The 56,923-nt window shown below is 60.0% G+C and carries 51 protein-coding genes and 1 tRNA gene (1 of these 52 only partly in view); 32 read left to right on the forward strand and 20 right to left on the reverse strand.

The window, feature by feature from the left end; genetic code table 11:
- The 3 genes from N5D20_RS12860 to N5D20_RS12870 form a co-directional block, all read right to left on the reverse strand.
- Positions 1-918: the 5' portion of a restriction endonuclease gene (locus N5D20_RS12860; RefSeq protein WP_197578976.1), read on the reverse strand. The gene continues 93 nt to the left of window position 1, outside the view; 918 of the gene's 1,011 nt are visible here — the first part of the coding sequence; its start codon is at positions 916-918; its stop codon lies beyond the left edge, outside the window.
- A gap of 236 nt (positions 919-1,154) precedes the next feature.
- On the reverse strand, positions 1,155-1,646 hold the full coding sequence (locus N5D20_RS12865) for a phasin family protein (RefSeq protein WP_010480542.1): 492 nt from the start codon (positions 1,644-1,646) through the stop codon (positions 1,155-1,157).
- A gap of 81 nt (positions 1,647-1,727) precedes the next feature.
- The gene (locus N5D20_RS12870) at positions 1,728-2,003 is read right to left on the reverse strand and encodes a polyhydroxyalkanoic acid system family protein (RefSeq protein ID WP_049455440.1); all 276 of its coding nucleotides are present in this window, start codon (positions 2,001-2,003) and stop codon (positions 1,728-1,730) included.
- A gap of 125 nt (positions 2,004-2,128) precedes the next feature.
- On the opposite strand from N5D20_RS12870, the gene N5D20_RS12875 reads away from it, so the two are divergent.
- The 4 genes from N5D20_RS12875 to aroA all read left to right on the forward strand — a co-directional run bounded on the left by N5D20_RS12875 (position 2,129) and on the right by aroA (position 6,866).
- A complete protein-coding gene (locus N5D20_RS12875) occupies positions 2,129-2,935 on the forward strand; it encodes an FHA domain-containing protein (protein ID WP_049436704.1) in 807 nt (268 codons plus the stop codon).
- 216 nt (positions 2,936-3,151) lie between these two features.
- Positions 3,152-4,237, forward strand: coding sequence for a 3-phosphoserine/phosphohydroxythreonine transaminase (serC, locus tag N5D20_RS12880; protein ID WP_197578977.1), 1,086 nt, complete (start codon positions 3,152-3,154; stop codon positions 4,235-4,237).
- A gap of 45 nt (positions 4,238-4,282) precedes the next feature.
- On the forward strand, positions 4,283-5,482 hold the full coding sequence (gene pheA, locus N5D20_RS12885) for a prephenate dehydratase (protein ID WP_197578981.1): 1,200 nt from the start codon (positions 4,283-4,285) through the stop codon (positions 5,480-5,482).
- Between the two features lie 76 nt (positions 5,483-5,558).
- On the forward strand, positions 5,559-6,866 hold the full coding sequence (gene aroA / locus N5D20_RS12890; RefSeq protein WP_197578978.1) for a 3-phosphoshikimate 1-carboxyvinyltransferase: 1,308 nt from the start codon (positions 5,559-5,561) through the stop codon (positions 6,864-6,866).
- A 174-nt stretch (positions 6,867-7,040) separates the two neighbouring features.
- On the opposite strand, the gene N5D20_RS12895 is transcribed toward aroA, so the two are convergent.
- Together N5D20_RS12895 and N5D20_RS12900 are read right to left on the reverse strand one after the other, a co-directional pair.
- Complete coding sequence (locus N5D20_RS12895; protein WP_197578979.1) at positions 7,041-7,613, reverse strand: energy transducer TonB; 573 nt, start codon at positions 7,611-7,613, stop codon at positions 7,041-7,043.
- 119 nt (positions 7,614-7,732) lie between these two features.
- Positions 7,733-8,371, reverse strand: a complete 639-nt coding sequence (locus N5D20_RS12900; protein ID WP_106549065.1) for an energy transducer TonB — start codon at positions 8,369-8,371, stop codon at positions 7,733-7,735.
- Positions 8,372-8,484: 113 nt separating this feature from the next.
- Here N5D20_RS12900 and serS point away from each other — a divergent pair, with 113 nt between their 5' ends.
- Positions 8,485-9,765, forward strand: a complete 1,281-nt coding sequence (serS, locus tag N5D20_RS12905) for a serine--tRNA ligase (protein ID WP_006452392.1) — start codon at positions 8,485-8,487, stop codon at positions 9,763-9,765.
- A 177-nt stretch (positions 9,766-9,942) separates the two neighbouring features.
- On the opposite strand, the gene N5D20_RS12910 is transcribed toward serS, so the two are convergent.
- Both N5D20_RS12910 and N5D20_RS12915 read right to left on the reverse strand, forming a co-directional pair.
- On the reverse strand, positions 9,943-10,293 hold the full coding sequence (locus N5D20_RS12910) for a ligand-binding protein SH3 (protein ID WP_197578980.1): 351 nt from the start codon (positions 10,291-10,293) through the stop codon (positions 9,943-9,945).
- Positions 10,294-10,511: 218 nt separating this feature from the next.
- Complete coding sequence (locus N5D20_RS12915) at positions 10,512-11,099, reverse strand: NAD(P)H-dependent oxidoreductase (protein ID WP_279915225.1); 588 nt, start codon at positions 11,097-11,099, stop codon at positions 10,512-10,514.
- 127 nt (positions 11,100-11,226) lie between these two features.
- Here N5D20_RS12915 and N5D20_RS12920 point away from each other — a divergent pair, with 127 nt between their 5' ends.
- Entirely contained in the window at positions 11,227-12,219 is a 993-nt protein-coding gene (locus N5D20_RS12920; RefSeq protein WP_049429058.1) for a LysR family transcriptional regulator, read from the forward strand.
- Between the two features lie 81 nt (positions 12,220-12,300).
- On the opposite strand, the gene N5D20_RS12925 is transcribed toward N5D20_RS12920, so the two are convergent.
- Positions 12,301-13,371 (reverse strand): DUF4241 domain-containing protein, encoded by a 1,071-nt coding sequence (locus N5D20_RS12925; protein WP_197578529.1) that lies wholly within the window; start codon positions 13,369-13,371, stop codon positions 12,301-12,303.
- Between the two features lie 124 nt (positions 13,372-13,495).
- Between N5D20_RS12925 and N5D20_RS12930 the strand changes: the two genes are divergently transcribed.
- The 5 genes from N5D20_RS12930 to nhaA all read left to right on the forward strand — a co-directional run bounded on the left by N5D20_RS12930 (position 13,496) and on the right by nhaA (position 20,470).
- Positions 13,496-13,585, forward strand: a tRNA-Ser gene (locus tag N5D20_RS12930).
- An 87-nt stretch (positions 13,586-13,672) separates the two neighbouring features.
- Positions 13,673-15,163: a site-specific integrase gene (locus N5D20_RS12935; RefSeq protein WP_197578528.1), complete on the forward strand. Its 1,491-nt coding sequence runs from the start codon at positions 13,673-13,675 to the stop codon at positions 15,161-15,163.
- 97 nt (positions 15,164-15,260) lie between these two features.
- Positions 15,261-17,882 (forward strand): AAA family ATPase, encoded by a 2,622-nt coding sequence (locus tag N5D20_RS12940; RefSeq protein ID WP_197578527.1) that lies wholly within the window; start codon positions 15,261-15,263, stop codon positions 17,880-17,882.
- Positions 17,883-18,089: 207 nt separating this feature from the next.
- The gene (locus tag N5D20_RS12945; protein ID WP_197578526.1) at positions 18,090-18,647 is read left to right on the forward strand and encodes a hypothetical protein; all 558 of its coding nucleotides are present in this window, start codon (positions 18,090-18,092) and stop codon (positions 18,645-18,647) included.
- Positions 18,648-19,297: 650 nt separating this feature from the next.
- The gene (gene nhaA / locus N5D20_RS12950; protein ID WP_197578525.1) at positions 19,298-20,470 is read left to right on the forward strand and encodes a Na+/H+ antiporter NhaA; all 1,173 of its coding nucleotides are present in this window, start codon (positions 19,298-19,300) and stop codon (positions 20,468-20,470) included.
- Between the two features lie 76 nt (positions 20,471-20,546).
- On the opposite strand, the gene betT is transcribed toward nhaA, so the two are convergent.
- The 3 genes from betT to N5D20_RS12965 all read right to left on the reverse strand — a co-directional run bounded on the left by betT (position 20,547) and on the right by N5D20_RS12965 (position 25,407).
- Positions 20,547-22,550: a choline BCCT transporter BetT gene (betT, locus tag N5D20_RS12955; RefSeq protein ID WP_279915016.1), complete on the reverse strand. Its 2,004-nt coding sequence runs from the start codon at positions 22,548-22,550 to the stop codon at positions 20,547-20,549.
- 19 nt (positions 22,551-22,569) lie between these two features.
- Entirely contained in the window at positions 22,570-23,670 is a 1,101-nt protein-coding gene (locus N5D20_RS12960) for a hypothetical protein (RefSeq protein WP_197578524.1), read from the reverse strand.
- Positions 23,671-24,153: 483 nt separating this feature from the next.
- Positions 24,154-25,407: a DUF2254 domain-containing protein gene (locus N5D20_RS12965; protein WP_279915017.1), complete on the reverse strand. Its 1,254-nt coding sequence runs from the start codon at positions 25,405-25,407 to the stop codon at positions 24,154-24,156.
- Positions 25,408-25,662: 255 nt separating this feature from the next.
- Between N5D20_RS12965 and trkA the strand changes: the two genes are divergently transcribed.
- The 4 genes from trkA (at position 25,663) to N5D20_RS12985 (ending at position 30,204) form a co-directional block, all read left to right on the forward strand.
- Complete coding sequence (gene trkA, locus N5D20_RS12970) at positions 25,663-27,051, forward strand: Trk system potassium transporter TrkA (protein ID WP_197578522.1); 1,389 nt, start codon at positions 25,663-25,665, stop codon at positions 27,049-27,051.
- Positions 27,052-27,164: 113 nt separating this feature from the next.
- Positions 27,165-28,571 (forward strand): TrkH family potassium uptake protein, encoded by a 1,407-nt coding sequence (locus tag N5D20_RS12975; protein ID WP_197578521.1) that lies wholly within the window; start codon positions 27,165-27,167, stop codon positions 28,569-28,571.
- Between the two features lie 76 nt (positions 28,572-28,647).
- Positions 28,648-29,085 carry a BLUF domain-containing protein gene (locus N5D20_RS12980; protein ID WP_197578520.1) on the forward strand — a complete coding sequence of 146 codons (438 nt, stop codon included), beginning with the start codon at positions 28,648-28,650 and terminating at the stop codon, positions 29,083-29,085.
- A gap of 87 nt (positions 29,086-29,172) precedes the next feature.
- The gene (locus tag N5D20_RS12985) at positions 29,173-30,204 is read left to right on the forward strand and encodes an ankyrin repeat domain-containing protein (RefSeq protein WP_197578519.1); all 1,032 of its coding nucleotides are present in this window, start codon (positions 29,173-29,175) and stop codon (positions 30,202-30,204) included.
- Between the two features lie 85 nt (positions 30,205-30,289).
- On the opposite strand, the gene N5D20_RS12990 is transcribed toward N5D20_RS12985, so the two are convergent.
- Complete coding sequence (locus N5D20_RS12990) at positions 30,290-31,681, reverse strand: site-specific integrase (RefSeq protein ID WP_197578518.1); 1,392 nt, start codon at positions 31,679-31,681, stop codon at positions 30,290-30,292.
- 521 nt (positions 31,682-32,202) lie between these two features.
- Here N5D20_RS12990 and N5D20_RS12995 point away from each other — a divergent pair.
- From N5D20_RS12995 to N5D20_RS13025, 7 genes are all read left to right on the forward strand, one after another.
- The gene (locus N5D20_RS12995) at positions 32,203-32,472 is read left to right on the forward strand and encodes a hypothetical protein (RefSeq protein ID WP_197578517.1); all 270 of its coding nucleotides are present in this window, start codon (positions 32,203-32,205) and stop codon (positions 32,470-32,472) included.
- A 95-nt stretch (positions 32,473-32,567) separates the two neighbouring features.
- Entirely contained in the window at positions 32,568-33,605 is a 1,038-nt protein-coding gene (locus tag N5D20_RS13000) for a LacI family DNA-binding transcriptional regulator (RefSeq protein ID WP_197578516.1), read from the forward strand.
- A 153-nt stretch (positions 33,606-33,758) separates the two neighbouring features.
- Positions 33,759-35,021 (forward strand): carbohydrate porin, encoded by a 1,263-nt coding sequence (locus N5D20_RS13005; RefSeq protein ID WP_197578515.1) that lies wholly within the window; start codon positions 33,759-33,761, stop codon positions 35,019-35,021.
- Between the two features lie 140 nt (positions 35,022-35,161).
- Positions 35,162-35,884 carry a gluconate 2-dehydrogenase subunit 3 family protein gene (locus N5D20_RS13010; protein WP_197578514.1) on the forward strand — a complete coding sequence of 241 codons (723 nt, stop codon included), beginning with the start codon at positions 35,162-35,164 and terminating at the stop codon, positions 35,882-35,884.
- Positions 35,885-35,924: 40 nt separating this feature from the next.
- Entirely contained in the window at positions 35,925-37,700 is a 1,776-nt protein-coding gene (locus N5D20_RS13015; RefSeq protein WP_279915019.1) for a GMC family oxidoreductase, read from the forward strand.
- 3 nt (positions 37,701-37,703) lie between these two features.
- The gene (locus tag N5D20_RS13020) at positions 37,704-39,011 is read left to right on the forward strand and encodes a c-type cytochrome (protein ID WP_197578512.1); all 1,308 of its coding nucleotides are present in this window, start codon (positions 37,704-37,706) and stop codon (positions 39,009-39,011) included.
- Positions 39,012-39,013: 2 nt separating this feature from the next.
- Positions 39,014-39,307, forward strand: a complete 294-nt coding sequence (locus tag N5D20_RS13025; RefSeq protein ID WP_197578511.1) for a helix-turn-helix transcriptional regulator — start codon at positions 39,014-39,016, stop codon at positions 39,305-39,307.
- Between the two features lie 85 nt (positions 39,308-39,392).
- On the opposite strand, the gene N5D20_RS13030 is transcribed toward N5D20_RS13025, so the two are convergent.
- From N5D20_RS13030 to N5D20_RS13045, 4 genes are all read right to left on the reverse strand, one after another.
- Positions 39,393-40,370, reverse strand: a complete 978-nt coding sequence (locus tag N5D20_RS13030; RefSeq protein WP_197578510.1) for a hypothetical protein — start codon at positions 40,368-40,370, stop codon at positions 39,393-39,395.
- 68 nt (positions 40,371-40,438) lie between these two features.
- A complete protein-coding gene (locus N5D20_RS13035) occupies positions 40,439-40,942 on the reverse strand; it encodes a hypothetical protein (protein ID WP_197578509.1) in 504 nt (167 codons plus the stop codon).
- Positions 40,943-40,999: 57 nt separating this feature from the next.
- A complete protein-coding gene (locus N5D20_RS13040; RefSeq protein ID WP_197578508.1) occupies positions 41,000-41,863 on the reverse strand; it encodes an ImmA/IrrE family metallo-endopeptidase in 864 nt (287 codons plus the stop codon).
- A gap of 20 nt (positions 41,864-41,883) precedes the next feature.
- Positions 41,884-42,204 carry a helix-turn-helix transcriptional regulator gene (locus N5D20_RS13045; protein ID WP_019184228.1) on the reverse strand — a complete coding sequence of 107 codons (321 nt, stop codon included), beginning with the start codon at positions 42,202-42,204 and terminating at the stop codon, positions 41,884-41,886.
- A gap of 658 nt (positions 42,205-42,862) precedes the next feature.
- On the opposite strand from N5D20_RS13045, the gene N5D20_RS13050 reads away from it, so the two are divergent.
- From N5D20_RS13050 to N5D20_RS13060, 3 genes are all read left to right on the forward strand, one after another.
- Positions 42,863-43,033, forward strand: a complete 171-nt coding sequence (locus N5D20_RS13050) for a hypothetical protein (protein WP_019184226.1) — start codon at positions 42,863-42,865, stop codon at positions 43,031-43,033.
- A 65-nt stretch (positions 43,034-43,098) separates the two neighbouring features.
- The gene (locus tag N5D20_RS13055; RefSeq protein WP_197578507.1) at positions 43,099-43,317 is read left to right on the forward strand and encodes a hypothetical protein; all 219 of its coding nucleotides are present in this window, start codon (positions 43,099-43,101) and stop codon (positions 43,315-43,317) included.
- A 286-nt stretch (positions 43,318-43,603) separates the two neighbouring features.
- Positions 43,604-44,401 (forward strand): MobA/MobL family protein, encoded by a 798-nt coding sequence (locus N5D20_RS13060; protein WP_197578506.1) that lies wholly within the window; start codon positions 43,604-43,606, stop codon positions 44,399-44,401.
- 145 nt (positions 44,402-44,546) lie between these two features.
- Here the strand turns inward: N5D20_RS13060 and N5D20_RS13065 are convergent, their stop codons facing one another.
- Positions 44,547-44,768 (reverse strand): hypothetical protein, encoded by a 222-nt coding sequence (locus tag N5D20_RS13065; RefSeq protein WP_279915020.1) that lies wholly within the window; start codon positions 44,766-44,768, stop codon positions 44,547-44,549.
- An 879-nt stretch (positions 44,769-45,647) separates the two neighbouring features.
- Between N5D20_RS13065 and N5D20_RS13070 the strand changes: the two genes are divergently transcribed.
- Together N5D20_RS13070 and N5D20_RS13075 are read left to right on the forward strand one after the other, a co-directional pair.
- The gene (locus N5D20_RS13070; RefSeq protein WP_197578505.1) at positions 45,648-46,952 is read left to right on the forward strand and encodes a hypothetical protein; all 1,305 of its coding nucleotides are present in this window, start codon (positions 45,648-45,650) and stop codon (positions 46,950-46,952) included.
- Between the two features lie 408 nt (positions 46,953-47,360).
- On the forward strand, positions 47,361-47,537 hold the full coding sequence (locus N5D20_RS13075) for a DUF3606 domain-containing protein (RefSeq protein ID WP_004149767.1): 177 nt from the start codon (positions 47,361-47,363) through the stop codon (positions 47,535-47,537).
- 43 nt (positions 47,538-47,580) lie between these two features.
- On the opposite strand, the gene N5D20_RS13080 is transcribed toward N5D20_RS13075, so the two are convergent.
- Both N5D20_RS13080 and N5D20_RS13085 read right to left on the reverse strand, forming a co-directional pair.
- A complete protein-coding gene (locus N5D20_RS13080) occupies positions 47,581-47,964 on the reverse strand; it encodes a hypothetical protein (protein ID WP_197578504.1) in 384 nt (127 codons plus the stop codon).
- A 65-nt stretch (positions 47,965-48,029) separates the two neighbouring features.
- Entirely contained in the window at positions 48,030-48,338 is a 309-nt protein-coding gene (locus N5D20_RS13085; protein WP_197578503.1) for a hypothetical protein, read from the reverse strand.
- A 240-nt stretch (positions 48,339-48,578) separates the two neighbouring features.
- Here N5D20_RS13085 and N5D20_RS13090 point away from each other — a divergent pair, with 240 nt between their 5' ends.
- Together N5D20_RS13090 and N5D20_RS13095 are read left to right on the forward strand one after the other, a co-directional pair.
- Complete coding sequence (locus N5D20_RS13090) at positions 48,579-48,935, forward strand: helix-turn-helix transcriptional regulator (protein WP_197578502.1); 357 nt, start codon at positions 48,579-48,581, stop codon at positions 48,933-48,935.
- 93 nt (positions 48,936-49,028) lie between these two features.
- Positions 49,029-50,189: an SH3 domain-containing protein gene (locus N5D20_RS13095; RefSeq protein ID WP_197578501.1), complete on the forward strand. Its 1,161-nt coding sequence runs from the start codon at positions 49,029-49,031 to the stop codon at positions 50,187-50,189.
- On the opposite strand, the gene N5D20_RS13100 is transcribed toward N5D20_RS13095, so the two are convergent.
- Complete coding sequence (locus N5D20_RS13100) at positions 50,186-51,934, reverse strand: ATP-binding protein (protein WP_197578500.1); 1,749 nt, start codon at positions 51,932-51,934, stop codon at positions 50,186-50,188. The two genes, N5D20_RS13095 and N5D20_RS13100, sit on opposite strands and share 4 nt — an antisense overlap.
- Positions 51,935-52,387: 453 nt before the next feature.
- Between N5D20_RS13100 and N5D20_RS13105 the strand changes: the two genes are divergently transcribed.
- The 3 genes from N5D20_RS13105 to N5D20_RS13115 all read left to right on the forward strand — a co-directional run.
- Positions 52,388-53,983, forward strand: a complete 1,596-nt coding sequence (locus N5D20_RS13105; protein ID WP_197578499.1) for a MobA/MobL family protein — start codon at positions 52,388-52,390, stop codon at positions 53,981-53,983.
- A 188-nt stretch (positions 53,984-54,171) separates the two neighbouring features.
- On the forward strand, positions 54,172-56,040 hold the full coding sequence (locus N5D20_RS13110) for an AAA family ATPase (RefSeq protein ID WP_197578498.1): 1,869 nt from the start codon (positions 54,172-54,174) through the stop codon (positions 56,038-56,040).
- On the forward strand, positions 56,037-56,923 hold an 887-nt coding region (locus tag N5D20_RS13115; RefSeq protein WP_279915021.1), incomplete at its 3' end, for a UvrD-helicase domain-containing protein. The genes N5D20_RS13110 and N5D20_RS13115, both read left to right, overlap by 4 nt.

The raw sequence follows: 56,923 nt of genomic DNA on the forward strand, positions 1-56,923 counted from the left end.
CAGCACTTCCTCGCAGACCTGCGGCCACACCGCGTCCAGCTCGCCGGTGCGGTTGATCGCCAGCGTCTGCCGGGTCAACCAGACACCGCTGGCGATGCCGGGCTTGCCGGCCAAGGCACGGGACAGATCGGCCTGGAAGCGCTCCAGCGTAGCGGCATCCGGGTTGGGGTTGCTGCGCGCATCGGTTGAGGGCGCGGCCGGTGCAGGCGTAGGGGCCGGCGGCATGGTGGCGGGGGCCGGCGCCGGTTCGGGCGCCGCTTCAACCGCAGGCGCAACCGGCGCGGGGGCGACCGCCACCTCGGCAACGGGCGGGGCGTCCTGCACGTGCAGCCCTTGCAGGCTCAATCCCACCATCAGGCCCAGCGTGACCGCGCCGAGCGCGGCAATGGCGATCCGGCGCAGGGCTTCATGGCGGGCGCTGGCGCGCACACGGGTTTCGATTTCCGCCGGTAGATAGGGTTGCAGCAGCGGCCACAGGCGCGGGCCGTCCAGCACCTCGACCGCCTGCTTCTCGGCGGCGCTGCGGCCGTCGCGTTCCATCCGGCCTTCGGTCAGCAGCACGCCGCCCTTGGCGCCGGCCAGGCGCGCGGCTGCACCCAGTTCGTTCACTGCAGCGGTGCCGATGCGGTAGGCCAGGCCGTGCTTGCACGACACCAGCCAGCTGTTGGGGCCGTCACTGAGCAGGAAATCGCTGCTGGGCTCACGGGATTCCTCGCCTGGGTCATCCAGTTCGCGCAGGCCGCGCTGCTCGCGCAGCATGCGCTTGACCAGTACCGAGAATTCGCGCCAGTGCATGCCAGCCAGGGCCTGCAAGCCGAGTTGCATCTCCTTCTGCCGCCGTTTGATCCACCACAGATAGACAACGGCCAGGGAACAGGTAAGCAGGGCCGACAGCAGGGCCAGGATCCAAGGGAGCATGCAGGAGGTGCGCGGAAGGGGCGAATGCGAAGGCGACAGTGTAAAGGTCGCGCTGTGCCGCTGAGTCAGGATGTTCCTGACAGGAAGCGTGATGGAACGCGCAGTTCGGAATACCGCAGGCACGAAAAACCCGCCAATCCTGAAGCCGTGAGGGGAGGGAACAAACGGCAGCCGAAGCGATTGGCGGGTTGCTCGCGATTGTCAATCAAAATTTATTGCATTGCAACAATGGCCGGTCAGGGCACGCTGCCTGGCGACTGATGGCTGCCCGGTGCAGGTGCATCAGTGCCCGAGGCGTCGCGATTCTCCAGCTTGGCCAGGCGCGCCTGCAGGGCGTCGATGCGAGCCTCCAGCGCAGTCACCTCGTCGGCGGTGGGTACGTGCAGGCGCTTGAGTACGCCCTGCACCTGGTCGTCGAACGCCTTTTCAACCTTGTTCCAGGTGCCGGAGGCCTTCTCGCGGGCCTCGTCCAGCGACGTTTCAACGTTGTCGCGCCAGCCTGGGCCCTGTTCGCCGTTGCGTTCACGGCGGCGGGCTTCCCAGGCTTCGCCTTCCTTCACCAGGCCGTCGAAGAAGCGGCTGCCTTCGGCCTGTGCACGGCCAAGAGCGCCCAGGCCGGCCAGCCAGACCTGCTGCGCCGAGTCACTCAGCTTGCGCGAGAAGCGCTCGGCCTGGTCACCGAACGAGGCGTCGTCGTTGCGGCGGTCATCGTTTTCGTACTGGTTCATCGCACTTCCCGTGGGAGTTGGGCCTGCCCCCGAGAGTAGCGCGCGTTGGCGTTGCACGGCCGTGATGGCCGCCGCCGGGGTTCAGCCCAGCTTTTCCTTCAGCACGCGCTGGATCTCGCCTTCGACCATGCCCTTCATCGCCGACAGCAGGAAGCCCAGCTTGGCGGTCACGCGCACGGCGCCCGGCTGCAGTTCGATCGCACCGTCCACGCCGCTGCCGGAGAAATTCAGTACGTCGGCAGTCCAGGACGACTTCAGGCCGAAGCGCTCGGACAACTTGGCGGCAACCTGTTCGATCGCGGTGCGCGCCTGTGCGTCCGGCAGGGCGTGGGCGTGGCGGACATCGATGGTGGACATGCAGGCTCCTGGCGCAGGGCGGGGATGATCAATGAGGGCGAGCATTGTGCGCATCGAGGGCCTCCGCGCCAAGCACTCATCGTGGGTTCTTCTTCGTTGGCGGCCAACCTGCTAGGCTGCGCCGCGTGCAGAACCTGCTTGTTCACTTCAGTCAACAACAACAGCCCGACCAGCCGCTGAGGCCCGGGGTGCAACGCATCGTGCGCCAGGCCAACGGCAGTGTGCGGCTCGGCGACGCCGGCCATGGTGCCCTGCTGCTGGCGCAGTTCTGCGTGGATGATCGCGGCCTCTGGCTGCAGGTCGGCAACGGTATCCGCGGCATTCATGTGAACGGTCGCCCGGTGCGGCGCATGGCGCTGCTGCGTGCCGGCGATGCGGTGTATGTGGACGGCGTGGAAATGGTCCTGCAGGGCGAGGTGGAGAGCCTGCTGCAGGCCCCTGCACCGAACAACGGTGACGGCACCGACGAGCAGCAGCGCCTGCTGCGCGGTGTCGGTGGCCTGCACCATGGCCGCAGCTTCACGCTGTCGCGGTCCCGCCTGATCGGCCGCGGTGGCGACGCTGACATCGAGATCAATGAACCGGCCTTCGCCGAGCAGCACGCCCGTGTGGAAGTGCACGGCGAGCGCGTGCTGCTGCGTGACCTGGGCAGTGCCGACGGCACCCGGGTCAACGGTGTGGCCGTGCGCCACTGCTGGCTGCAGGCGGGCGACCAGGTAGTGTTCGATGGCCAGCACCGGTTCGTGCTGGAAGTGCCGCATGACCCGCGCCGGCGCCCGCTGCCGGATGAAGACGAGTCCAGCCAGGACGCCGAGCAGACGCCGGTGCTGCCGGCCGTGCCGCGCAAGGTCCGGCGCTGGCCGTGGCTGCTGGTCAGTGCGCTGCTGCTGGCCGCGCTGCTCAGCCTGCTGCTCTGGTTCGGCGCGCGCTGATCTGAATCCGCTGGGTCCGCGTTGGTGGGTGCCGACCTTGGTCGGCACGCTCCTTCGGTGCGCATGACGCCTGACGGAGTACGCCGACCAAGGTCGGCGACTACCAGTGCCCTGCTGCGGGCCAATGGATTCCAATGAAACCAAATTTCCCTTGCGCCACAAGGCCGCAAGGCTGGTGCACTGCGGCATACTAGGGGTCTTGCCCACAGGTGTGACATGACGCGCGCGTTCAACTTCAGTGCCGGCCCTGCAACCTTGCCGGAATCGGTCCTGCGCCAGGCGCAGGCGGAAATGCTGGACTGGCACGGTTCCGGTGCCTCGATTGTGGAAATGAGCCATCGCGGCGCGGAATTCATGTCCGTGGCTGCCGAGGCGGAAGCCGATCTGCGGCGCCTGCTCGACATCCCCGACGACTATGCGGTGCTGTTCCTGTCCGGTGGTGCCACCACCCAGCAGGCGCTGATCCCGCTCAACTTCGCCGCCCCGGGCCAGCGTGCCGATTACGTGGTCAGCGGCCACTGGGGCAAGACGGCGGTCAAGCAGGCCGGTGTCTACGTCGACGTCAACATCGCCGCGAGCAGCGAGGCCAACGGCTACCGCACGCTGCCGCCGCGCGCCGATTGGCAGCTCTCGCCCGATGCCGCTTATGTGCACATCACCGCCAACGAGACCATCCACGGCGTCGAGTTCCGTGATGTGCCCGATACCGGCAACGTTCCGCTGATCGCAGACTTCAGCTCGTCCATCGCCAGCGAACCGCTGGATGTGCGCCGCTATGGCGTGATCTACGCCGGCGCGCAGAAGAACCTGGGCCCGGTCGGCATCGCGGTGATGATCATCCGCCGTGACCTGCTCGAGCGCAGTGGCCAGCCACGCGCGGACATCTTCGATTACCGCTCGTACGTCGCCCGCGATTCGATGCTCAACACGCCACCAACCTGGAACTGGTACCTGGCCGGACTGGTGTTCAAGTGGATGCTGGCCGAAGGCGGCGTGACCGAGTTCGCCAAGCGCAACGCCGCCAAGGCCGCACTGGTGTACGGCGCCATCGACGGCTCCGGCGGCTTCTACCGCAATGAGGTCGCACATGCGGCCCGTTCGCGGATGAACATCCCGTTCTTCCTGCCCGATGCCGAGCTCGACGCGCGCTTCGTTGCCGAAGCCAAGGCCGCCGGCCTGCTGGCGCTGAAAGGGCACAAGGTGGTCGGCGGCATCCGGGCCTCGCTGTACAACGCCATGCCGCTGGCCGGGGCCGAGGCGCTGGTCGCCTTCATGGCCGATTTCCAGCAGCGTCACGGTTGAGCAATGAACGGCGCGCACCGTCGGGTGCGTGCCCCGCAACAAGGAATTCCGATGGCAAGCAGCAAACCCAGCAAGAAGGCGTCGAAGAAGGCCGAACCGGCCAAGGACAGCGCGTCCACCAAGGCCAAGGGCAAGGCCGCGTCGAACCCGGCGCCCACCCTGGCGCCGCTGGCGCTGGCCGATGTGCGCTCGAAGATCGACCAGATCGATCGTGACATCCAGAATCTGATCGCCGAACGCGCGCGCTTCGCCCACCAGGTCGGCAAGGCCAAGGGCAAGCTGGCCGCCGCCGTCGACTACTACCGCCCCGAGCGCGAAGCACAGGTGCTGCGCATGGTGGTCGATCGCAACGAAGGCCCGCTCAGCGATGAGCTGCTGGTGCACGTCTACCGCGAGATCATGTCGGCCTGCCTGGCCCAGCAGGAGCCGCTGAAGATCGGTTACCTCGGCCCGGAAGGCACCTTCAGTCAGCAGGCCGTGCTCAAGCACTTCGGCCGCTCCGCGCTGGGCTTGCCGATGGCCAGCATCGAGGAGGTGTTTCAGGAAGTGGAAGCGGGCAACGCCGATTTCGGCGTGGTGCCGGTGGAGAATTCGGGGCAGGGCACCATCCAGATCACTCTGGACATGTTCCTGACCTCCAACCTGAAGATCTGTGGCGAAGTGGAACTGCGCGTGCAGCAGTACCTGATGTCGCGCAGCGGCCGCATCGAGGACATCGAGCGCATCTACGCACACCCGCAGTCGTTCATGCAGACCTCGGCGTGGCTGCGCGCCAACCTGCCGAAGGCCGAGAAGATTCCGGTATCCAGCAACGCCGAAGGCGCGCGTCGCGCGCGCAACGCCGATGATGCGGCGGCCATTGGTGGCGAGAGTGCCGGCCACGTGTACGGCCTGAAGAAGGTGGTCACCAAGCCGATCCAGAACGATGCCGACAACACCACCCGCTTCCTGGTGGTGGGTCGCAACATCTTCCCGACCTCCGGCCACGACCGCACCTCGGTGCTGGTGTTCATCCATGACAAGCCCGGTGCGCTGTTCGACGTGCTCAGCCCGTTCGCCCGCCACGGCATCAGCATGAACCGCATCGAGTCGCGGCCGTCGCACCACGGCAAGTGGGAGTACGGCTTCTTCATCGACCTGGCGGGCCACATCGACGACGCGCCGATGCAGGCTGCGCTGGCCGAACTGGAAGCGCACTCGGCGCAGATCAAGGTGCTCGGCTCCTACCCGGTGGCCGTGCCCTGAGTGCTGCTGCGGCGGCAACAGCCGCCGCTCCCTGATGCATCGCCGGCGCTGCCGGTGTTTACGGAATGATCGAACGATGAGCAACGCGCAACACTGGATTGCCCGCAAGGGCCAGCCGCTGCAGGGCAGCCTGACCATTCCCGGCGACAAGTCGGTCTCGCACCGCTCGGTGATGTTCGCCGCGCTGGCCGATGGCACCTCGCATATCGAGGGCTTCCTGGAAGGCGAAGACACCCGCGCCACGGCGCGCATCTTCAGCCAGCTCGGCGTGCGCATCGAAACCCCCAGCCCGTCGCAGCGCATCGTGCACGGCGTCGGCATCGACGGCCTGCAGGCACCCAGCGCACCGCTGGACTGCGGCAACGCCGGTACCGGCATGCGCCTGCTGGCAGGCCTGCTGGCAGGCCAGGCATTCGACTGCACGCTGATCGGCGATGAATCGTTGTCGGGCCGCCCGATGCGCCGCGTCACTGGCCCGCTGTCGCAGATGGGCGCGAAGATCGACACCCAGGATGACGGCACGCCGCCGTTGCATGTGCATGGCGGCCAGTCGCTGCACGGCATCGACTTCGCCTCGCCGGTGGCCAGCGCACAGATCAAGTCGGCGGTGCTGCTGGCGGGCCTGTACGCGCAGGGTGAAACCAGCGTGACCGAACCGCACCCGACCCGCGACTACACCGAGCGCATGTTGTCGGCGTTCGGCGTGGACATCGAATTCTCGCCGGGCAAGGCGCGCCTGCGTGGTGGCCAGCGCCTGCGCGCCACGGACATCGTGGTGCCGGCCGACTTCTCTTCGGCCGCGTTCTACCTGGTCGCCGCCAGCATCATTCCCGGCTCCGAGCTGCGACTGAAACAGGTCGGCCTGAATCCGCGTCGCACCGGCCTGCTGCACGCGCTGCGCCTGATGGGTGCGGACATCACTGAAGAGAATCCGGCCGAGCAGGGCGGTGAGCCGGTGGCGGACCTGGTGGTGCGCTACGCGCCGCTCAAGGGCGCGCGCATTCCGGAAACCCTGGTGCCGGACATGATCGACGAGTTCCCGGCGCTGTTCGTGGCCGCCGCCGCCGCAGAAGGCCAGACCGTGGTGAGCGGTGCGGCCGAGCTGCGGGTGAAGGAATCCGACCGCCTTGCTGCGATGGCCACCGGCCTGCGCGCGCTGGGCATGCAGGTGGACGAAACCGAAGACGGCGCCACCCTGCATGGTGGCGTTCGCCTGGGCAGCGGCACCATCGAAAGCCACGGTGACCATCGCATCGCCATGGCGTTCGCCATCGCCGGCCAGATCAGTGACGGCGAAGTGCGCATCAACGATATCGCCAATGTCGCCACGTCCTTCCCGGATTTCGATGGCCTGGCGCGCAGCGCCGGGTTCAACCTGGCCTGATCGTCACAGCAACCTCCGGGCCACGCCCGGCGGATCGCATTGCACGGTAGAAGCCAACCTCGGTTGGCGCGCTCACCTCATCCGGTAGGTGCCAACCTTGGTTGGCACGCTTTTCCGCATAAAAGGACGGAGGCCGAAGCCTCCGTCTAAACATCACGAACCCCTCGTCCGCGATCAACGCTGCTCGGTACGGAAATCCACCGGGACCCGCACCACGCTGGCGACGGCACGGCCTTCGTGCATCGCCGGCTGGAACTTCCAGTTCTGCACGGTGTTCAGCACCGCTCGATCTAGGTCGCGACTGCGCTCGCCGCTGCGCGAAACGATCGCAGCGTTGGCGACATTGCCGCGGGTATCGACACTCAGGCTGGCGATCACGCTGCCCTGCACGCCACTACGCAGCGCAGCGGCCGGGTAGGTGGGCATGCGGTTGCTGGCCAGCGGGCGGGCCTCACGATTGCGCACTACCGGCGCGGCCTTCCGCGAAGCAGTAGCCGGGGCTGCCTGGCGCGCGGCAGGGGCCGCTGCATGCGTCACCGCGGCCTGCTCGGGGGCTGGCAACATGCGCTCACCGACCGGCGCCGGGGCCACATCTTCCTGGTTGGAATGACGCAGCCAGAGCAGGGCGGCCGCAAACATCGCCACGATCAGCGCGATCCACATCCAGGGCGACGTGGGTTTGTGCTGCAGGCTGGAATCTTCCTGCAGCTGCGGCGAATGAAGGTCTTCGTGGGTGGTGGCAGTCATCGCTAACTCCTTCCGTCAATGGACGACGTGGGAAGTGTTGCGCGAGCCACGGACGAGAAGTGTCAGCGTTGCGTCAACGCCACCGGCAGGGTTCAGTTTGCCTGCCGGGAAGCGTTCAGTTACTGGGTCTTGAAGTCGAACGGCACTTCAATGCTGCCGGGGACGGCCTGGCCGTTGCTCTGCGCGGGGGTGAAACGCCAACGGCGTACGGCATCGGTGGCGGCACGGTCGAGGTCGCGTGAACCGCTGCGCTGGATCACCGTGGCGTTGTTCGGATAGCCGGTGGCGTCTACATCCACGCGTACCACCACGGTACCGGTTTCGCCGGCGCGCAGGGCGGCGGCGGGGTACGACGGCGGCGGCGACTGACCGGCAATCGGCATCGGTTGGCTGTTGCCGGTCGTGGCCGGGGCAGCGCCCGGGGTGGCCGGGGCCGGCTCGGCGATCGGGGCGGGCGGTGGCGGGGCGGTTTCGACCAGCTTCGGCGCTTCTTCCTCGACCGGGGCCGGCTTGGCATCGGGCATGTCGCTGGAGCCGGCCGCAGCGGCCAACGGTTCCGGCAGGGGCTCGACCTGGGCGGTTTCCTGCGGGGTCTGCGCGGCCGGGTCGGCGCGGAAGAACTCCTTGTCACGGCCGGTCAGCCAGACCAGCACGAACAGCAGCACGCCCACGCCGAAGGCGATGCCGGCGATCTTCAGGGCGTTGCGCGGGATATGCACAGTAAACGACTTGGCGGACGACGAGCGGGGTGCAGACATGGACCGGACCAGTACGGAATAGCCCGATTCTGCCACGGCGGGAATGAACCGGGCGGCAGAAATCCGTATAACAAGCGATAATCCCATCCCTGATACCCACCACGACACCTGCCATGCTTGATCCAGCCCTGCTCCGCCACCAGCCCGCCGACCTCGCCGAACGCCTGCGCACCAGCCGCGGCTTCGAGCTCGACGTGTCTGCCCTGGAGTCCCTGGAGGCCGATCGCAAGCGCATCCAGGTGCGGACCCAGGAGCTGCAGAGCCTGCGCAACAGCCGTTCCAAGGCCATCGGCCAGGCCAAGGCCAAGGGCGAGGACGTTTCGGCCATCATGGCCGAGGTTGCCGCCTTCGCCGACGAGCTGAAGGCCTCGGAAGTGGCGCTGGACGAGCTGCGTGAGAAGATCGAAGCGATCTCGATGGGCATTCCGAACCTGCCGGCCGATGACGTGCCGGCCGGTGCCGACGAGAACGACAACGTCGAGCAGGCGCGCTGGGGTACTCCGCGCCAGTTCGATTTCAAGGTGCTCGACCACGTTGAACTGGGCGCCCGCAACGGCTGGCTGGACGGCGAGACCGCGGCGAAGCTGTCCGGCTCGCGCTTCACCGTGCTGCGCGGCCCGATCGCGCGCCTGCACCGTGCGCTGGCCCAGTTCATGGTCGACCTGCACACCGGCGAGCACGGCTATGAGGAAACCAACGTGCCGCTGCTGGTCAACGCCGATTCGCTGCGCGGCACCAGCCAGCTGCCGAAGTTCGAGGACGACCTGTTCAAGACCGCCGTGGGCGACTCCACGCGCTACCTGATCCCGACCTCGGAAGTGCCGCTGACCAACATCGTGCGCGACGAGATCGTCGATGCCGAGCGCCTGCCGCTGCGTATGACCGCCCACTCGATGTGCTTCCGTGCCGAGGCTGGCAGCGGTGGCCGCGACGTACGCGGCATGATCCGCCAGCACCAGTTCGAGAAGGTCGAGCTGGTCTCGATCAGCCGCCCGGAAGACAGCGACGCCGAACACCAGCGCATGACCCGCTGCGCCGAAGTGGTGCTGGAGAAGCTGGGCCTGCCGTACCGCAAGGTGCTGCTGTGCACCGGTGACATGGGCTTCTCGGCCATCAAGACCTACGATCTGGAAGTCTGGCTGCCGTCGCAGGAAACCTACCGCGAAATCTCCTCGTGCTCGAACTGTGGTGACTTCCAGGCCCGTCGCATGCAGGCGCGCTGGCGCAACCCGGCCACCGGCAAGCCGGAACTGGCGCACACGCTGAACGGCTCGGGCGTGGCGGTTGGCCGCGCGATGATCGCAGTGATGGAGAACTACCAGAACGCCGACGGCAGCATCACCGTGCCGGAAGCGCTGCGCCCGTACATGGGTGGGCTGGAAACCATCGCCTGATTCTCTGATCGGGTGGGTGCCATGCATGCATGGCACCGCTGTGGCTCTGGTGGGTGCCATGCATGCATGGCACCGAATCCACGCATGGCGTGGATCTACTGGAGGATGTTGCACGCGCCCGGCATGAATTCACCGATGCCTCAGTAGATCCACGCCATGCGTGGATGAACCCCGCGATTACCCCACTACCCGCACCTTCTCCAACGGCACCCATCCCGGTTCGCCGGTCTCCGGCACGCACCACGCCCAACCATTGAGCGTGCGCTGCCCACGCAGCACCTGCCCGGCATCCACATCCAGCTCCCGTGCGCAGTAATCCTCGGTGGCAAACGCGTCACCCTGCGCAGTGCGACCGATCACGGGCGCCGGCACGAAACCGGGCTGCTGCCCTTCGGCTTCGCACAGGAACCAGTCGTCCCAGCCCTCCGGGCCTTCATAGCGTTCGCCCACCACCAGCGCCTGGCCACGGCGCAGGGTGATCGGGTGCGGAAATTCGCTGCGGTGTGCAGTGGTCACGATGTAGTTCATGGCCCCAGCCTAACGTTCTGGTGAGCGCCACGCATGGCACCGAATCCACGCACACGTGCAGTAGATCCACACCGTGCGTGGATGGCGAGCCCTCGGGCCAGACACAGAAAAGCGGCCCCGCAAAGCGGGGCCGCCAGGGTGGGCCGGGATGGGGGAGGGGATCCCGGCCCGCGTTCAGCGCCCAGACGAGGAGAGAGGGGCACCGAACGCTGGAACGCTTATGCAGCGGCGGCTTCGGCCGCTTCGTGCGACGGCAGGGCCGCCAGCGCGCCGGCGATGGCGTCTTCACGGTGCTGCGGCGAGTAGGCGATGCCTTCGGCACGTACGAACTCGATGTCGTTGATGCCCCAGAAGGCGAACGTCTGGCGCAGGAACGGTTCCTGGAAGTCGGCCGGCGAATCGGTGTAGATGCCGCCGCGGCTGCTGACCACGATCACGCGCTTGCCGCCGGCCAGGCCGATCGGGCCGTTCTCGGTGTACTTGAAGGTGCGCCCGGCCACGGCCACGCGGTCGATCCAGGCCTTCAGGGTGGACGGGATGCTGAAGTTGTACATCGGCGCGCCGATCACCACGATGTCCGCGGCAAGGAACTGCTCGAGCACCTGTTCAGCATCGGCGGCTTCGGCCGCGTCCGCCTTGGCCAGCGAGCTGCTGCGCAGATGCGGTACCGGATTGGCGTCAAGATCGCGATAATCGACCTGTAGGCCTTCGACCTGCTGCTTGAAGCGGGCGACCACGGCGGCGGTCAGGTGGCGGGAGACGGAATTCTCGCCAAGCACGCTGGCGTCGAGATGCAGAAGCTTCATGGCAGTCACCTATGTTCTGGGAGGGAGGGGCGGGTAGCCCCCGCCGACGGAGAGAACGATAGGTTGTTGCAAAGGCGGAATAAAGGTGGTTGAATGCCACGTATTGTTCTAGATATGGAACTCGGGCATGCATGACCTGAATGATCTGTACTACTTTGCGATGGTGGTCGACCACGGCGGGTTTGCCGCCGCCGAGCGCGCGCTGGGCATCCCCAAGTCGCGCCTGAGCCGCCGCATCAGCCAGCTGGAAACCGACCTGGGCGTACGCCTGCTGCAGCGCTCCACGCGTCGTTTCGCCGTGACCGACGTTGGCACCAGCGTGCACCGCCACGCCCAGACCATGTTGGCCGAGGCGCAGGCCGCCCGCGAAGTGGTCGACCGCCTCAGCGCTGAGCCGCGCGGCGTGGTGCGCGCCAGCGTGCCGGTGTCGCTGGCGCAGATGCAGCTGCCCAAACTGCTGCCCAAGTTCCTTGAGCAGTACCCGAAGGTGCGCCTGCAGTTGAACATCAGCAACCGCCGCGTGGACATCATCAATGAAGGCTACGACGTGGCCCTGCGCGTGCGTTCGCGCCTGGACGATGACGGCAGCCTGGTGATGCGCAGCTTCGGCCAGGTGCAGGAACTGCTGGTGGCCAGCCCGAAGTACCTGGACCGCGCCGGCCGCCCCAAGGACCCGGAAGAGCTGACCCAGCACGTCACCCTCAGCATCAGCGAAGACGAAGCGCGTCAGCGCTGGGAGCTGCATGGGCCGGAAGGCGAAGTGCGCCGGGTGGACCTGCAGCCGCGCGTGGCCGGCTTCGATTTCCCGCTGCTGCAGAGCATGGTGAAGGACGGCTTCGGCATCACCATGCTGCCGGAAACCGTGTGCGCCGATGCCGTGCGCAATGGCGAGCTGGAGGTGGTGCTGCCGGACTGGTCGCTGCCGCAGGGCGTGTGCCATGCCGTGTTCGCCTCGCGCCGTGGCCTGTTGCCGGCCGTGCGCGTGTTCATCGACTTCCTGGCCGAGCATCTGCCGCCGCAGCTGGAGGCCTCGCGCCTGCATTGCGATGGTGCCTGCGAGAAGGCCAAGGAGCGCATCAAGGCCAGTGCACTGGGTGCGTTGGCGGTGGATGCGGGCTGAGGCACCTACCCGCAACTGCACCACCGATCTGTGAAACGGTAGCGCCGGGCCATGCCCGGCGCTGCTGCTTTCCGGCCCCGGTCACTTCCGGCCGAACAGCCGGTCCCAGAAGCTGCGCCGCGGCGGTGCGTCCGGTCTGGGCTCGGCAATGACCGGTGCTTCCAGTACCGCCATCAGTTCCGCGCTGCGTGGCTTCTTCAGGAAGCGCGCGTAGTCCAGATAGCTGGTCACCTTGCTCATGTGCAGGCGCTCCGGCATTGCCGGCAATGCGCCGCCCTGCAGCAGTACCTGCAATGCCTGCGGACGGTCCAGGCGGATCGCCTCGAACACGGCGGTGCCGCCGCAGCCCGGTTCGATCTGGTTGGCGCGCTGCGGCGCATCCTTCAGCAGGTCGCGCAGCGCATCCGCGTCGTCCCGCTCCACGGCCGCCACCAGCCGCGCCAGCGCTTCCGCTTCTTCGGGTGGAAGGTTGTCGCGATAGGCCTGATCGGCGATTTCGCGCTCGTCGCACCCGTCTCCGCCCTGGATGCACAGGAAATCGGTGACCAGAGCGACCGGAATGCCGGACGTATCCAGCGCCCAGTAGCTGGGGTAAACGCCGTCGCCCCAGCCGCTGGTGAATACGACCAGGCCGTGTGGTGAGTCCTCGCCCCAGGGGCGGTATTCGGCGCCTTCGTCCAGGCCATCATGGTCGATCAGCGCATCCGACCACTCGCTGCCTTCGTCGCCATCGGCCCGTTCGATCAGGGCCAGCAGTGCCTGCTGGGTGTCGGTATCCATGAAGCAGCCGATGCCGGCGTCGACCGGGTAGCCGATGAAGCTGTCCTCATCCAGTCCGGCCAGGTCCTGCGTGGTCCAGCGCGCCATCTGCCAGTGCAGGGCGGTCGCGGTGAGAGCTTCGCGTGGCTTGAACCAGACCACGGCCAACGCCGGGCGGCCGCTGTGCACGATGATCTCGACCGGATGCCGGCCCAGCGGCGCGGTGTAGTCGGCCAGCGCAGGTGCCTCGGCCTGGACCATCGGATCGCAGACCACCAGATGCCCGCTGCTGACCGGCAGGTGCCCGGCGAACGTGCGGTGCAGTGCCACTGCGGCCAGCTGGGTGTCGTCCAGCAGGGTGGTGCGCAGGTTGGCCAGATCGAGGTGGGCCATGGGGGCTCCGATTGCGGTGAAGGCCCCACCGTGCCGGATACGAAGGTCGGGAGCAAGGGTGGTCTTGGGCAAATGCCCTTCACGTGCGAGAATACGCCGCTGCCCGGGCGACCGGGACCCGATTGGAGAGATGGCCGAGCGGTTTAAGGCACCGGTCTTGAAAACCGGCGAAGGGTCAAACCTTCCGTGGGTTCGAATCCCACTCTCTCCGCCAATATTCATCTAAGTTATTGATCTTATTTAACTTATTTCGAGTATGTGGGTCTTCCGGCGGGACACAGATCGGGACACATCTCCCGAAATGCGCATTCCCCACCACCTCATCCGTACCCCCTCCGGCACCTACGCCTTTCGTCAGCGTGTCCCGAGCGACTTGCAGGTCGTCATCGGCCGCAAACTCATCAAGCAAACGCTTCGGACCACAAACTTGGCCTCTGCCAGGCTGCGCGCGATCGTCTTGGCATCAGGCTATGCTCACGCCTATGACGTGTTGAGGGATCAACGAGTGGACCGGTTTAGCAAAAAGGATCTGGAGTCGTTCGTCGAGCGATTGAGTGGCGGGGGAGGTCGGCGCGATCTGACGCTTCATCGGACGCAAGCGGCGGATGGCACCGTCACGGAACGCTGGCAGATCGATAGCGAAGACGATGTGCGTCTGTTCCGTCAAGCTCAAAGCTTTGCAACGGCGACAGAGGTGGCGGCCATCGGCGCGCTTGATCCGGAGCCTAGGCCGGCTCGCCAGGCCCGCCCGCAGGTGACCGAGACGATCAGCTTGGAAAAGGCCCGCGATGCGTGGTTGGCGAGCATCAAGCCGCGCACGCTGCCGAAGACCTATACGATTAAGACAGCCGCAGTAGAGTCGCTCGTTGCGTTCCTCGGGCCTAAGTCAAAGCTCCACACGGTCACGCGTCCTGACTTGGCGCGCTGGTATCAACATCTTCGTGACGTCGGGGCTTCGACGCCAACACTGACGAACAAGCAAAGTTATGTAGGCGGGAAAGCAGGCTTCTTCGATTGGGCCATTGCGTCCGGTTACTATCCCAAGGGCGACAATCCCGCGACAGGTCACGTGAGCTATTCGCTGCGGGAGAAGCGCGCTCGGCGGAAGCTCGGCTTCAAGGCGTACGACCGTGATCAGATCCAAACGATCTTCTCGCCGAGCAACTTCGAGAAGCTCTCTGAGAACGCTCGATGGGCGTCGCTCCTTGGCCTCTACACAGGTGCACGAGCGTCGGAAGTGGGGCAGCTCTTGATCGCCGACATCGTGTTGGAAGGAAAGCTCCCTTGCATTCGAATTTCTGACGAGGGCGAGAACCAAAAAGTCAAAACGGAGGTCAGTCTTCGGACCGTTCCTCTGCATCCGGATTTCCTGGCACTGGGCTTCATGGATTGGGTTGCAACGCGCAAAGCGGCAGGACACAAGCGCTTGTTCCCGCAAGCTAAAGGCGATGCGCTCAATGGTCAGGGTAACTGGATCACAAAGGCGTTTAGTAGGCATCTGGCGACGATTGGCAAGGATTGGCCAAAGGCGAAGCGCGGTTTTCATTCCTTGCGAAAGACCTTCATCCAAGAGCTGCAAACGCTCGGTGTGGCATCCGAGCTGCGCGCTCAGATCGTTGGGCATGAGCTCGATGACGAGCATCATGCTACTTACAGCCGCGCCTTTACTGCGAAAGAGAAGCTTAACGGTATGGGAAAGCACTCCCCTGGCCTGTCTTCACTGAAATACGAACTGCGATTGGGACGAAAGGCCCAGGGCAAAGCGACGTCTGCGCGGGTGCGGACCAAGTGATCAGAAGCCCGCAGGGGGCAACGACCGTGCTTGGCTTTAATTGCAGGTAATGCTCTTGAGCCGCACGCCGTGGTAAATGGAATTTACAGGGGGTGGTATGAGTATTTTGCAAGAAGTTTTCAAGTGGACGACGACGCTTCCGCCTTGGCAAAGTGACGCGGTCGCTCGTCTTTTGACTAAAGTGGATCTCGATCAGAACGACGACGCCGATCTGCTTGCGCTGCTCTATTCAGCAAATGGAATTCCTGACCCTCAGGGACGAACTGCTAAGCCCTTGTCACAGGATCAAGTTCCCGTGGCCGCTGATCCAGAGAGTGCTGTCCTGCTTCTCGCGATGAAGCAATTGCACCACGTCAACGCGATTGCATCAGACCAGTCGGTCGCTGTGGCGCCTACTGGCCTCACCGTGATCTACGGAGACAATGGATCGGGTAAGTCGGGCTACTCCCGTGTTTTGAAGCGTGCTTGTCGTGCACGCGACCAGTCAGAGCCGATCCATCCCAATGCCAATCTTCCAGTGAGCCAGGGCGGGGTTGCTCAAGCCACGTTTGAGATCTCTGTTAACGGGGTCGACCAAGAAGTGGTTTGGCGGCTCGATGCGGCACCGCCTGCTGAGCTCTCTTCGATTGCAGTCTTCGATGCGCGTTGCGCAAAAGCGTATCTGGAACAGGAAAATGACTTCTCCTATGTTCCTTACGGGTTGGACGTTTTTGGGTCGCTCGCGCGTTTGAGTCAACGGCTTAAGTTGAAGGTTGACCAGCAGGTCCTGACTAGCGCAGTTGATCTCAGCGCGTTCGCTCACCTGCGTGGAGAGACGGCGGTTGGCAGGCAGATCGCAACGCTCACAGGCAAGTCGAAGCCGGAGATGATTGAGGCACTTGCCTCACTTAGTGCGGAGGAGCTCGCGCGGCGAGCCGATCTTGGAGCGAGCCTCAAGGAAAACAACCCCAGGGAAAAAGCCCAGGCGCTGCGCATTCGCGCGCGCCGCTGGGCGACGCTTGCTATCAACGTTGCAGAGCAGGAGGCTCGGCTTAGCGATGCGGCCCTGGCGGTGGTGCGACAAGCAGCCGATGAATATCGGACTGCCAAGGCTGCCGCCGAGCTTGCCGCGAAGCTTCATAGCGAAGGCGAGAAGCTATTGCCAGGAACGGGCGGAGAGGCGTGGCGCGAGCTCTATGAGGCCGCCAAACGCTTTGCAGCGCAAGTCGACTCAGACAAGGCTATTGGTGATCTTACCCCAGAAGATGCGTGCCTTCTTTGCCAGCAGCCTTTGCAAGAGGGGGCGGCACGGATGCATCGCTTTGAAGCGTTTGTTCAAGCAGAAGCGGAAAAGCTCCATGCTGCAAAAAAGGGAGCTTTGGGCGCTGTCTACGTTCCGATGACAAAGCAGGCGATCGCGTTAGGCTTGGATGAAGCGCTCCTTCTGGCGCTTCGTTCCGAAGATGAGGAGCTTGCTGATGGCTTGCCTATCCACGAAGCGGCACTACTGGCGCGACAGCAATCTATCCGGAAGGCGGCTGAGAGCAACGATTGGAGTGGAGTGCTATCTGCGGCTGCCATTTTCAGCCAGCGTCTGTCTCAGCTATCGGCCCAGCTTGATCTTTCGGCTAAGGCGTTGGAAGAAGCTTCAGACGAGGCTGCGCGCAAGGCGATGCAAGCCGAGCTCGGGGAGCTTGACGCGAGAGTGCAGCTCGGCTTGGTCAAGGATGCAGTGTTGTCGGCGGTGGCCAAGCTAGCCTACATAACAAAACTGAAGGCATGTCTGCCCGCTCTTCGCACCAATGGCATTTCGACAAAGGCATCTGAACTGGCCGAGCAGGTGGTATCGAGGGAGCTTGCTGACGCGCTTAATCGTGAGTTCGCAGCGCTCAGAGTCCATGCCTTGCGGGTCAGTGCGCAAAGCCGCTCCGAACGCGGTAAGCCACTTCATCGGCTTCGCCTAGAACTCCCCCAGTCACGAACGCCCTCAGAGATCCTGAGTGAAGGCGAGCAGCGCGCCATTGCCATTGCGTCGTTCATGGCAGAAATCTCTCTGAATGCACAAACGAGCGGCATCGTCTTCGATGATCCCGTCTGCTCACTTGACCATCGGCGCCGCGAGCTTGTGGCAAAACGCTTGGTTGAAGAAGCAGCGAAGAGGCAGGTCATTGTCTTCACGCATGACCTTTACTTCCTAAAGCTCCTTGCAGATGACGGCAAGCGCTTGGGCGTCAGCGTCCAAACTCAAAGCGTGAGTGGACAGCAGCAAGGGTTCGGCGTGACCAGCGCGGATCTCCCATTTGAAGGTAAGACGAGCAGTCAGCGGGTGGGCTTTGTGAAGACAATCCAGGTCCTGGCAGCCAAGGCCTACGGCCTGAACGACCAAGAGAACTACCAAATCCAAACGGTGAGGGCTTACACGCTACTAAGGCTTGCCTGGGAGCGGTCAGTGGAAGAAGTGTTGCTTCGCAATGTCGTCATTCGCTTTCGCAAGAGTGTGGATACCCAACGGCTAGCGGGAGTGACGGTCTCCGATGAAGACTACGCGCGAGTAAATGAGGGTATGACCAAATGCTCAAACTACGCTCATGACCGCGCGGAAATCGCAGGGATAGCGTTGCCGGACCCGGACGAGCTCCTGGCGGATATCCTTTCCTTTGAGAGCTTCATTAAAGAAGTGAACGCTCGCTCGCTGACGACTGAGTCCGCGCGGCGAAAGGGGGCGGGCGTTGTTGCCTAGGCCCCCTTTTTGAGGCGCGCAGCATGCTTGCGCGATTGAGTTGCTGCTGCTTACCAGTCCGAAAAACGCATTTCCTTCTACTTGATACCAATCTTCCAAACTGATCGCAGAGCAAGAGATAGTTTGGATGTCGAGCTTGTCGGCTGGCGCGGTGTGTTTACCCGGCTTGCTCACCATTTTTCAGGTCTAACTAAAAGGTGGCATCGAATGGCATGGGTCGAACAAAACTCGCAATCCGATGGAGATGTTGTAGCTAAGATGGATGGGCCGAAGACATGGAAGGAAAAATTCTACGATCGTCTGCCATGCATTTTCTCTGGACTTTTCATTCTCTTTCTCGCTCTGGCGTTAGTGCCGCCCTTCGAGGGGGTTTTCCTCAGGATCGGCAATCTGCTCGTTATCGGTGGAACGGCCTGTATCGCATCTGGCGTCATACTGAAGAGCAAGCTTATTCGTCATGCAGAAGAGATCGTAAAAAGTGAGACTCGTAATCCAACGCGTTACACATCGAGGGAGGAGCTTGTGGAAGTCATGGTGGGGCTGCTATCGGACTTGGAAAGAGGCAAGACGCTAAGCCAAGTGAAAGATGATCTTGATCGAAAATGGGGGTCGCCGGAATTCCAAGTTCAAGGGTCCGCTATCATCAGTCAAAAGAACATCGCTCAAGCGTTCATCAAATCATCCGTGCGCACGTATTTGGGTTCGGTCGCGATCATTGCCGGAACCTTACTGCTTTGCGCCGAACAGGTCATTAGGATTGCATGATGTTTCGTTGGGCTAGTTGACCCATGCAGCTAGGCGGACCAAAATCACAAGGATAGTGAAACAAATAATGCACAAGACAACCTGATTTGCCTTTTTAAAGCTGTGGAAAGGTGGTTTGATCCTTGCTGGCTTGCGTAATTTTTCAGTCATCATCATCTCCTTAGCGTTTAACTTAATCGCTCATTGGGTTCCGTCAAGCCTGATGCTTGTTTAATCTGATGATCGAGCTCGCTTCTGAATGACCTGGCGATCACTCGCGGGGATAGGGGGCGGTGCGGAGCCGTTGCTAGGCGGCGGGGCTGAAGCACGCTATCGCGCCTAAGTATTGCGACATCTGTCGTCTGAACAGTGACAACCGGCCGAGGGGCGGGTGCTTGACCCTTCGGGTTTGATCCGTAAAATTGAATTACGGCGTGTGCTGCGTGCGCCCGGGGTTAGGTCCCGATTACGGAGAACGACCTGTCGTTTTCCGAGTCTACGCATGCTGATACCCCGAAGTTCCGACCATTTCGATGTCTCACAGCTCTCAAATTCTTGGGCTGGGCGGCGTCTTCCATACCTCGATCAACCATGAGCTGACGAACCTTTCAGGTGCGTCGAGTCTGGTCGTGCCTCTCCGGTTTGTTCGCTCCTTGCTTTAAGGGAGCACGATGACAACCATAGACCGACCGCGCAGCATCTTTGCCCGCATGCTCGCTAACGAGGCATCTGCGGGTGTGGCACTAATGATGGCGTCGATGGTCGCTATCTTGCTGGCCAACAGTCCAGCAGCGGGCAGCTATTTCGCATTTCTGCATGCTCATGCCGGCCCGGTTCTCAGTGAGAAACTCGGGCCAATGACGCCGCATCTTTGGATCAACGACGGGTTGATGGCGATCTTCTTTCTTCTTGTCGGCTTGGAGATCAAGCGCGAGCTTATCAGTGGGCGGTTGTCCTCCTGGCAGCAGCGCAGACTGCCAGCTGTGCCTGCGCTGCTCGGCATGGCACTTCCTGCTCTGATCTTTCTGATCGCATCTCGGCACGAGCCCTCCCTGTCCAACGGCTGGGCCATTCCTGCGGCCACAGACATTGCCTTTGCGGTGGGGGTGCTGGCGCTTTTGGGGCGGCACGCGCCTCCCAGCTTGAAGCTCTTGCTGCTGTCGGTGGCCATCATCGACGACATGGGTGCAGTGGCAATCATTGCCCTGTTTTACACCTCGTCCCTCGACATCGGAGCTCTGGCGGCTGCAATCGGCGCGGGGCTTGCCATGTATGCGCTAAAGAGAAACGGTGTGGAGCGGCTCTGGCCCTACTTGGTTCTGCTCTTGGCCATGTGGTATGCCACGCTTCTTTCAGGTGTCCACGCCACGATTGCAGGCGTTGTCGGTGCATTTCTGATCCCCTACGGCGCCAGTGCTAAGTCGCCACTGGTTCGCTTGGAGCACGGCATCGCTCCTTGGGTTGGCTTCGTAGTCGTGCCGATCTTTGGCTTTGCCAATGCCGGTGTGGATCTGTCTGGGATTTCGATGAGCGCCATTTTGGCCCCGCTGCCGTTGGGAATCGCTGCTGGGCTCTTCGTCGGCAAGCAAATTGGCGTGTTCGGAGGCGTTGCCCTTGCGGTCAAGACCGGGCTTGCTGAAAAGCCAGCGGGCGCATCATGGCTACAAATCTACGGCGTGAGTTTGCTCTGCGGCATTGGTTTCACGATGAGCCTCTTCATCAGCTCGCTCGCGTTCCCATTGGACCCTACGTTCGTTGAGGATGCCAAGGTCGGCATCTTGCTTGGATCGCTGCTTTCCGCGCTGCTGGGAGCGGTCGTCTTGAGGTTTGCACCCCGAAGCTAGAACAGGTTGCCGATCTGTATCTAAGGCATCTTGGCCCAAGTCCCGGCCAACCGAATCCGGTTGGCCGGGGCATTGATCAGCGAACGTGATCCAGGAACTGGCGGTGGCGCTCGTATTGGTCCAGCACATCGTGGATCAACTGCACCTTTGGCCAGCCCATAACGTCGTAGTCTTGCCCGCCTTCGCGCAGGTAGACCTCAGCCCGATAGTGGCGCGTGCCCTCGCTCACCGGGCGACGCGGGTCCTGCAACGCGAAGGTGGGCGGCTCGTAAGGCTGGGGACGCACCGAGTAGAAGAAGTCCATTTCCTCGCCATGGCCTACGCGAAGCCAGGCGCGTCCATCCTCCCCTTGGGTGACTTCAACCGGAAGATCCTGCTTGCGCAGCTCCACCGCGACCTCTTGGAGCGCGGGCAGCACCTGATCCTTGATGAAGCCGACGACCTCGATCTTGACGGGGTTATGCGCGAGCAGCTTAAGCCTGGCGCGCCAGTCATCGCTGGTGCCCGGAAGCAATCGTGCATCACGAGAAATCGAGCGCTTGGTTGCGTCCAGATGCATGGCTTTGAGAAGCCCCCAGCACATCAAGATCATGACGATCGTAAAGGGGAGGGCGCTGGCAATAGTCGCAGCTTGGAGTGATTCAAGGCCACCTGCAATGAGCAGGGCAACAGCGATGCCACCAACCAGTAGTGCCCAGAAGATGCGCTGCCAAACCGGAGACTCTTCCTCGCCCTTGGAGGTCAGCATGTCTATGACCAGGGCGCCGGAGTCAGCGGAGGTGACAAAGAACAGTGCGACGAGGACAACGGCAAGCGAGGAGGTGATCATCGTCAGAGGAAGGTGGCGCAGGAACTCAAACAACGCCATTGAGCTGTCATCTGACACTGCCTTGACGAGCTCTTGAACACCTTCGGAGCGAACCATGAACAAGGCCGAGTTGCCGTAGATGGTCATCCAAAGGAACGTGAAGCCCAGCGGCACCAGCAAGACGCCAACCACGAATTCACGCACCGTGCGGCCTCGCGAAATACGGGCGATGAACATCCCAACGAAGGGCGACCACGCAATCCACCAACCCCAGTAGAACAACGTCCAGCCGCCAAGCCAGCCACTGGGCTCATAGGCATACAGGTTGAAGGTCATTGAGAAGAGCTGGGAGGCATACATGCCAGTGTTCTGGACAAATGCCTGCATCAGGTGGACCGTGGGACCGCAGACAAGCACAAATGCAAGAAGCGCCACAGCCATGATCATGTTGATCTCAGACAGGCGACGGACACCACTGTCGAGTCCCGCAACGACCGACCCTGTGGCCACCAGGATGATGATGCCGATCAACGACACCTGGACGAGGGTGCTCACTTCCAGGCCAAATAAGTAGTTCAGTCCGGAGTTGATCTGCATTACGCCCAGGCCAAGCGACGTGGCCAGGCCAAAGATGGTGCCAAGGGCTGCAAACGTATCGACCGCGTGGCCAATGGGGCCGTGGATGCGTTCTCCAATCAGTGGATAGAGAGCCGATCGCACCCGGAGCGGCAGGTTGTGGCGATAGGCAAAGTAGGCCAGTGCCAGCGCAACAACAGCGTAGATGGCCCAGGCATGCACACCCCAATGGAAAAAGGTGATACGCATCGCTTGGCGAGCTGCCTCGGCAGACTCGGCCGTGCCTGTCGGCGGGGTAGCGTAGTGCATGATCGGCTCTGCCACGCCGAAGAACATCAGGCCAATGCCCATGCCTGCGGCAAAGAGCATGGCAAACCACGAGGCATAGCTGTAATCGGGGCGACTGTGGTCTGGGCCGAGCTTGATTCGCCCGTAGCCACTGATCGCAACACCGACCACAAATACTAAGAAGCCTGCGACCGATAAGATGGTGAACCAGCCCGCGTCGTTGGCGGTCCAGTTCTTAGCCGCTGTGAACCAAGTCGTCGCTTTTTCTGGAACGAAGATGGATAGCGCCAACAGTAAAAGCACGATGGCCGCAGTGGGAATGAACACCTGCGGCAAGATGCGCTGGCGAACAGGAGTGGATGGCGGAGCGGGGCTCTGCATAAATTCCTCCGGTTGATGATCGTTCAAGCTGGAATGCGGCTTGAGCTTAGAAGTAGAACCCAATGTTGAGGTTGAGTCGGCTATGCCAGCGGGAAGGGCCGCCGTCATCGATTCCGATGCCGTCGCCGCCTGCAAACCACATGTTCTTGCCAGCAATCCAGTCCACGTAAGTCAACATGATCCCTTTTTGCAGGCTGCATCCGGTGACGTTCTGCCATGACTCCCTCACGCCTTGGCTGCGTCCCACCGGGCGCGTCATGCTGAGGTTGTTGTAGCAGGTGATGTCATCGAGCCAACGCTTCTCACCGAAGGAGTAGGCCACGTTTGCGCTGGGGACATCGGCTTCCGACGCAATCTCGAAAGGGGCAAGAAACGCTGACATCGCAATCCTGTCGCCTGGCACGCTGTAACGGTAGCGAGCCCATTGCAGCTGAGTCGTCCAGCCATCGCGTTTCCACTGGGCATGCAGCGCTGCACCCTGGTGGCCATAGTGACGGCGGGTGGTGGTGTTCTGAACCTGACCGCTGAATGCAGAAGCCCCGAGCAGCAGCTCACCGTCATGCAAGGAGCTGGTGTGTTCGTATCTGAAATGAACGCGCTCCCGCTCCTTGTAGGGCAGATCAGCGGTCTGGGCCACGTCAAAGGAGTATCGGTCGTAGCGGGAGCCGCTTCCGTATTCATCGCCCGAGAACCAGCCGGCTATCCAGTGATGGTCGCCACTCCGATGGCTAACCGTCACGCCCGGATCGTAATCGTCTTCAATGCCAAGGTAGTAGCCTGAGCCAAACCAAAAGCTCTGGGAAACGGTAGGCAGAAGTCCGAAGGGGACCTGCTGGATGCCCGCTTTGAGCTGCGTTTGGTCGTTGAAATTCCATCCGGCGTAGGCATGGTGGACGGCATCGAAGCCGTCATACCAGCGATATTGGGCCGATAAGAAAAGGGGACCAGCGCCGGCTTCGAGGTCTGCGCGAAGCAGTTCAAGTTGCAAACGGCTTGTGGGGCCGTAGTCCAGCCAGCCATAATTGAACCGGACGGCACCACCCACATCGACAAACGGTTCAACCTGAGTGTCGGGCGCTTCTTGAGCATGGATTGTGTCTGTGGCCGTTGCCGCAGCACACAAAAAAATCAGGGGAAATACCTTCACGATAGTGTCCCGTGGCCTCCATTTTGCGAATGAAAGCGTCCAAGTCTAGCGCGTTAACGCGAGCCACCCAAGCGACGGATATCTTCCGCATGGTGCGCGCGGCATGATTAGGCAGCAACTGGGACGCATTGGGGCGGCATAGAACCATGATGCCCGTGAAAACGAGGGGAGGGCGTGGCGGGCGACTGTCGGAAGTAGTGATACGTCGCGCGTGCGGCCAATTGAAGGAGAGAAATGTGCCTAATCGAGTGCGGTTTTACGATCGCGACGGAAATGGAATACGGTTGCCTGAGGGGTGGTGGTTGGATCTCGATAGAGAGATCCCGTCGCTGGTGAGTGTCGCGAAAAAAATTGATCTGCCTATTTCCATTCGAAGCGACCAGCCCAATCTCAGCGCCTCATTCCTACTAGAAATCTTGGCCCAAGTTCCAGATGCGGTCAGGATTGAATGACGCAGATAGATCCGATTGAGCTCCATCGACATCAGTTCGGTTCCGCTGCGGCCTGGGGGGCGACAGCCTGTTGCGCCCTTTTGTGTTCTACGGTGGCGATTGTTCGAAGCTTGTCGCGATCCTGAGAGAAGCTAAGGGTCTGCAAGGCCCGCTCCAGAGACAGATCGGCGTAGCGCCGCGCCGCCTGGCGCGTGGTGGATGAGCAGCCAGCAGACAGTGCGGCGAAAGCTTTTTGGAGCCTGATGTTGACTTCAAGCGACCCTGCTGCATCAGTCGATATGGGCGCGAACACATCTTCAAACAGGTCATCCACATCAAGCTGAGCCATGTGCACGAACGGATATTGAACGTCCTTGGCCTCGGATCCGGATGACAAGGCGTCCCATCTGAGCAGCAGGCGCACACAGCTACCGATGACCGTAATGCACGTCCCTGGATCATTGACGGCCGGCGACAGCGCTCGCACACCAATCTCAGCAAGGACGACCAAGCCGTAACGCGGATCGTTCTCTATCCGACGAGAGCCGCCGATGGTGAAAGCTGCAAGCAATTGCGTTCTCTGGTCATCGTGAAGGGTGCCCCAGACACTGAGCAGCGCACGGTTTGGGGTTGCAAAGGTGCCGGGCTGACAGTTCACATAGACGATGAGCTGGTGTTGTTCTGCAACCGTGTTGAGGCGCTGCACATCAATGTGTTCAACATGGCCTACATCCGCAGCGAAGACATCGACCGTGCTGCTCGGAGCGACGCCGGAGTAGGGCGTAGCGCCAAGGAAGGGCTCTTCTGCACGCTGCTTCATGGATTTCAAGGTGGCTTGCTCGACAAGATCGACCGTTTCGCCGAGTCGTCCAAAGCGGGAAAATTGCTCGATGGCGCGGAGAAGCGTGACGGTGATGACGATGATGACCGCAATGGTCGCGCCAAAGAGAACAAGTCTGCCGCTGTCCCCGTAGATGCCGGTGCTCAGCGCAATGAGCCCGACGATGGAGAACAAGAACGCACCGATGAATGTGGCCAGCGTGCCTTGCGCTCGCGTATCTTCAATCAGGAGCCGGGACGCGCGCGGCGTGGCATTGGTCGACGCCGAGCCGTAGGCAGCGACCATGGTGGATAGGGCAAAGGTGGTCACTGTCAGCATTGAGGCGGCAAGGATGCCAAGGATGTTGCCAACTGAGCCGGCACCAATCCGCGTTGCCAGCCCCTCCGGCAGCACGAATTTAGCGCCCGCACCGGCCAAGGCAGTAGCCACGCCTAGAACGCCGTAGAGCGTGGATCGGAACCACATCCTCCTGCTAATCCTGAATAGGGCCAGCCGCCACTTTGTCATCATCGGACGCTTGCTCGTTATCTGTGTTGACAGTATCCCAGCCGCCCAGGCCTGTGTGCGTCAATACGAGGTGAGCAGGCTGCAATCCAGCGGCCATGGCGCCCAACTCCGTAGGGTGACACTCCCTGCCCGGGGCCTATAAAATCGAACTCCTTAGACCGGTTCGGAGCTTGGGTTTTTGACATTGGCATCTGTCCTGTCAGCCCTCTATCCATGAAGATTATTGTGTGTGGCGCGGGCCAGGTGGGGATGACGATTGCGCGCCAGCTGGCCTCGGAAGGTGTGGCGATTACGATCATTGACACCGATGCCGAGCTGATCAGGCGGGCGGATGAAAGCCACGACATTCGCGGGGTCGTCGGACATGCCTCTTACCCGGATACGCTCCGGGAAGCTGGCGCGATGGATGCTGACATGCTGATCGCTGTGACGCGTTCGGATGAAGTCAATATGGTCGCCTGCCAAGTCGCCTACTCGCTTTTTAAAGTAAAGCGCCGAATCGCCCGTCTTCGCCATGTGGGATACACCGCGCGCGATGCAAACGGCCTGTTTGCGGCTGAGCATCTGCCCATTGATGTGATCATTTCCCCGGAGGCTGAGGTTGCCGAGGGAATTACGAGGCGGCTTCGCACGCCAGGTGCCTTTACGATCCTCCCCTTGGCTCGCGGACAGTTGGAAGTGATCGGAATCGGTGTGACGGATCCAGATTGTCCGGCGATGGGTGAGCGCATCTGTGACCTTGAGTCAAACGGCAAGTTTGAGCACATCAGGGTCCTTGCCATAACCCGCAAGGGCATTACGTTCATTCCCACGCCGCAGGATCGCGCTGAGCTGGCGGACGAACTTTACATACTCGCGCGATCAGAGCGGCGCAAGGCGACGATGGCGCTTTTCGGGCACCGCGAGCGCCCCGTTGCCGAACTTGTGATCGCAGGTGCCGGCAATGTGGGCATGCACCTGGTTCGAAACATCCGCGCCTTGCTTCCGAAGGCGCGGATGACGGTCATTGAACGGGATCGGGATCGGGCACGCTACGCGGCGGAAACACTTGGTGGCGATGTTGTTGTGCTCCATGGCGATGCCCTGGATCGGTCAGTGCTTGAAGAGGCTCGGGTCGATCAAAAGGAAACTCTGGTTGCCGTAACCAACGACGATGAGTCCAACATCTTCTGCTCGCTCTTGGCGCGAAAATTGGGCTGCCGCCAGGCCGTGACACTAGTCAACAAGAGCACCTACGCCACACTTCTTCCCGGAATGGGCATCAACGCAGTCGTCAGTCCAAGCGCGGTGACGGTCTCGACCGTGCTGCGGCACGTCCGTCGAGGGGCCATTGTCGGTTTGCAGACGTTGCGCGAGGACTTTGGTGAAGTTATTGAAGCCACGATTGGTGCCGGAAGTTCGCCACTTTTAACGCACACCATCGGCGCGCTTGGTCTGCCGGAAGGCATTAAAGTTGGTGCCGTCATTCGAGAAGACCACCCACTTGATATGACAGCCGAGACCCGGATAAATGCGGGTGACAGGGTCGTGCTGGTCGTGGCATATGGCGAGATCGATGTTGCAGAGAAGCTTCTTGGCGGAGCGGGCGGGCGGTCGTTTTGAAAGCCAACAGTAGCGGGATGCGTTGGGCACCAGGTCAGACGTCAATACCGCACAATGGCTTTCGTCTGGTTGCGGCGATCGTTGGGCAAGTCCTGTTGGCAACAGCTGCCTTCATGCTGCTGCCCATGGTTGCGGATCTCTATTACGACAACCGGGATTGGTTGGCGTTTGGGATGGCCTCTTTGGTTTCAGCCGCCTGTGGCAGTGCGCTGAGCTGGGGCTATTGGCGCTCTCGCGGGAAGTGGGGCAAGTCGGGCCTGACATTGAGGCAGGCCTTCGCCCTGACGCCACTGAGCTGGGCTGCCGTGTCCGCCGTGAGTGCGCTGCCGTTTCTCTTCTCGGAACACCCGCAGCTTCGCGGACATCTTGCCAACGCATTTTTTGAAGCGATCTCCGGCATTACAACGACCGGCGCCACGGTCATGACGGGTCTTGATACCGCGCCCCCAGGCTTGTTGCTTTGGCGAGGGCTGCTTCAATGGATGGGTGGCATCGGCATTATCGCGACTGCCATTGCCATCTTACCCGCGCTCGGCGTGGGCGGCATGCAGCTGTTTCGCACGGAGTCCTCAGATCGCTCGCAAAAGGCCATGCCCCGGGTTCGGCAGATCGCCTCGACGATCGGGTATGCCTACATTGGTCTGACGGTTGTGGCCGGCCTGGCCTATTGGCTGGCAGGCATGAACCCCTTTGATGCCATCGTGCATGCGCTCACCTCGATTGCGACGGGCGGATATTCGACCTCAGATCAATCGTTCGGTCGATGGCAAGACAACGGGATCCAGTGGCTTGCCACGCTCTTCATGCTGTCAGGGACCTTGCCCTTCGTCTTGTATGTGCGGTTCTTGGCTGGGGACCGGAGGGCGTTCTTTGATCGCCAGGTCAAATCTCTGCTGGGGCTTCTGGCAGTGTCGGTGGGTGGGATTGGAACGTGGTTGGCTGCATCCGGCCAATATGGATTTGAGCAGGCTTATCGATTCGCGGCTTTCAGTGTGGTTTCCGTGGTCACCACCACAGGCTATGCCGTAACGGACTATGGCCAGTGGGGAGCGGCCGTCGTAGGGGTGTTTTTCCTGTTGACGTTTGTTGGCGGGTGCACAGGCTCCACGAGCGGGGGCATCAAGATCTTTCGCTTCGAGGTCATGGCAGTGATGCTTCGCGTCCACTTCCTACGCCTGCTTTATCCCAATGGGGTCTTTCCTCGGTCCTACGACGGCAAGCCGCTCTCCGACGAGGTGATCGGCTCAGTGGTGGCGTTTCTAACGGTGTTTTTGGTCTGCTATGCCGTCATTACGGTCGTGCTGCTTGGGCTAGGGTTGGACTTCCTAACCAGCGCCAGCGGCGCGGCCACGGCGCTGTCCAACGTAGGGCCGGGATTAGGGGAGACCATTGGGCCAGCAGGGACGTTCGCTTCGCTGCCAAGCGCAGCCAAATGGGTGCTGTCGTTCGCGATGCTGCTGGGGAGACTCGAGCTCTTCACGGTGTTGATCATCTTCCTGCCTCGCTTCTGGCGGGGATGACGTATAGTTCGTGCATGTGCGGATGCTTAGTTTCCCCGTGCCGAAAGCCCTTTTCTCCCCACACGCAGCTCGACCAATGCCGCACTCGTATTTGATCTTCACGAGCCTTGTCGCGCCGGGGCTAGAAAGCAAGAACTTTCCCGAGCTTTGGAAAGAGGCGGAGCGGGCGAATGCAGGGTGGGGTGTTACGGGCACCGTGGTCTTTGATGGTGAAATTTTCTTGCAGTATCTAGAAGGTCCGAAGTCAGGCTTGGACGTAATCTATCGAAGACTGGTTCGAGCAAGCTTCCATCGAGATACCACGATTATTGACCGTGGTCTTACGTCTTATCGCCGTTTTCCTGAGCCCCGCCTCGTTTGCTTGACTGTGACGCCAGAGGCCATGGCTCAGGCCCTTAAGCTAAGTGGCTTTCTTTTCCGGAGAAGGGGCCGGACTGCAAGAGCACTGCATCTTCTTGAACAAACCGTGACGTCCTTTTCGTCTCCACGATGGCTCACGAAACTAGACGGCTAGGGATTGGTGCCACGCGCTTGCCGTAGGACTTCAGCTACTTGACGAGCGAAGGGCTTGCATTAAGCTGGTTTTTTTTGGGATTACTTCGTGACTGTGAGCCGCGATCTGATTGGTGATATCGAGACGGCCGATGTGGTCGCCATCACAAAGATTGTTTGTGAGTCTGCCGACAGTGCGCGCTTGGCATGGGAAGTGGTTCACGACGCCATCAATGCCAAGCGTGAGGCGGTCATCGAAGCGTTGGTTCCCATGTTGTCCTCCAAGGACAGAGTTTTTGCCTTGGCGTTGGCGGCCGAGGAGGGGCTACTCAATGTTGTTCGTAAGCTTGTTCCACTGACTGAACCGAGGGCCAAAGACTCGATGGCGCTGGTGTGTGCAGCTCGGGCGGGGCGCAAAGATGTCGTGGAGCTATTGTTGCCCGTTAGTGACGCACTAGCGGATCACTCCGCTGCACTATACGAGGCAAGCGCCTGCGGGCACGCTGACGTGGTGAAGCTGCTAATTCCGCACAGCGATCCTTACGACAAGGACAGTCGAGCTCTTGCTCAGGCTGCTCACGGGGGCCATCTTCGTGTGGTCAAACTGCTGCTTCCGGTGTCGTCATCGATCATTTGTGCGACTCAGATATTTCCGGCGGCGGCTGGGCACGGGGCAACAGAGGTCGTCAAACTCATGCTTAAAGCTAAGCTGCCAGATGCCGCGCACACGTATGCAGCTGCTTTTGACCTTGCGGCAAGTAAAGGTCAATTTGAGGTCGTTGAGCTTATCTTGGGTGCAATTGATCAGCTCGGACGCCCGCGCCGTTTCGGCGAGAAGGCGATCTACGATGCAGCTAGCAAGGGCTACCGAGAGATCGCGGAGTTGCTGGCACCGACCGTAGGTCAAAGGGCGTGTAATGCTGCGTTGGTCGGAGCAGTCGGTCACGCGCAGCGAGAGACAGCCCGAGTTCTCTTTCACCATGCAAACTTGGATGAAGTCAGGGCGAGGCTGTTCAGTCCCGAGCACCACGCGCTATTGGACGAGCTTGCGGCTGAGGCGACTGCACAGCAGGATCGTGAGGCCTTGAACAAGCAGACCCAGCTGCCAATAGGGTCGCGTTCCAATATTCCGCGACTTTAGAAGGATCGTCGTGCTGTCCGAGTATTCAGCTTGCGATTGCGGCTGGGGGCCGAGGCAGGATTGAAGCGGAGCACTCTTTTCGCAGTCACGGATACATCTTCGCCGCTTTCCCGAGCTTTTCTTTGAACTGCCCGCGTTGATACACCGGGAGCACTACGGGCGGGTTGTATTTTGCCAGTGCCGCGATTTGACGCTCGCGCACCAGCTGCGGCGATCGATGAATGTAGTTGCTGTGTAGAACTGGAACTTTCTTGGAGATCGAGTGGCCCGTTATGAGAGCAATGTCCTCTTCATTGACGCCGGCGGCTTCTAACTCCGTCGCAAGCGTGTGGCGGAAGCCATGAAAGCCGACGCCTTTGGGGAAGCCAAGGTCCTTAAGATAGTTGCTGAGCTGGATGACGAGCGCCTGGCTGTATCTTGCGTTGGACTTGCCCGTTGCTTTGTTCACGCCTGCCGAAAGCTGCGGGAAGAGTCTGGGGTGCCCGCACGCTCGGATGTCGGCAACGAAGTCCAGGAGCCCAGCTTTTAGAAGGGTGGGGTGCACCGGTATCATGCGGATCGCACTCTTCCCTTTGAGGCGCTGCCGGGTTTGCTGCCCGTCGCTCTTGGCAAGATCGGCATCTTTGGTCATCCGAATGGCAATGCACCAGGTGCCCTGGTCTTGGATGATGTCGGCAACTTTAAGCTGTGCGACTTCATTGACCCGCGCGCCCGTATACAACCCAATCATCGTCGCCCACCAGCGATGTGGGAACTTGGATGCCCAAGCTCCGAAGGTGTCTGGATTGAAGATCTTCTGCAGGTCTGCGGGGCTCAGCAGCCGCTCCGCACTCTTGCTGCTTTCTAAAAGACTTGCCTTGACCGGGCGGAACGCGGCCATGGGCGAGTGAGGGATGGCTTTAGTGTTGACCAGCGCTTGAAAAAAGGTCGTGAGCATTCGACGATGAAGCTCTAAAGTCGCCACGGCGGGGGCAGGGGCGTTCGTTTTTCTGCCCAGAGCAATCAGCGCGTCAACTGTCATGCTTCGAAGCTTAGGATCATTGGTTAAGTTCGGAGGCGATGAGCGCAGCAAGTTCCACATTTGGTGGATATGGCGATGGTCAATCATCGAGACCGGGATGTCGCCACACGTCATCTGTAAGATCTTCAACGAGCGCGCAGCCGCTTTGGTCGTTGTGTCTTGCAACGCGCGGCGCGTCATGTCAGCCAAGTAGTCTGCAACTTCGTCTGCGAGCCGCCGCGCAGGGCTCGCGATTGGAAGCGTGTCTGGAAAGCGCGTGCTGTTGCGACGGCGTCGAGAGTTCTCTAGCTGCTGGATCGTAAGCTGCAAGATCTCGTAAAGCTGGATGCCAGCCTGGCGACTGTTGACGACGACGTCTCTCAGTTCGAGCTTGCCAAGTTTGATGCTGCTGATTTGAAGTGAGTCGTTGGCGCTGAGCGGTGTTTCGGGGTTGAAGTGGGGTAAATCAGAGGGCATCTACAATCCATATTTATGAAGGTAGACTGTTGATAAGAGATAAACATTTTCTGTCAATTGGCAATTCTTAACTATTTTATCGTGGATGGTTGATGCCCGGGCGTTGAGAAATCGCCTTGCAATCGAAGTAAATTTTTAAAGAATATTATTGCTAAGAATTGCCGTAGAACATTTGGGGCGTATAGCCTCTAGAGTTTATCTATGCAGTGTTATAAAAGAACTTGCCATAGTGTTTAGTTATGTATATGTGCCAAAGATAAATGGAATATAATATGAACGCAAGATAAATGAGTCGTGTTGGGCGCGATGCCGTTAATATCTAAAGATGGCCTTTAGGCGTTCTATAGCCCGGCCGGCTGGATCCATTCAGTGCGTGCTGACCGAAAAGTGGAAATAGAGAATAACGAGCGTTGACGGCGTCTCGCCCGTCTGGATTGCGTATCCAAATAGAAGGAGCTGCTGTCATATTTTGACGGTATGATGCTCTTGCCGGAAATGACTCCGGCTAACAAGGAAGTGTCATGAGTGACATTACGGCCGATGAGGCGCGTGCATTGCAGCAAAGCGCGGTAGGGAGCTCTGAGGAGCTTTGGGAAGAGTATGTGGACGTCATTCGCGCAAGCGCAACGATCGGCAAATCAGGCGCAACCGTTGGCTTGAAGCCGAAATTCACTGCTGTGCAGATGGCGGCCGCTGCCGAAATGCTCCGTCAGCGCGGTTTCAGTGTTCAGGAGAAGGGGGAACACCTCGACGTCTCCTGGGCAGATGTGCAGAGCGTCCACGCGCTCTGAGTTTGCTCTCACCAGGCAAGCGCGCTCCTTAGGCTATTGCGGCCCGAGGAGCGTTAAGCAAGTTAGAATAAGCGAGCTCAATTGATGCTCACGTCATGGCCCCCCTTCGCCGGAAGAAGACTGCTCGCTTTTCTGAGATCGCCGTTGCGGCAGGAGTGAGCGCGAGCACGGTGGATCGGGTCTTGAACCAGCGGGGAAGTGTCTCGGACGCCGCGCGCCGGCGCGTTATTGAAGCAGCCAAACAGCTCGGTGTGCCTCGCATTCTCCCAAGCTCGACCCATGGGCTGTTGCGCTTTGATGTGGTGCTTGGCTACGAGCGCGACAATGCTTACTACCAAAGCCTGGATGCGGCCGTGCAACGGCATGCTGAGCTCCTGGGAACACGCGTCGTGGTGCATCGGCATTACTGGACGCCTGATCGCGAGGCAGACATGCTCGCCTTCATCCATCATCCGCCCTACCCACGACACGGTTTGATTGTGGCGGCGGCAGATACTGACTCCATGCGCGCTGCGCTTTTGGCTCAGCAGCAGTCGGGCGTGGAAGTGGTGACTCTCACCAGTGACATCAGCGGATTAGCTGGAAGCCACTACACCGGCATCGACAATCGCATGGCCGGCGCGACCGCAGGCTATCTCCTTGGTGGGCTAGCCAGGGCACCTGGCCGCGTGGTCCTGATGGTCACCTCCATGGCTTGGCTTGCCCATATTGAGCGAGTAGAAGGGTTTACCTCCGTTCTCGCCGCGCGACATCCTCAGCTCACTGTCGATGCCCCGGTCGAACACGGTGACGACCCCGAACGCGCCCGGGCCCATATGCGCACGGCGCTGCGAAAGGAGGGGCCGGTCGTGGCGCTTTACAACACCGGGGTCGCCTCCGCTGGGATCGTCTCCGCGCTGGGTGCAGCGCGCTCGATTGAGCGACCCGTGTGGCTGACCCACGAGGCTACGGCCGAGCATCGCTTGTTGATGGGTCAAGGCCACATTGATCTTGTGATTGATCAAGATCCCGATGCTCAGGTCTTGGCGGCCTTGCAACGCCTCTTGCACGCGTGCGGAGAGGTCGAAAGCGTCTCGGTAGGGCCCACACGCTTTCGCATTGAGACCCCCGAAAATAGCATCGATCAAGCCTGATAGGCCCAGTAGCGCTTGGCTTTGGCGATAAATCGTCACGGTCAAACACGCGTCCTCCTGACTTTGATCTAGGCTCCCCGCTTTCGTGCAGCAGGGGCATGCCCCGGAGCGGCTTGTGTCTGGCCGCGCTGCGTTCTTGTCTGGATCCGTCTGATGAAACTGCCTGTTTGCTGGACGCTGGGGTTGCCGTTGCTGGCCCTGTTGTCACTTTGCCCCGACCTTGCTGCCGCCGCTACGCTCACCACGTCGACCCCGGCTCGACAGGCGCTGCAAGCCCAGGGTGTGACGGTTGATATTAACTACACCTCTGAGGATGCCGCCAATCTCAGTGGAGGAGCGAAGCACAGCTTTGCTCATGCCGGACAACTGGGTTTGGGTGCGCAGCTCGACTTGGACAGGCTTTGGGGTTGGCCCGATACTAAGGCTCAGGTTGCTCTGTCGTTGCGAGATGGAGATAACCTCAATACCCGCGCTGGGTTGGGCCAGCAGCTCCATAGCCAAGAAGTGTTTGGACGCGGATCGATTTGGCGCTTGGGAAGCCTCTGGGTGAGTAAGCGCTGGGCAAGTGCCGGTATGAAGCTCAAGGTCGGTCGCATGGGCGTGGGGGAGGACTTCAACACGCTCGATTGCATGGCCATGAACTTGACGTTTTGCGGCAGTCAGCCTGCGATGATTGTTGGCGACTACTGGCTCAATGGCCCAGCAAGCCAATGGGGCGCGGTGATGGAGTTCTCGCCCGATGACGCGCGCTATGTGCGCTTGGGGGTCTACCAGGTCAACCCGCGCTATACCGATGAGCAAGGCGGCGGGCTTCGCCTGGCGCCCTCTGGCACGGTGGGAACCCTGACACCGATTGAGCTTGGATGGAACGGAAATACTAACGGTCTAAGCCATCACTATGCCGTGGGGGCTTGGTATAGCAGCGCCCCTCGCGCCGATGCGTGGCAAGACGTCCACGGCCAAGCCTGGGCCGACAGCGGCTTGGCACCCGCACTGAGAAGTGGAGCGTATGGCGCTTGGCTGAGCGTGCATCGGCAGCTCACCCACGGCAATAGGAGTTCGGATCAGGCCGGGCTTGAAGTGAAGTTTGATGCCGTTGGCACCGACCATCGCACGAGCGCAGTTGTAGGCACGGCGCATGCGATCTTCATCTACACCGCTCCTTGGGCAACGCGTCCTTCGGACCAGATCGGTATGGGCGTTGGGGCCACCGAGATCAATCCACGAGCCAGGCAAGAAAGTGGAGACGAGCGGTCGAGCGCCAACATCGAATACACCGCCGAAGCGTTCTTTGCCTATCACTGGCATCCAGGTGTGGTGCTGCAACCGGTGGTGCAATACGTCGTTCACCCAGGCGGGCGCTCGTCGACGCCCGACGCTCTGGTTGTGGGCCTAAAGACACAGCTGTCCTTCTAAGTGCCGAGTCATAACCGGATCTGCTTTGACGAAATATCGTCAAACATTCCCGGCCTGAGGCTCGATCCGCCGCGACAATATGCCACTTGCAACCTGGCCGTGACTTCTCGAACCAGGCCAGTCTTAGCCAGGAACGGATGATGAAACGACGCCAAGCCTTGCTCACCATCGGTGCGGTGGTTGCCGCCCCGGTCGCCAAAGTGGTTGCCGATGAGCTCAGCGCCTACCCGCACGACATGGCGCTCGATCCGGCGTTTTTGCCGTCTCCTGTGCACAGCGGGCAAGCATGGCGCGTCCTGACCGACCCTGCCGATCGAACCACGCTGGCCGCTGTCTTTGATCGCCTGATCCCCAGCGATGACTTGGGCCCTTCGGCAAGCCAAGCTGGTGCCTTGGAGTTCCTCGACGCCCAGCTTTGGGGCCCTTTTGGCAAGGGCGCGACGCAATACAAAACTGGGCCCAAAGCGCCGGGTGAAGATGCCTTGATGCAAAAGCCCCAGTTCATCGCAACCCCACGCGAGCGCTACGCAACGGGCATCCAAGCACTTAACACCTACGCCAAGCGGGCCAATGGGGCGTTGTTCGCTGCGCTGCCGGAAGCCACCCAAGACCAGATCTTGGCCGGCATGGAAGACGGCTCGATCCAGCTGTCTCGCGAGGTCAACACCAAAGCATTCTTCGAGCTTTTGCTCATGAATGTGCGGGAGAGCTATTTCGCTGATCCCATGTATGGCGGAAACCGCGACATGGTGGGCTGGAAAATGATCGGCTTCCCTGGCGCTCGTTATGACTATCGACTCTATGCCGACCGCACGGGCCAAGCGCTCAACCTGACGCCGGTCAGCCTCATTCCTAAGGACTGACCGCGCAAGCGGCAGTTCCTCGCACGACAAGAAGAATCTCATGGCAAGCAAACGCGCTAAGGCTGATGTCGTCATCGTCGGCCTGGGTTGGTCCGGCTCATTGATGGCCGAAGAGCTCACCCGGGCTGGACTGAATGTGGTGGCCATTGATCGTGGCCCTTGGATGGATACGTCCACGCACACCCCGCCTGCGGTCGACCCCGATGAGCTGCGTTGGGGACAGCGCAAGGAGCTCTTTGCGCCACCGCGCGAAAACACCGTGAGCTTTCGCAATCGCTTAGACCAGATCGCAGCGCCGCTTCGCGACTTTGGCATCTTTGAGTTGGGCGGCGGGGTGGGTGGTGCTGGCTTCCATTGGGCGGGCATGGCTTGGCGGTTTAGCCCGTGGGATTTTGAAGTGCGTAGCCGAACCATTGAGCGCTATGGCAAAGCCAAGGCGGACGATGGCGAGTTGCAGCTCCAAGACTGGGGCGTGACCTACGATGAGCTCGAACCGTTTTATGACCGCTGGGAGCGCATCGCCGGCGTGTCGGGTCAGGCGGGCAACATTCAAGGCGTAATCCAGGCGCAAGGCAATGTGTTTGAAGGGCCTCGCAGCCGCGACTATCCCGCGCCCAAGCTCAAGACGCTTCGGATGATGGAGCTCTTCAACGACGCCACGACCCGCATGGGTTTGCATCCCTTCACGATCCCCTGCGCCAACATATCTCAGCCTTATGTGAACCCCCTTGGGGTCACCATGGGTGCTTGCACCTATTGCGGCTTCTGCTTGGCCTATGGCTGTGGCAACTTCTCAAAATCTAGCCCCCAGGCGTGCATCTTCCCCGTCCTGATGCGCCGGCCGAACTTTTCGGTCATCACCAAGGCCTGCGTGACGCGCGTAAACAAAGCGGCCGATGGGAAGACTGTCACGGGCGTGACCTATGTGGATGAGCACGGAACGGAGGTCGAGCAAGAGGCCGACATCGTGTGCCTGACCGCGTTCCAGGTCGACAACGTGCGCTTGCTCCTCAACTCCAAGATCGGCCAGACCTATAACCCAGCGACGGGCGAGGGGACCATTGGCCGCAATTTCAGCTTCCAGACCATCTCCGGCACGGACATGTGGTTTGAAGACGAGCAGATCAATCCGTTCATTGGCACGGGCGGGCTTGGATCGCAAATTGACGACTACAACGGCGACAACTTCGATCACGCCAAGCTCGACTTCATTGGTGGGGCAGGCATGCTGACGCTTTCACGCGATGGCGCGCCCATTGCCAAGGCCGCCAACTTGCCGCCAAGCGTGCCGCGTTGGGGCTCTGGCTTCAAGAAGGGCTACGCCAAGTATTACCAGAACTACGGCGTGATCTTTAACCAAGGCTGCTCCATGCCAACGCGCTTAGGTTCGCTGGATTTGGATCCGAACTACAAAGATCGCTTCGGTGTGCCCTTGCTGCGTTTGACGTATGACTATGCGCAAAGTGATCGCAACATGGCAGCATTTACCCGGGACCGCGCCGTTGAGATCGCGCGCGAGATGGGCGCGTCGCATGTCTCGGCGTTTAACTTTGCCGACAAGGCATTCACTACTGCGATTGTGGCCTCCGATCATGTGGTGGGTGGGGCCGTGATGGGGGCTGACCCCAAGACGTCCGCTGTGAACACCTGGCTTCAAAGCTGGGACGCACACAACCTCTTTGTGGTGGGCGCTTCCGCATTTCCCACCAATGCTGGCTACAACCCGACCGGCACGCTTAGTGCGCTGGCCATTCGCACCGCCCAGAAGATCCACCAAGACTACGTGCGCGACCCGCGCCCCTTGGCAGGAGCCTGAGCCATGGTTCGCTGGAAGAAAATCAGCTTGGCGGTTGCCCTGGTTGCCCTTGTTGTGCTGGCCACGCTGGCCTGGACACGCTTTAACACGAAGCGCTCGGCCGTAGCCAACGACACGGTGACGCTTGCCCAAGTGCGTGGCGCAGATCGTGCTGCCGTGGCACGCGGCGCCTATGTCATGCGCACGGGCGATTGCATGGCGTGCCACTCGGCAGGGCAAGGTGAGTTTGCCGGTGGCTACAACATCGACACGCCCTTCGGCCGCATCGTGTCATCCAACATCACACCCGATCCCGAAACGGGGATCGGCGGTATGACTGAGCGCGACTTCTTCAATGCTGTGCGGCATGGCCAAGGGTCCAAGGGGCTTCTTTACCCCGCAATGCCCTATACGGCCTACCAGCGCCTGACCGATCAAGATATGCACGATCTCTGGGCCTACATGTCCACAGTTGCCCCGGTCCACAATGAGATCGAAGAAACCGCAGGGCTTGGCTTCCCCTTCAATATTCGCTTGGTCATGGCCGGGTGGAACCTGCTCTTCTTTGACAATCGCCCCTTCACGCCAACGCCGGGGCTGAGCATTGAGCAAACGCGCGGGCAGTATCTGGTCGATGGCGGCACTCATTGTGCGGCGTGCCACAGTCCGCGCAATCTGTTGGGCGCTGAGAGCGGCAAGGGTTATATGCAAGGCGGGAACTTGGGACTTTGGTATGCCCCTGACCTCACACCGAACCCACACACAGGCCTTGGCGGCGCAAGCGAAGACAGTGTGGTGGAGTATTTGCAAACCGGCTCCAACGGGGTGGCAGTTGCCACAGGCCCCATGGCCGAAGCCGTAGAGCACTCGTTCCAACATCTGGAAGAGTCCGACATTCGCTCGATTGCCCGCTACTTGCAAACCCTCCCTGCTTCCCCTGGGAGGCGGCCGCAAGCTATCGCGCAAGACACGCCTGCCATGCAGCGCGGAGCGCTGCGCTACGAGGTCAACTGCTCGGCTTGCCACGGCGTGAGGGGGGAGGGGATGGGCGGCATGACCGCCGCGTTTGCGGGCAACCGATCCTTGCAATCGGATGATGCGACCAGCTTGATGCACGTCATGCTTGTAGGCGGGCGCGCAGCGGCGACGGAGGCCAAACCAACAGGCGCCGGCATGCCGTCCTTTGCCTGGAAGATGAGTGACCGGCAGATCGCTGAGACGCTAGACTACATCCGAAATTCCTGGGGCAACGCAGCCAAGCCCGTGGACGAGGCAGAGGTCGCGCGCCTCCGGTCGGTGCTCTCGGCAAGAGATCAGCTGCCTGCGAACTAGCAATGGAGCCGTTCGCATTATTAAGCGCCAATCGTGGTGGCCGGAAGCCGGGTCAGTCTGTTTCCCGTTCGGCCCCGGTGATTGCTGGGCAGCGGGCCTTAGGCAATGCCATTCGTCGTGCACGGACGAGCCGTGGGCTCACACAAATTGAACTTGCCGAGGCGTTGGGGATGCATCGCACGCAGCTTGGGCATGTTGAGCAGGGGAAGAAGGACTGCCAGCTCTCGACCCTGATGCGCTTGGCAGACGCTTTGGGATTGCCACTGTCGATGTTGGTCAGAAGCGCTCAGCTGTGAGCTCCAAGAGGATGCATGGGGCGAGGCCGTTGGAGCGTCGAGGCGTTCGTGCAAACGCCAGGGCATCGGAGCTGCGCAAACTTGCTCAGCCTCCATATCCAGGTATGTTTCGAGGTTTACTGACCATGGCATTGACAGTGGCAGCGTTGGCCGGATTGGGTGTGATGATGGGACTCTGTTCGGGCGCGGCGAGGTTGACGCATGGGCCATCCGGCGTCAGGTCTACGCCACCTTTATCATCGACAACGACGATGGCGCCTACTTCCAGAAGCTCAGGCAAGAACGCCTTGATGACCGTCCTCGGAACCAATAGCCATCCGGCGTCACCTCCCTGCAAACCCTCACCTACCGTTTCGAAAAACGGGGTGCGTGACTCGCTAAGCCGATGCGAATACTGACGGCGTTTCAAGACTTCGCTCACAATGCAGCGCTGATCTAGCCGATTAACCGGGAGGGTGGTCGCATTCCCATGTTCATAGACCATGTAGTGCACCCAGTTTATCGCTTCAACGAGGATGTGGAGGTCCTCTTCTGACATGGACGTTAGCCGCGCGGCTGCTCCCAGTGTGTCCGCGTCTTCGGCAAACTCTTCATAGCCGGAAAGGCCAGCCTTGGCCATGAGCCGGCAGGTGAACGCTAATAGCATGGTGAACTGGAAATGGCCATTAGATGTGCTTGCTGGCTCCCTTCGGACGGAAAGAAGGCCTGGCGTGTCAATTTTCTTGGCCTGAAAGAGCGCAACTTTTGCGCGCTCGTCATCATGACCTATGACGAGGCAAAAATCGGCACCTGTGGCAGTCTCGCTCAATGGCGAGTGGGCCCCGCCGTTCTTGCGAAATGTTCCAAACCGAAAGTCCGCGATGCCGGTCGACGCTTGACCATTAAAGGCGGCAAGCAATGGGGCCGCTATTGCCGTTCCTCCAAGGATAGTAGAGGTGTAGCTCTCCTCATCATAGTCCTGGACACCTGCAATCGTCTTGGTGCGTTGCATGGTCCAAAGGAGGGCCAAGTGCATGGGGTCGGTTGGCGTCGTTTTAGACGCGAAGTCATCGCTCGAACCCATCGGGAGCTCTCATTCTGAAAACGCGAACATAGCATTGCCGCAACGCAGGGGCGAGTCGCCAGCTTAGGCTACAAGCTCTCTCGATAGATTCGTAGTGCGTCAGGCGAGCGTCGGCCAACGGCTTGTAGAAGCTTCCCACCGCCGAAAACGGCGCCTTCTCCCTCATTTTCAATGCACTGGACCAAGCGTTCAGACCAATCTGAGGGGATACATTCGGTCGTGATGATTGGGCCGGCTAAGAGCGAGCTAAGAACGCAGTTGCCTTCCTTTCTTGGGCGGCCTTCGTAGCTGCGCAGCGCGTCAAGCAATGAGACTTGCGTTGCGAGATCTGCATCCATGAACAGGTCCATAAAGCGAGATCTCTGCCGTTCGTTTTCAAGCGCAAAGGCGACATACCAGCACCACTCCGCCCAGAAGTGTCCTAAGGTATCAAACCGAGGGGACTCGCTTCCTGCGCGCCATGCTCGCCAAGTGCTATCCCCTTCAAGAACGACCCCGTCGCCGTCGCGTGTCAGGCTCATGCCAAAAGGCTCGATGGCATCGTTGGCGTCTTGCAAGCGTGGAAAGAACATTTTTGGGCTCCGTTGGATATCCTTTGGTAGGCCAAAAATAGGGCTTGTCAAGTGTGCTCAGTCTTGCCAAGGCGCCCAAACCCTTGAGCGCCTGGGGAGCACCAGAAGCGTCAGGGTGTAGTCGAACTGGTCAGCGCTGATCTTCATTTCCTTAAGGCTGAGCCCGTCTTCTGCATGCTTGAACCACACGCGTGCGGGAAGCTCCACACCCAGCCGTTCGTGCGCGATCTGACTGTTAGCAGCCAAGGTATCCTCACCGATGGCAATTGCGCTTTGCCGCGCACGGAAGAACGCGCCACCAGCCCGTGCCGATCGGCTCGAGATCGACCAGTTGATGAAGCCATCGGTGTGAGAAATGAGCACGGCGCAATGGTCGGTGTGGTCGATCCAGCGCAATGCAGCAGCAGTTAGCGATACGCCATACCGATCGGCGCAGTCTGCGAGCACCTCAAAGTCGGCGCCGTCCTGTGTGCTTTGGCGGAAGTCATCCAGGGGCATCAGAAGCGTTGCCGCAAAGGCGTTGGCCTGGGCTTCCATTGATGCCTCTTGCTCGGTCAGACTCACCATGTCTTGCGTGGCGCACTGAAAGCCGTTGATGCGGTCTTGTCGGTGCAGCAGGTAGTGGCCAAGTTCGTGAGCTTGCGTGAAGCGGATGCGACCAGCAGATTTCAGCGTCTGGTTGTAAAGCAGCATCCACTTGCTCCGAGTGTCGTTCGGGAACAGTGCGCCTTCAAAAGACTTGATGTCAGCGGATTCGACGTCGGTGATGGGGTCATCCCAGTGGAAGATCTCTGCCGCCCCCTTGGCTAATGTTACAACGTCAACTGGAAAACGAGGGTCCCCGTGTGCCGCCGACATTGCGTTGAGCAAATGCGTCAGACGGTAGGCAGCTTTAGAGGCAGTTAGCACATCAGCGTTCATTGGCCAATCCTTTGGCAAAGTTAGGACTTCTTGAAGGTTTCCATGATCCTGCGCATCTGCTCTTTGGCGGTTGAGTCAAGCTCGCCGTAGTTCCTAAAGAACGCTTGGTCGAGATGCCGCTCCTCAGGACTTGTCGCTTCCTCATCCAGGAAATAGGACACATCCATAGATAACGCCTTAGCTAAGGCGGCGAGCTTCTCAACCGACGGGCGAGGGGACTCTCGGTTTTCCAACTCCCACAAATAGCTCTTACTCATGCCAGCAGCATCAGCGAGGGAGTCAAGTGTGAAACCCTTTTCGCGCCTTAGGTTCTTGATTTTATTGCCAAAAATGGTGGACATCGACGGTTCCTTGGAGGCCGGCACAGCGCCAAGTGCTACTATACCGAACAAAAGCTTTGACAGGAGCGAACGATGGGGCAAGATCGTCCTGAAAGTTCGCTCCACCGAACAAAAAATATTGCTATAAAAACGTGACTCAGTTCACATTCCAACCAGGAGTCGTGCTAGAGTCCAACGCAAAAGGGCCCAACCGGAAGGTCGAGCCCAAGATATAGGGGGTGCTAATTTTTCCAACACAACATGCAGTGGTTCAGAAGATCACTGCGTGAAGCAAAAAACCTCACCTGTACGGCGTTCAGCCGGTGGGGTCTTTAAGATTGGCTGCCTCGTAAACAGCCGTAAAAGTATAGCGCTCCGCAAAAGAGTGTCAATACACCAGTCTTGAAGTTGTCGGATGAGCGCCCTCAACCAAGAGGACCACCGGCCGTGTCTACAACGACCGCTACCCCTCGTCCTGGCTACAAGCTCATCTTCCGGGCAGTCATTACCTTGAAGAACGGCAAGAAGCTCCACGCTTCTGCTGCGGGCTTGAAAGCTTGGCCGATCTGGGTTCCTGACGTGTAGTCAGGTGATGTGCGGGGCGGCGATGCTGCCCCGCCTTCAACGGTCAGGACCAGTCGCCTCTTGTGCTTTTCTTCCTCAACTGTCGAGAACTTCAATGGCTACCAATCCACCGAAAGGCGACGGTCACCGCAATGGCGCGGTGCGCAACCGGTCGCAAACCCAGACCCCGGCCGGCAATTTCGTCAAGCGAGACACCGGCACCGGGCGCTTCATGGACGTTAAAGCAGACAAGACGCCCTTCAAGGGCGTGCGCAAGGAAAAGTAAGTAACGGTCGGTGGTGCTCAGGCGCCACCGACCACTTAGCTGCTGTCAATTTCAGGAGAAGCGCTTTGCCGAACTTCATCATCAACCAAAACGCCCAGACCAACGGCGATCACGAGGTGCATAACACCACCACGGGATGCACCTTCATGCCACTGGCAGCTAATCAGATCAGTCTGGGCTCTCATTTGACTTGCGGGCAGGCTGTGGCCGACGCGAAAGCCCGTTGGCCGCAGAATCGCATCAACGGGTGCTATTACTGCGCCAACGCGTGCCATACCAGCTGATGCGTCATCCAGGGTGCCGGCCTATGCCGGCGCCCTTTCTATTGCATGCCGAAAGCGCGACAGCCGAAGCCAAGGCTGATGCTCTTCAACCGAGTCGAGTTCGCTGAGGAACGTGCGTGGTGTTTGGCCCCGGCTGGTCGCCATGCTGAACGTAAGAAAACGATGAAAAGGCGCGCCAAATCCCATGGCCTTTAGGCGTCGGCAAAGGAGCGGGCAGCTCGTCCAAATACGTCTTGCTCTATAGCCAATTTGCCTCATAGCTGGATGCTCAATCAACGGAGCATCTATGGCCATTTACCACACTCGCGTCAAAACGTTCAGTCGCGCCAAGCAACACTCAGCCGTCGCGGCTGCTGCCTATCGTGGCGCACTCTGTCTCACCGATACACTGACCGGTATCGTTCACAACTATCAAGGTCGTTCAGGCGTCCAGCGCGTCATCTGCATCAGTCCCATCGGCGCGCCTGAGTGGACCGAAGATCCTCAGCATTTGTGGAACGCAGTCGAGGCTGCTGAGAAGCGCAAAGACAGCACGGTGGCTCGCGAGTTTGAATTGGCACTCCCTCACGAGCTCAGTGACGATCAGCGCTGGGAACTTGCACTGGACGTGGCCCGGAAGCTCGTGCTGCGCTTCCAATTCGCTCTCCAAGTGAGCATGCACGAGCCGCCTAAGAATGCGGATGCGCGCCACTACTACGCCCACCTCCTGGCAACGACACGCAGAGTGGATGCGCAGGGACTCGCTCAGAAGACGCGTGAGCTCGATGGCGTCATCAATGGTAAGCCACAGGTCGAATGGATTCGCGCAACCATTGCCCAATCAATCAACGACCACCTTCGACAGGCCTCAGATGCAGCGCGAGCGGCGCTAGTTGCGGCGCAATCGAAGGTTCGACCCACATCTCCGGGGCATTTGTTGTCGAAGCTCGTCAAAGAGTTCGAGAGCGCAATGCTGGCTCAGAAGAGAAAGGATGTAACTCAGGCATGGTCTGGTTCTGACGATTCGGTTTTCTTGAACAACAACGATGCAGTGCTAGCGGCATGGCAAAAAGCGAACAACGCACCATCGCAGCGCCTGCCGTAGGGCGTCGACAACGTCGTGCAAGAGTCCCGACAACGAGTGGTCTGCTTGGTGCCTCGCGCACCAAGCACGCTGTCATCGCGCCATCTGGCTGGGCCCAGCACTCAGTCCCGCGTTAAGCACCTAGTTGTTACTGGTTGGTCAGCCGTCAGTGCAGGTAGGGCGCGATGACTGCTCGACTGAGCGCATGAAGATCATAGCCGCCTTCCACATATCGCTCTAAAGCGACATGGATGCGGGCGTCGGGTTGCTCTCCGCGATCGGCTAGGCATCGGAGCCAGAAGCGCACATGTTTTCGGCGCGATTCTGTTGTGTTTGGCTCGAAGTCGGGAAAGTCTGAGGTATTTGGATTGCAGGGAAGTCTATTCATGCCTGATTCCTAACAGGAATCAGGATGTTGTCAAATCTCCCGTGGACCTACGGATGAAACGGACAGAAAACTTGCGCGGTTCACCGTCGGACTGCTGAAGTGTGGATTGACATACTTATGGTTGACGATAGGTTGCCCACTGGGGGATGGCCATGGAAACGATCAATCAATCTAGCGGTTCTATCATTGCAGATGAGGCTGCGAGTGTTGTGTATTTCCGCAGAGCAGGCCTTTTGTTGTCGCGCGCCGACGCTTGTGACAAGCACTTAAGGGATCGCTGGTGGCTGACGAACGAATCAGGCGGCATCTTCTGGTATGCCAATGGAAGTAGTACGGTTTCGTCACTGACCGAGGTGTGGGAGCAATGGTGGCTCAGGTGGATGAGGATCTGTTGGCATGAGCGCGCCGCCCGCAAATTCGCTCGCGCCTATCTAGATGGGGGTGCTGTGATGAAGGCCGACGTCGAGGCATGGTTGGCTAGCGGTGCTTATTCCCCATCGGCAAGTTCGCAAGAGACCTGGCCTTGGAGATCGGCACAGGCCAGCTTTGCAGGCGGCCCTATCCAATTGGCAGGCTGGCCTTGGCATGAGCCTATGCCCTCGTCACGACATTGCCCTGCCATGATCGACCCTGATCGGTGGATGGAGAGGGCCCGACTCAGCTCGGAGATATCGTCCCGGCAGCCTGGGGCCTTCGTGTCAAACCTTCGCCGCCATATTTTGCAAGAGGAGTTTTTCTTGGAGCGCGATCGCGCCATAGCTTCGGCACACGCATTGCATAGCGAGGTCAGCGTTGTTGTCGGGGGCGGCTCGATCCAACGTCTATGACCTAGCGTAGTGCGGCTTGACTGCCTCGGGAGGTTGCTGCGAGAGTGCTGGAATGCAGACCAAAGCCATCGCACTCCTCATAGTTCCGCGTTTTGTGCCGGGTGCAAAGCCTCTGCCCCGAGCAAGTCTTAGCCCAAGCGATGTGGAGGTCCTTTCCGCCGCATTTGTTTATCAAGAGCAAACCGCTGAGGTCGGATCCCTCGCCCACACTATTCTTGATGAACTGGTTAAGAAGGACTGCTGGCTTCTTTGCACCTGTAAAGGCGATGAGCTCTCGCTGGCGCCCATACTTTCCATCGCTCGAAAGCACTCAGCGGTCCGGCCTCTGACATTGGTGAGAAATAGCCGCCGTGGTTTGCATGACGCGGCATGCCGATTTCATCGGCTCCCAGGTGCAGCTCAGGGTCACAGCCTTGCCGAGCGCGAGGCCGTCGTCGCATTGGGGGTTTTGAGATCAACTGATGGTTCGACGGCGAGTGGGCCGAAGCGTAAAGGTTCAACGGGCACATCGAAATCCACATCGACGCCGCGACTGGCCCGCGTTCTTTTTACCTTGTTGGAGCGTGCCGGCCTGAATCGAGTCCTCGCCAGTTCCCGATCCATTAGTCGCGACGCAACCAAGCTTATGGACGCTGCGCAGGGCCTTTGGATGGACAAAGAAAAGACCGTAGCAGCGACTGGTTTTATCGGTCCCAATCTGTATCGCCTTGATCAGATTGCAAGGAGGGTAGAGGGCGCGTCCAACTGGCCAAGATCGCTGTCGCCCCATGGGTTTGTCATCGGCCTTTGTGACCGAGAGCTTGATGTGGGCGGAAGCACTCACTTGATCGATCCCTTTGACCGAGCTGCTCCTCCACACTCCTGGGAAGTGAAAGGTCGGGTTCGTTTGCCCGGTCCAGGAACGATTGGACCCTATTTGGCTATTGGCCTCGTTGCCAAGGTGGCCGGGAAGGAGTCGGCCGAGATTGTTCAGGCGTATGTCCATCCTGCTTACGATTTCGAAAGCCTGTTGCTCGTCGACTCAGACTTAGAACGCCAGACGCTTGCCATTCTCATTGAACGGCAAGCTGACATGAAAGAGCGCAAAAATCCCTACTCGATCATCAAGCCCTATGTGGACCTCATTGAGCCTGAATCCAACACGCCCTACCGCCCGGATTTCGTTGTTAAAGCTGGAAGTCGCGAGATTGCGGTGGAAACGATGGGTTACGTGGATGAGGAATATGTGGCAAGGAAATCCCGAATGCACGAGGTCATGCGTAGCCGCTATGACGAAGTGATCGAGCATCGCCCAGGGATCAACGACGATGATTTGCGGGCCAAGATCGAGGGATTTGTCGGCTATAAGCCTGCCTGACGTCATCTTCACCCTCGTGTCGACTCAGACGCCAAACAGATGGCCCTAGGATATTGCTAACCGCTGCCTCCCCAGCGGACGCATCTGCCAGAGTTGGCAGTTGGTTCCGCAGGCCGAGGTTTGATTGACTTGCCGTGGGCTCTGTCAGTCGGTTGCGGGACCTCAGGTATCGGTCTCGGTGCCGGGACGGCGAACAAGCCGTGGCGTGCCCCCTGTCTGCCACGGCGCGATGCTTTGGGTCGTGTGCACTCTGCGTTCGCTTTCCTGTGCTCAGATCAAGCAAGGGTCGGACTTGTTGGAGGTAGGAAAAGGCCTACGTCTTAGCGCGGAGAAATCCGACTGGACTGCGGTAGGGTGTGGCGAGACCGTGAGGCGCCTCACATTTCGAGGCGTGGAGGTGGATTGGCAATGGCAGATGATCTGAGCAAGCGCGGCCCACCTGATGGCATTCGCATCAATGTGAATGAGGCCTGGGAACTCCGGGATTGGTCCAAGCACTTCAACGTCACACCGGCAAAGCTCAAAGAGGCTGTGGCGGCTGTCGGCGTGATGACCAAAGATGTAAAGCGCCACCTGGGCAAGTGAGGGCGAGGAGGGCGGGATCATTCCGCCCTCTTCTTTGATCTGCTCAGTTGCCGTTAATTGCCTGGTTCAAAAGCTCATACCAGCGATTCATCTCCGCTTCGTTGCCGAACTTGATCGTCCAGACAGGCTGGTCGACGTCGCGCACACTCACCGTCAGCGTGCCTTCGCGCTTGGTGTTGTGCCAATGCTTTTCCCAACTGCGCACGTCAGCAAGAGTGTAGATTTTGGTCTGGTTGCGGGCGCGAAACTTGATCCTGAATCGCTCAGGAGACAGCGCGACGGCGCTCGAGCGCGAAAAGTAGCTTCGTGCGTAATCTTGCTGAAAGTTGCTGCGCTCGCTGCGCAGTTTGAAACTGCGGCCCAAGCCAACAAGCACAAGCGCGGTGGCGCCGAGGACGAGCAGGAGGAAGAACGTGCCGACGGTCATGGGAACTCCTGATTTGCTCTGGGGTGATAAGCGCGGGGCTGCCGTGCGAAGCGCGTCGCGCTCAATTAGAGGGTGCGACTGACCACGCCGATCACCTTCCATGCGCCGCCGACGTCAGCGAAGGTGAAGACACCGTTGAAGTCTTCGTCGAAGCGACCATTCATAGCCAAGACGCGGGCCTGGACGGGGCAGTTGTAGCCACCGTCGCCTTTCTCACACTTCCCGAGAGAAAACTTGGTCAAGCGAGCGTCGTCAGACCCGTTGGCCTTCACAAAGACAAGCATCGCGTCCTCTGCTTTATTTGCAGACGGTCCCGCAGAGCACGCAGTCAGCAGCAAGGCGGTGGTAAGCGAAGCCAGGAGGGTCTTGGGCATGGTCATTCCTTTGAGGTCACAAAGTGGATGGATGAGGGTAGGAAGGGCGAACAAAGCGATAGGCAGGTCCCGGGACCCGGCCTGAGACCGCAAGGTCCGGTATGGACGAGCAGGTTTGAGCGAGCGTCAGGCGATGGAGGAGTGCCGATCCCGAGCAGGCTTGCCAAAAAGGTTACGTCAAACGTATGATGCGTTCAACGTAACTTTGCGTTGGGCGTAACTGACGTTCATCATTCCCAGATGAACGCGCTCGCCCTCTCGATCCAGACCCTTATCGCGACCCGCATGAAGGAGGTCCGCAAAGCGTCTGGCGTCTCTCAGCGGGCCCTGGGGAAGAGCGTGGGGTTAGATGACAAGCGGGCAGGGCCCTACATCAGCCGCTATGAGAGCGGCGTCCATGCGACCGACTGGGAAACGACATTGAAGATCGCCCAGTCTTTGGGCGTGTCCGTGGCATATTTGGTTGCCGAGACGCCGGAACTCGCCGAGCTGATTAAAGCCGTCCAGGACTACGAACCCGAAGAGCTTCGGGCACTCGCGGAGGAGATCCGGGTTCGCCACGCTCAGATTGAGCCCACTGCGCTGGATCAACCATAGCGGTTTGCCTGCGTAGAACGCCACCTCCGCAGCGAAAGCTGGCCGAGCGGGTAGGCTGCTTTTAAGATGGGGCAACCTATCTGCGATCTGCCAATGACTTCGGACCACGACGACGCGCGTCAGCCAGACCAAATGCCGGGCGCACGGCTCACCCGTGTGATTGACCGACGCCTGGCAACGCGGCTTGTTGAGGAGTTGCATCGCAGTCCGGCCATCAGTGCCTTCCAAGCGTCCCAACAGCATTCCATCTTCGCAACCATGCAGGCCATGGAGTCGCCCGCCAGCCGCATTGCGAGAGAGCTGGCCAACAGCGACGTGCTGCGCCTATCCTCAGCCCTACAACAGCAATGGGCCGAGCGCACGCGAGAGATCAGCCAGTTCGCTGAATTGGCCAAGCGGTCATCCATGGCGCTGCGCCAGTCCCTCATGCCTTGGCAGCCGGTTGTCAGCGAACTCGCGATGGCTGCAAGCCGAACGGCAAATGACATTCTTGCTTGGCGCGACCGGTATGCGCCCCAACGCGACGCTGCCGTTGAGGCGATGCGCCGACTCGAGTCAAGCATTGGACCTGTCAGGCGCTTGGCTGAGCAGTTCGGCGAGCAGTTGCACATAGCAGCGCAGCTGAGCCAATCGCCGGCGTTTCAGTCTTGGCTATCGGAGATGTCCAGCGTCGAGATGCAAGAGCGCATGGAGCAGCTTTTGCAGGAGGCGTCTGAGGATACGTCAGCCTCGTCACCAGACATGGCAACGCCCCCTGCTCCAATGCAGGCAACGGCAACATCTCTAGTTTCATGGTTGGTGGGGTGTTTGGCTGCGTTGCGCTCATCGGGTCTACCGCATGCAGACCGAATGGTCCTCTACGGATATGCGCTGACAATCGCTTGCTTCCTCTATACGGAAATAGGAAGCAATCAAGACCACGCTGAGCACATGGCCAAGATTGACGCGCAAAGTCAGGCGATGAACTCCAAGCTTGACGAGCAGAATCGAAGCGGGCGTCAGATGGTCGCGCTAAATCAAGCCATGTTGGATCTAGAGATGGCTGATCACACCTACCAGGTCGTCGTCCGTTCCGCTCCATTTCGGGCAGAGCTCTCTGAGCCAGCCACGCACTGGTTGCCTTACGGTGAGGAAGTGCAGGTCCTGCGCGCTGCCGGCAAATGGCGTTTTGTCCAAACGGTGGACGACGAAGGCGCGTTGCGGTTCGGATGGGTCCTGAACAAGCATTTGGAGCGCCTCACCGAGCCGGACTAATCGTTCCATTTCCGGATTGTGGCCACCAGTTCTTGCATGCGTTTGGCCCAGTCAAAGCGTGGGGCCATGATGGCTGGTGTGGTGTGCTCGCGAGAGGCGAGGGCAAGCACAACCTTGTCGATACTGGCCCGATTGAGCTTGGCTTCAACGTAAGAGTCGCCCTTCTTCGTCCTGGATGCGCTTGGAAAGAAGAGCTCGAACTGTGCAGGATCAACCGGATCAGCTTTCAGGCTGAGTGCCTTGCCAATCACTGAGCCAGGCAGGTAAGTCTCAATTTCTTTGCCCGCAGTCACCCACATGTAGCCATCCGGGAGCTTTGCGATCTCTTCTTGCGCTTTGACCACGCGCGGTTTGAGCGTCGCGCCCTTAGAAGATCGATCGCTATCGCACACCAGCGCGGCGTTGCGATTGAGTCGGATGAGCTGGATAAGCGCCTCGGGGTTGGGCGCGGTCGGATCGACAAAACTTGTGCGAGCCAACAGCGAGCCACCGTAGAAGGCGCAGGCGTAGTCACGGCCTTCCAAGAGGCTGCCTTCGGAGAAGGTCTCAATCCAATGGTTTAGGTAGATAGCATCTGAGGGACCTTCAACCCAGATGATGCCATTGGCCTGCAAGATGTCTGACGCGCGTGCGCCTAGGTCACCGACCACTTGGGAATGATCGAAGTGTGCCGAAATCGTCTGGGTCGATGCAGCGGTCCCATCATGCGAAACCCGCACGAATTGGGCGTGATCCGAACGACTGAACTGGTCCAGGGTTGCACTGGAATGGGTAGTCAGGAAGATGGTGCACCCGTTCTGGACGGCAAACTCGTCGATGTATTTCAGGAGACGCCGGAGCAGGGAAGGATGAAGGTTGTTTTCCAGCTCTTCAAACGCAAAGACGTAGTCACTCGCACTTTTGCTTTCGAGCATGGGGACAATCAGAAGATTGAGAAGCACCAAGATAACGGTCTTCAAGCCACTGCCGGAACTGCTGAGCGGGATGAGCCCCTTGAGAGCCTCTTCCAAGAAGATCTCCCATTCGCCACTTGCCTGCTCATGCACCGAAATTGCAGAAAAGGAGCCATCCGGGCCGAAGATATGGTTGAGCGCTGCTCGCAATTCGCTTTGAACGAGGCGCCGCGTCGCCATGATGTTGTCCGCCCGGATAAGGTGGTCGCGGATGATGTTCGTCGCGCCTTGCCCGTCTGATCGAAGAGCAAGCTTGGCGGCGGCGGGCTCATTTCGGATGTCGCGATCAGCCAGCATGTGGCGGAAAACTTTGTCGGCAAATGGGCCCCGGAGTCGGCTCACTGCCTTGTTAAGCTCCACCTCAGTCGCTTCATTAACTTGATGAGGGAGAATTCTGCCCCATGCATCAGGCCTCTCCTTCGCCCGATGTGACAGCTCACTCACGAGCTCGTGGGGGTTCTCGATCCAACTCACTGGTGTGTCAACGAACCGCAGTCCGTGAAAAGTCCAGTTGCTTTCAGTGTTTGGGACGCCTAGGGCGCCAGAGCGCTGAGAATTGGAAAAAATTCCTTGCAGCGTCCCTTCGTCGAAGGTGCCCGTGAATCGATACGAGGCAGGAAGGCGCGACTTGCTGCGATCCGGCGAGCAGAGGCTCTGCACGACCTTCAAGAGCTGCGACTTGCCGGTGTTGTTGCGCCCGATGATGACATTGATCAGCTTGAACTCGTCGAAGCCGCAGAACTCTGTGGTGAAACAGCTCAGACCCTTGATCTTGACCCCGGTGATGGGCATAGCATTCCTTGCAAATGTGGACTGGGCGACGCCCCGTATGATGGGGTCCTCTCTGTGACCCGCATCTCAGTCTAGCGCGAGAGCAAACGGCGCCAGTGCTAACCACGGTTTCGCCCTATTCATATTTCGTTCACCAAAAGATACGCTCAGCGTAAGTTTTTTCGCGAATTGGTGGCATCAACGAAGACTCAGTTTTGAGCGTGGAAGACCCCTAAAAATCAAAGTCAAAACCGCACTTATGGTTTCCGCTTCGCGTAAACCGTGCGGCCTGCCCAGGGTTTGGCCGAGCGCTGGCGCGCTCGCATTTGACGGGGTCAAATGGCCAGGCAGGCAGACCAATCGAGTCGCAGAGGAAAGTGTGAGCTAGCGCTCGTTTACGCAGTTGACCGTTTGCACTAGACGAAGACAAGTCGCGCCTTTAATTAAGCGCTCCATTCACAGGAGCCCTACTAAATGGCCATTTATCACGCAACACTGAAATCCTTCTCCCGTGGCAGAGGCGAGTCCTCTGTCGCCGCTGCCGCCTATCGGGCGGGATTTGATCTTGTCGACACGGCGACCGGTCTTTACCACCGCTACTCTCACCGCCATGGCGTTGCTCACCACCAGATGCTCGCGCCAATTGGGGCGCCCAATTGGTGCTACGACCCTCAAAAGTTTTGGGACGCCAACGAGGCAGCGGAAACACGTGCCAACGCCCGCGTTTGCCGTGAGGTCGAAGTGGCCTTGCCGCATAGCCTGTCAGACAGCCAGCGCAAAGATCTGGCCCTGGATCTAGGGCAACTGCTCGTGGACCGCTACCAAGTCGCCGTGTTGGTTGCCATTCACGCACCCTCGAAAGAAGGCGATCAGCGTAATCACCATGTGCACTTGCTGATGTCGGCGCGAAAGGTCGACTCCAAAGGACTCGGTGAGCGCGCCGGCATGGCGTTTGACTCGCGACAGGGCGGCGGTGCCAAGGCCATTCGGGAACTTCGCAAAGCCATTGAAGGCGTCATCAATGCGCACTTGGAGCGCGCTGGCGGCACGGATCGAGTGGACCACCGGACCCTGAGGGCTCAAGCCCGGGAAGCTGCATTAAAGCAAGATTTTGTCCGCGCCAATGAGCTCAGCCGCCCACCAACGAAGCATATGGGCAAGACCCGGACCGCGATGATGCGCCAAGCCAAGAAGATGGGTGTGGATCACACGCTTACAACAGGGAGCTTTGTGGAGCGGGTCATTAGTCGACGCTTGCAAACCGCCGCCCCAACGCATGGCGTGCCCAAAGGGCACTCCCACCAATCTGCGCTGGCGGATCGTGCGCGCGAACAGGCGGCGCTACCCCAAGTCACGACAGGAAAAGGAAATACGGAGGGGAAAACGGGCCCGGTCGGTGGACGCATCATGCCAACAGCCGTGCCGGTAGGGATTACGCGAAGGATTAGTCGCGTCATGCGTTTGGCGCGGGCGACTGGGCAAGACGCTGACGTTCTCAACGCCGAAGCAGAGCTCGTCGAACAATGGTTGGAGAGCCAGCGCCAAGCTGCGCAGGACTCGCTCGATATGCTCCGAAGCGTGGGCGGCATCCAGATCGAACCACAGTTTCAAAAAGCCTACACCACACTGATGTGCCGGCGAGTCGACGCCTATGCGACCAGTCCATTTTTGTATGAAGACACTGAACGCTTGTCGCAAGCGGTGATGAGCTATGCGCACGCTGTGGTGAGGCCCCGGCGGGCGCGAATGGCCTACCTGTCTGCTCGGGCTAAGCTCTCCGAGCACGAAGCTTCGCCTGCGTCACGCGAGGCTGCGCGCGCCAAGCAGCGCTACTTCCGCGCCAAGGCGCACATCTCCAAGCGTGCAGCGGGGCTGCAAATGGCCGCCATTGACCAAGCCCGTTCACAGATGGTGGAAGCGAGCGCGCACCTCGAAAACCGATTCAAGATTAAGGACCCCCGTGTCTCCGCGACCGTCTTGGAGTTGAGTTGCGATGACCTAACTCAGGTGGGGAGAAATGCGGCTGGGGAGCTGGACCTCCACCTCCGCACACCACGGCCGCGCATCTAGCACGTCGGTCCTAGAATTAAGCCCCAGCGACAACCGGAGGTCGACTGGGGCTACTTTATGTTGCACGCCTGCCATTGTGACGCGGGCTAGGCCAAAGTCGGAGGGCTGGAGACAACCCTTGCGTTGGTTCAACCTGACGATATGCTGGGCGGACTAGCCCACGGGAAGGGCGTCTCGGCAGAAAAGCGATGTATCTCGAAAAGGTATTGATGCAGAACTACCGATCGTTCGATACGCTCGAAATACCGTTATCCGAAGGGCTGACCGTGTTCGTGGGAGAGAACAACGGCGGGAAGAGCAATGCCATTGACGCGATTCGTCTGCTGACGTCGCCGTTGAGTGGGCGCCGGGAAATCTACTGTGAGCCATCGGATGTGCGCTTTGGCAGTGCGGAGCGCCGCTTCGACATCGAGGGTCATTTCACAGGGCTCAGCCCAGGACAGAGGGGACGTCTGATCACAGCTGCGACCGACCCACACATTTCGGGTTGTTCCTTTGGATTGCGGTATGAAGAGAAGGCTGGACGTATTCCAGGTCGCGCCCAGTTCTGGGCGGGGCAGCATCGTGGTGTGGCGGAGCAGGGGGCCCACGAGATGGTGCGGCATGTTTACCTGCCGCCACTGCGAGACGCCAAGCGCGCCTTGGCGTCCGGTAACTCCACACGCATTTACAGCCTGCTTAAGCACTTCCTGGGAGAGATGACTTCCGACGAGCTGGCGGCGGCGCTTCAAAGGAAGACCAATGCTGACGTCCTTGACAGGGTTGGCGCAGCAGTTGGGGTCAGTCTAGGGGCTCTGACAGGTGGGGTGCGCCAACAGGGTGCATCGCTCGGCTTTGCCAGTGATGAGAAGCTGCTCGACATTGCTCGTGACCTGCGTTTCAGAATGGCCGACCACGATATCGAGCCGGAGGATCTCCGGTATTCGGGCCATGGATATGCCAACTTGCTCTACATGGCAACCATCGCTATTGAGCTTGAAAAGGTTAGTGAAGCAGATCTCACGATATTCCTTGTAGAGGAGCCAGAGGCACATTTGCATCCCCAGTTGCAGGCCGCAGTTTTGAGCTTTCTCGATGATCAGACGCAAAAGTCACGAGAACGTGCTCTGCTTGCTAAGAACGCTTGTGCCGGAGAGCTACAAGTTGTGGTGGCTACGCATTCTCCTAACCTTTCCGCGTGGGTTGACAGCGCTAAACTTGTGTTTTTCCGCTCAGCCAGCCCTAAGGGTCGAGGCGACAACAAGCCAGAGGGTGAGGTCGGTGAACCGGAGACTTCGCTCGCTGGCGTTCCCGCAGAAGTTATAAATGACATTGAGCCTAGCCCGGTGATTGCCGCTTCGCGCCTCCGTCGCTATAGCCAGGTCATCCCATTGGCGGGCATCGTGCTGGATGCCGTTGAGCGCCGCAAGGTGGATCGCTATCTTGACGTAACAAAATCAGCCATGCTCTTTGGTGGACGCGTGCTTTTGGTTGAAGGCATCGCCGAAGCACTCCTTCTGCCCGTGATCGCGAAGAAGTTTGTCCTTAAGGATCAACCTGACAAGCTCAGGCTGTTCCGCTCAGCTGTTTTTGTCCCAATTGATGGCGTTGACTTCCAGCCCTATGTCAAGCTGCTGCTCTCGCGTTACGCGGGTGCTTGCATCGCTGATCGGGTCGTTGTTATCACTGATGGCGACAGGGGGGAGACACAAGACGGAGCTGGAACGGCTGGCGAGGCGCGCAGGGACGCGCTTTACGACACAGCCGTGCTCCTCGGAAGTCGCGATCTTCTCGATGTGGAGATCAATGACTACTCCTTTGAGCCTGCTTTGCTTGAAGCCGGAAACGGTGAGCTGATGGCAAAAATATACTGCCAACTGCACCCTCGCTCCGCCGACAAGTGGGGCGCCGCTATGAATCTTGTCGGCGCAGAGCGAGCGTTGGCGATCCAGGCGATCTTTAAAGACGTTCGAAAGGGCGAATACGCCCATGCGCTAGCGGAAGCGCTGGGCAAGGATGGGCAGGTGTTTAACGTCCCTGCGTATCTTGCAAGCGCAATCAGCAAGCTGACTGTATGAGAGCCCCTTCTACGTTCATCCCTACCGCTCAGCAGGCCACGATCATCGGCTACGAGGGCTCCGCTTTCATTGAGGCGTGCCCGGGGGCGGGAAAAACGAAGGTGATGGTCGAGCGCGCCCGTCGACTCTGTTCCTCGAAGGCTTTAGCTTTTGGTCAAGGCGTTGCCTTCTTGTCTTTTACGCGCGCAGCCGTCTCTGAGCTTGAGGCTCGTCTTGATGCAGAGGGTGTCATCGAAAGGCCGTCGTATCCACACTTCATCGGCACCTTTGACAGCTTCGTATGGCAGCTTCTCGTTGCCCCGTTTGGCGTCCCCGGCGTGGCGGCACCTCCGCGCCTCCTGCCAGACAAAGGAAAGCTGCTGATTTCGCCAAAGGTCGGCCTGAGAAGCCTAGCGCTTGATTGCTTCGATCGAGACACAGGGTGCGCCATTGAGGGAGAACTGGCAAAGGCCGGTTTTAAGGGATACGTGAAGAGTTACGAAACAACAGCGCAGAAGGTTCGTGAGCGCTTTTTACAGAGAGCTGAGCTCGACTACGAGGATGCCCGTCGTCTTGCTCTGATGCGACTCCGACAGCCTGACACGGCCGCCGTCCTGATTGAGGCGCTGCGCGCCCGTTTCGTGGAGATCATTATCGACGAAGCTCAGGACTGCAATCCTGTCGACTTGGAGATCACTGCATGGCTTCGGGACGGGGGCGTGCCTACTAAGGTCATCTGCGACTCAAATCAGGCGATCTATGGATTCAGAGGCGGCGTGGGTGAGGAACTCGGAGCCTTCGCGACGACATTTCCTGCACAAAGTCGCTTGGCACTATCCGGTAATTTTCGTTCCGGAAAGAACATTGCGAAGGCACTTTTTGCGATGCGTGAGCCGGCGGTAAG

The organism is Stenotrophomonas sp. GD03877 (assembly GCF_029840555.1).
GTDB classification, from domain to species: Bacteria; Pseudomonadota; Gammaproteobacteria; order Xanthomonadales; family Xanthomonadaceae; genus Stenotrophomonas; species Stenotrophomonas geniculata.

Coding starts and splice junctions, on each gene's coding strand:
- N5D20_RS12865 (WP_010480542.1), bottom strand. CDS start 1,646: ATGAACCAGTACGAAAACGATGACCGCCGCAACGACGACGCCTCGTTC.
- N5D20_RS12870 (WP_049455440.1), bottom strand. CDS start 2,003: ATGTCCACCATCGATGTCCGCCACGCCCACGCCCTGCCGGACGCACAG.
- serC (WP_197578977.1), top strand. CDS start 3,152: ATGACGCGCGCGTTCAACTTCAGTGCCGGCCCTGCAACCTTGCCGGAA.
- aroA (WP_197578978.1), top strand. CDS start 5,559: ATGAGCAACGCGCAACACTGGATTGCCCGCAAGGGCCAGCCGCTGCAG.
- N5D20_RS12895 (WP_197578979.1), bottom strand. CDS start 7,613: ATGACTGCCACCACCCACGAAGACCTTCATTCGCCGCAGCTGCAGGAA.
- N5D20_RS12900 (WP_106549065.1), bottom strand. CDS start 8,371: ATGTCTGCACCCCGCTCGTCGTCCGCCAAGTCGTTTACTGTGCATATC.
- serS (WP_006452392.1), top strand. CDS start 8,485: ATGCTTGATCCAGCCCTGCTCCGCCACCAGCCCGCCGACCTCGCCGAA.
- N5D20_RS12910 (WP_197578980.1), bottom strand. CDS start 10,293: ATGAACTACATCGTGACCACTGCACACCGCAGCGAATTTCCGCACCCG.
- N5D20_RS12915 (WP_279915225.1), bottom strand. CDS start 11,099: ATGAAGCTTCTGCATCTCGACGCCAGCGTGCTTGGCGAGAATTCCGTC.
- N5D20_RS12920 (WP_049429058.1), top strand. CDS start 11,227: ATGCATGACCTGAATGATCTGTACTACTTTGCGATGGTGGTCGACCAC.
- N5D20_RS12925 (WP_197578529.1), bottom strand. CDS start 13,371: ATGGCCCACCTCGATCTGGCCAACCTGCGCACCACCCTGCTGGACGAC.
- N5D20_RS12935 (WP_197578528.1), top strand. CDS start 13,673: ATGCGCATTCCCCACCACCTCATCCGTACCCCCTCCGGCACCTACGCC.
- N5D20_RS12940 (WP_197578527.1), top strand. CDS start 15,261: ATGAGTATTTTGCAAGAAGTTTTCAAGTGGACGACGACGCTTCCGCCT.
- N5D20_RS12945 (WP_197578526.1), top strand. CDS start 18,090: ATGGCATGGGTCGAACAAAACTCGCAATCCGATGGAGATGTTGTAGCT.
- nhaA (WP_197578525.1), top strand. CDS start 19,298: ATGACAACCATAGACCGACCGCGCAGCATCTTTGCCCGCATGCTCGCT.
- N5D20_RS12965 (WP_279915017.1), bottom strand. CDS start 25,407: ATGTGGTTCCGATCCACGCTCTACGGCGTTCTAGGCGTGGCTACTGCC.
- trkA (WP_197578522.1), top strand. CDS start 25,663: ATGAAGATTATTGTGTGTGGCGCGGGCCAGGTGGGGATGACGATTGCG.
- N5D20_RS12975 (WP_197578521.1), top strand. CDS start 27,165: ATGCTGCTGCCCATGGTTGCGGATCTCTATTACGACAACCGGGATTGG.
- N5D20_RS12980 (WP_197578520.1), top strand. CDS start 28,648: ATGCCGCACTCGTATTTGATCTTCACGAGCCTTGTCGCGCCGGGGCTA.
- N5D20_RS12990 (WP_197578518.1), bottom strand. CDS start 31,681: ATGCCCTCTGATTTACCCCACTTCAACCCCGAAACACCGCTCAGCGCC.
- N5D20_RS12995 (WP_197578517.1), top strand. CDS start 32,203: ATGAGTGACATTACGGCCGATGAGGCGCGTGCATTGCAGCAAAGCGCG.
- N5D20_RS13000 (WP_197578516.1), top strand. CDS start 32,568: ATGGCCCCCCTTCGCCGGAAGAAGACTGCTCGCTTTTCTGAGATCGCC.
- N5D20_RS13005 (WP_197578515.1), top strand. CDS start 33,759: ATGAAACTGCCTGTTTGCTGGACGCTGGGGTTGCCGTTGCTGGCCCTG.
- N5D20_RS13010 (WP_197578514.1), top strand. CDS start 35,162: ATGAAACGACGCCAAGCCTTGCTCACCATCGGTGCGGTGGTTGCCGCC.
- N5D20_RS13015 (WP_279915019.1), top strand. CDS start 35,925: ATGGCAAGCAAACGCGCTAAGGCTGATGTCGTCATCGTCGGCCTGGGT.
- N5D20_RS13020 (WP_197578512.1), top strand. CDS start 37,704: ATGGTTCGCTGGAAGAAAATCAGCTTGGCGGTTGCCCTGGTTGCCCTT.
- N5D20_RS13025 (WP_197578511.1), top strand. CDS start 39,014: ATGGAGCCGTTCGCATTATTAAGCGCCAATCGTGGTGGCCGGAAGCCG.
- N5D20_RS13030 (WP_197578510.1), bottom strand. CDS start 40,370: ATGGGTTCGAGCGATGACTTCGCGTCTAAAACGACGCCAACCGACCCC.
- N5D20_RS13035 (WP_197578509.1), bottom strand. CDS start 40,942: ATGTTCTTTCCACGCTTGCAAGACGCCAACGATGCCATCGAGCCTTTT.
- N5D20_RS13040 (WP_197578508.1), bottom strand. CDS start 41,863: ATGAACGCTGATGTGCTAACTGCCTCTAAAGCTGCCTACCGTCTGACG.
- N5D20_RS13045 (WP_019184228.1), bottom strand. CDS start 42,204: ATGTCCACCATTTTTGGCAATAAAATCAAGAACCTAAGGCGCGAAAAG.
- N5D20_RS13050 (WP_019184226.1), top strand. CDS start 42,863: ATGGCTACCAATCCACCGAAAGGCGACGGTCACCGCAATGGCGCGGTG.
- N5D20_RS13060 (WP_197578506.1), top strand. CDS start 43,604: ATGGCCATTTACCACACTCGCGTCAAAACGTTCAGTCGCGCCAAGCAA.
- N5D20_RS13065 (WP_279915020.1), bottom strand. CDS start 44,768: ATGAATAGACTTCCCTGCAATCCAAATACCTCAGACTTTCCCGACTTC.
- N5D20_RS13070 (WP_197578505.1), top strand. CDS start 45,648: ATGCAGACCAAAGCCATCGCACTCCTCATAGTTCCGCGTTTTGTGCCG.
- N5D20_RS13075 (WP_004149767.1), top strand. CDS start 47,361: ATGGCAGATGATCTGAGCAAGCGCGGCCCACCTGATGGCATTCGCATC.
- N5D20_RS13080 (WP_197578504.1), bottom strand. CDS start 47,964: ATGACCGTCGGCACGTTCTTCCTCCTGCTCGTCCTCGGCGCCACCGCG.
- N5D20_RS13085 (WP_197578503.1), bottom strand. CDS start 48,338: ATGCCCAAGACCCTCCTGGCTTCGCTTACCACCGCCTTGCTGCTGACT.
- N5D20_RS13090 (WP_197578502.1), top strand. CDS start 48,579: ATGAACGCGCTCGCCCTCTCGATCCAGACCCTTATCGCGACCCGCATG.
- N5D20_RS13095 (WP_197578501.1), top strand. CDS start 49,029: ATGACTTCGGACCACGACGACGCGCGTCAGCCAGACCAAATGCCGGGC.
- N5D20_RS13100 (WP_197578500.1), bottom strand. CDS start 51,934: ATGCCCATCACCGGGGTCAAGATCAAGGGTCTGAGCTGTTTCACCACA.
- N5D20_RS13105 (WP_197578499.1), top strand. CDS start 52,388: ATGGCCATTTATCACGCAACACTGAAATCCTTCTCCCGTGGCAGAGGC.
- N5D20_RS13110 (WP_197578498.1), top strand. CDS start 54,172: ATGTATCTCGAAAAGGTATTGATGCAGAACTACCGATCGTTCGATACG.